The sequence below is a fragment of the Pseudomonas sp. P4_B4 genome (genome assembly GCF_056402255.1).
Map to the genome: position 1 here is coordinate 1 of NZ_JBFUHS010000027.1, position 55,686 is coordinate 55,686.

Consider the following 55,686-nt stretch of genomic DNA (forward strand, 5'->3'; position numbering starts at 1 on the left):
CACCTGGTTTTGCGATGCTGGATAACTGATGACGTGAACGGCCAACCGGCCTGACGACAACCCTGGGCTCTCACACGGCTGAAAGGCCGTTCCACTAATTAGGGTCGTTGGGCATCGATTCTCATCGAGGCGCGGGGCGACAACCCCAACTCAGACGCCGGATAGATGAAAGCAAGCCAAACACGACATCAACAACAGTATTGCAGAAAAGGGGGTAACCATAGATGTGGGAGCGGGCTTGCTCGCGAATGCGATGGCCCATTCAACACATTGTCAACGCCTTGCACCCTCCTCGGGCATCCCCGCCCACAGCGCCCTTTCACAGTGCGCGCTAACGAGTTTTTTCATCGTTCGCATCCACATATTTCCTCATTTTCCTAATCCCGCCCTTGGGCCAACATCGGTCTCGCCAGCCCGCCGAATGCTGCCCGCCGAAGGGTCCCTGAGAGACCACAGGTTGCAGCCGATTCAGGGCTCGCCGTACTGCCCATGACAAAACTAAATCAACAGCTTTGGGAGTGCTCCATGATCAAGTCCTTGCTTACCCGCGTTGCCCATCCACTGGCGGTCACCGCCATCGCCGCGACGGTCGCAACCAGCGCCCAGGCCGGCACCCTGTCCATCGGTCATACCACCTGGGTCGGCTACGGCACCCTGTACCTGGCCCAGGACCTTGGCTACTTCAAGGAAAACGGTTTGACCGTCGAGTTGCCGGTGGTCGAAGAAGCGGCGATGTACATGGCCGCACAAGCTTCCGGCGAGTTGTCCGGCTCGGCGTCGACCATCGACGAGGTGCTCAAGTACCGTCCGCAATTCTGCTTCAAGGCTGTGGCCGCGCTGGACGACAGCCATGGCGGCGACGGCGTGCTGGTAGGCAAGGACGTCAAGAGCCTGCAAGAGCTCAAAGGCCAGGCCGTGGCGGTGAACGAAGGTTCGACCTCGCAGTTCTGGTTGTCTTATCTGCTGAAAAAGAACGGCATGAAAATGAGCGACATCACCGTGCAGAACATGACGGCCGACGACGCCGCCACCGCGTTCATGGCCGGTCGCGTACCGGCTGCCGTGACCTGGGAACCGCACCTGTCGATGGTTCGCGACAAGAAGCAAGGCAAGGTGCTGGTCGACAGCAGCAGCACACCGGGGGTGATCGTCGATGTGGTCGCACTGAACTGCACCGTCATCGAAAAACAGCCGGAAGATGTCAAGGCCCTGGTGGCCGGTTTGTACAAAGCCGTGCAGTACACCAAGGATCATCCGCAGGAAGCCTACAAAATTATGGCCAAGGGTGTCGGCGGTTACCTGGCCGATCCAAAGGAACTGGAAGCGGCCGCCCAAGGCGTGCGTTTCTACGATCAGGCCATGAGCGAAAAACTCCTCGGCGCGCCGGGCAAACCGGGTGACAGCGCACCGCTGATCAAACTGGCCAACGAGACCGCCAGTGAGCTGCAAGGCAAACCGTACAACGTCAGCAATGACGACCTGATCGACAACCGTTTCGTTACCCCGCTCTAGGAGGCTGCATGTTCAAGCGCAATTCGTGGCTGAGCCGCTGCATCACGCCCAAGACCGGTTTGCCGGTCTCGGTGATCTGGAGCGCGAGCGGCCTGGCCTGGGTGTTGTTGGTCGGCCTGTGGGCCGGCTTGTCCTACGGTGGCGTGGTGCCGGGCATGTTCCTGCCGACGCCGGGCGCGGTGGTCGAGGCCGCCGTGCGCCTGGGGCGCGACGGCACCCTCGGTCAGCATGTGTGGGCCAGCGTCGAAGTGGTGATGGTCGGTTTCATCGTGTCGTCCCTGGTGGCGGTGCCGTTGGGGCTGTTGATGGGCAGCTTCCGCATCGTCCAGGCCTTTCTTGAGCCGCTGGTGAATTTCATTCGCTACCTGCCGGTGACTTCCTTCGTGCCGCTGTTCATCCTGTGGATCGGCATCGGTCTGGAGCAGCGGGTGTCGGTGATCATCTTCGGCGTGTTCTTCCAGCAACTGGTGATGATCGCGGACGTGTCCAAAGGCATCTCCAAGGACTTGATCAACGCCTCCTACACCCTCGGTTCGAACCGTCGTGATGCGGTGCTGCACGTGATCGCTCCGGCTTCCCTGCCAGGTGTGCTCGATACCCTGCGCGTGACCATGGGCTGGGCCTGGACTTACCTGGTGGTGGCTGAACTGGTCGCCGCGTCCAGTGGCCTGGGTTACCTGAGCCTCAAGGCCATGCGTGGCTTCCAGGTGGATGTGATTTTCCTCGCCATCGCGATCATCGGCCTGCTGGGCCTGGTCACCGATCAACTGTTCCGTTTCCTACGTCTGAGGATCACCGCATGGGCTCAGTAACCGCCGCCACTCATCGTTTTACCGCCCCTCATGCTGCCCCGGTGAACGCGCCTCGGCTGAAGGTGGACAAGGTCAGCCTGAGTTACAAGAAACCCGATGGCGGTACTTTTACCGCGTTGGAGGAAGTGTCGTTCGAGGTGCCGGACCAGCAATTCGCCGTACTGGTGGGGCCTTCGGGTTGCGGCAAGTCGAGCCTGCTGTACCTCACCGCCGGCCTGGCCGAACCGACCTCGGGCGAGATTTACGTCGGCGGCCAACAGGTGGAAGGCCCCGGTGCAGATCGCGGCATGGTGTTCCAGAGCTACACACTGTTCCCGTGGCTGACGGTGCGGCAGAACGTCGAATTCGGCCTCAAGCGGCGCGGCATGCCGGCGGCGCAACGCAAGGACATCGTCGATTACTACGTCAACGAAGTGGGCCTGAGCGGCTTTGCCGACAACTACGCCAAGCAGTTGTCCGGCGGGATGATGCAACGCGTTGCCATCGCTCGGGCACTGGCCAATGACCCGCAGATCCTGCTGATGGACGAACCCTTCGGCGCCCTCGACAGCCAGACGCGCCTGCAAATGCAGCAGTTGTTGCTGCGGGTGTGGGGCAACAGCAAGAAGACTGTGTTGTTCGTGACCCACGACATCGACGAGGCGATTCTGCTCGGCGACCGGGTCTACGTCATGGGCGCTAGACCTGGCAGGATCAAACAGATTCTGGATGTGCCGATCGAGCGCCCACGCAACCTGGACATGGTCATGGAGCGCTCGTTCATCGAGATGAAGCGCGAGATCTTCGGGCTGCTGCATGATGATCTGGAGGAGGTGCATTAAGGCTGATTGAGGCCATGCACCATCCCTGTGGGAGCGGGCTTGCCCGCGATAGCGATTTATCATTCAACAATGATGTCGACTGACACTACGTCATCGCGGGCAAGCCCGCTCCCACAGGTATTGCGTTTACCTGGAGCCGGCGCTAAGGCGCAGCCGGCAACAGGAACCGGGCAATCACCGGCAGGTGATCGGAGATACGCAACGTATCGTCCTGCCGCACCATCGCCTCCACCCGTTTGATCCGCGGGCTGTAGAACAGGTAGTCGACAGTCCGGTCCGGGCCGTTCAGCCCGGGATCGTTTGGGTAATGGGTCAGCCAGCGTTCGCGGTCGATACCACTGGCTTCGTTGTTGCTCGGGATCATCGGGTACTTATCCCACAGCAGGTGCAACGGGCTGTCGGCGGAGTAGGGCGCGCGTTGTGCGTCGGACAGGCGTCGATACTGGCCCAGCGGCAACAGGTTGAAATCCCCACCGATTAGCCACGGCGTGCCACGGCTTTCGAATTTATCGAGGGTCCTGGCCACGGAGTTCACCTGGTTTTGCAAGGTGTTGTCGGCTTGGTTGGCGCGGTCCAGATGAGTATTGAGCACCGCTATTTGCCCGCCATCACTCAACGGCAAGTAGCTCACCAGCAAGGCATCTCTGGGTTTGAATTGGCGGCTGAGCGGATTGCCCGAGGTGATGGGCAGTTGCAGGCGTTCGGCATGTTCGATCTGGTAACGGCTCAGGGTCGCCAGTTGCCGGCCGACACTGCCGAAAATGTGCGGGTTCGGCACGAAGTCGGCCTTCCAGTCGAACGCGCTGGTGCCACACGGATACAAGTCGGCGAGCCGCTCCTGCAGCAGTTTGAGCTGGTTCTGGTAAGCGCTGGCCTTGGCACCGTTGTCGAGTTCCTGCAACAGCACGATGTCCGGTTGTTCGTCGCGAATCACCCGCGCCACTTCGTCGAGGCTGAAGGCCATGTCTTCCGCTGTGGGGCGTTCGTCGGTACCGGCGGCCAGGTCATTCCAGAATACGTAACGCTTGCCGGCCAGGTACTGGACGTTCCAGGTCATCACCTTCAACGCCTGCCCGGGGACCAGGGCGGGGGCCTGGGCACTGCAACTGACGGGCAACACTTCTTTGGCATCGGGGCGCCAGGTCAGGCTGTAGGTCATCGCGGCGATCAGGCCGATCACGATCAGCAAGCCCAGCAGGGTGTAGCGCAGTAGGCGGGTCATGGCTCGGCTTATTAGCGTTACAGGATTGTTCCCGAGCATACCCGAGAGCGATGGTCGCGCCCAAGGTCAGAGCGCGCTGTCATTTCGCTCAGGCAGCGGGTTGATCAGCATGAACAGTCGGAACAGCACCACGCTGGTAAACAGCTGCAGGAAACTGTGGGCGCTGTCGATCAGCACTGAAACCACCGGGTTCTGAGGTTCCGGGTACACCGCCAGGGTGGCCCCCTTGAGCAGCCACAGTGGCCCCATCACACACAGAATGCACAGCAGGATGCGCAGGAAGTGACCTTTAGTCATGCGCAGGCTTTCCTTCATGGCCGCCAGCGGCGCGAGGCCGCGCAACACCAGCAGGTATTCGCCAAACGCCAGGGTCACCATCAGGTAGATACCCGGCAGGAAATACAGCGACAGGCCCAGCAGAATCAACACGGTATTGAGCGCCGTCAGCAGGGCGAAGCGCGGCCACAGGTAGGCGGACCTAGACAGCAGCTCGCGGTTGCTCGGCGACTCGCCGCGGCTGCGGGCGTCGAGAAACAGAATCAGCGCGGCGGTGTACAGCGGGTATACCAGCAAGCCGACAATCACGCTGATGCCGGGGAAACTGTCCGGCTCCGTGGAGTGGTCGACCACTTGTTGCAGCAGTGCCTCAAGCATCACCAGTGGCAGGCACAGCTGCACGATCTGGCCCAGATTGCGCTTGAAGAAATACAGGGAGTCACGCAGCACATCTAACGGATTCATCAGTCGGTATCGCAGGTTGGAGGCAGTGACTCACTTTAACCGATCAAGCGCTCGCAGACGCAAACGTAAACGTTCGGTAAAGGACATTGAAACATCTTGTTTCAGCCTCCATTAAGGTTGAGCACCTTATCCTCATCGGATAAAGGCAACGATTTTCCCGGCAATCTACGAGGTCGCCATGAACAGCGAAGAACAAACCCTGATCGATGGACTGTTTTCCCGGCTGCAACAGGCCGAAACGGACTCAGCCCCGCGCGACGCCCAGGCCGAGGCGCGGATCAAGGAACACCTGACGCGCCAGCCCGCGGCAGGTTATTTCATGACCCAGGCGATTCTGGTGCAAGAGGCAGCAATCAAGAGCCTCGACGAGCAGAACCAGCAACTGACCCAGCAAGTCCAGCAATTGCAGGCCGAACTGCAACAGGCCAAGGCCCAGGCGACCCCGGCTCCTGCGCCGAGTAGTGGTGGCTTTTTGTCGAGCATCTTTGGCGGCAGCTCTCGTGAGCCACAGACCGCGCCAACCCAGAGCGCACCGCCATCGAGCGGTGGCTGGCGTGAGCCGGGACGCTCGTCGTTCGGTTCGCAACCGCCACAGCAGAACTTCGGCGCCCCGCAGCAGAACTTTCCACAGCAGGGCTATGCACCCCAGCAACAGGCTCCGGCAGCGGCCGGCAGCAGTTTCCTCGGCGGTGCGCTGAAAACCGCCGCCGGCGTGGCGGGTGGCGTGATGCTGGCACAAGGCATCAGCAGCCTGTTCCATCACAATCAGCAACCGGAAGTCGTCGAAGTCATCAAGGAAGAGCCGGCCCAGGTCAACGACCAGGGCAACAATGGCTGGGGCGATGACCAGCGCATGGCTGGTAACGATTCATATAGCAACGATCAGGGCGGGTTCAGCGACGCCGACTACAGCGATGACAACTCATCGTTCTTCGGCGGCGACGACGATTCCTTCGTCTGACACGTCAGTGGCAAGGGAGCTTGCTCCCTTGCCACATAGCCGATTATTCGCGGAACAATCCTTTGGGCTGGCATACTGGGCAACCTTTCGGGCCTGGTGCCTGATTCAGCCTTGAGGAAAGCCGGTGAAAAAAATCGCAGTGTTCGCCGATGTCCAGAACCTCTACTACACCGTGCGTCAGGCTTATGGTTGCCACTTCAACTACGCCGCACTGTGGGCTGACATCAGCAAACAGGGCGAGATCGTCGAAGCCTACGCCTACGCCATCGACCGTGGCGACAGCAAACAGCAACAGTTCCAGCAAATCCTGCGCAACCTCGGTTTCACCGTGAAGCTCAAGCCGTACATCCAGCGCAGCGATGGTTCGGCCAAGGGCGACTGGGACGTGGGCATCACCCTCGATATCATGGACGCCGCCGACCATGTCGATGAAATCGTCCTGGCCTCCGGCGACGGTGATTTCGACATGCTGCTGGAACGCATCATCAGCAAGCACGGGGTGCAAGCGGTGGCCTACGGCGTGCCGGGCCTGACCGCCAACTCGCTGATCCGCGCCGCCAGCCGCTACGTGCCGATCGAAGGCGCGTTGCTGCTCAAGAATTGATTTTTACGGAGTTGAACCAGGTTTGGAACGCATAGCAGTCATCGACTTTGAAACCACCGGGATCTCCCCGAGCAGCAGCTGCCGGGCCACGGAAATCGCCGTGGTGATCCTTGAACAGGGGCGCATCGTCGAGCGTTACCAAAGCCTGATGAACGCCGGCGTGCGCGTCCCGGCCTTCATCGAGCAACTCACCGGCATCAGCAACGCCATGCTGCGTACCGCTCCGTCGGCGGAGCAGGTGATGAACGAGGTGAATGAATTCGTCGGCTGCACCCCGTTGCTTGCGCATAACGCCGCATTCGACCAGAAGTTCTGGGACTTCGAGCTCGGGCGAATCAAACGCACCCGCTTGCAGAACTTTGCCTGCTCGCTGCTGCTGGCCCGCCGCCTGATGCCCGCCGCGCCGAACCACAAACTCGGCACCCTCACCACCTTCGCCAACCTGCCCAACACCGGCAAGGCCCACCGGGCCATGGCCGACGCCGAGATGGCAGCCAACCTGACGGTGCATCTGGCTGAAGAGTTGCGCCAGAAGCATGGCTTGCGCGAGCTGTCCCATGACTTGCTGTGCAAGTTGCAGAAGGTCCCTGCGGCGAAAGTGGGCGAGCACCTCAAGCGTTATCGCTGATCCCGAAAACACCGCAAATCTTCTGTGGGAGCGGGCTTGCTCGCGAAAGCGCCAGTTCAGTCAACATCATTGTTGAATGACACACCGCTTTCGCGAGCAAGCCCGCTCCCACATTTTGATCTGCTGTGGTCTTGGGTTTATTTGCCATTCCCCTCGATATGCCCCAACGGCACCCGCTTCTCGATGGCGCTGGACAACACAATCGACGTCTTGCTGAACCCGAACGTGGCGATCCGGTTGATCAGTTCTTCCAGCTCCGGCATCGAGCCCACCGCCGCTTGCATGATCACGCACGGGTCGCCCGTCACCCGATGGCATTCAGTCAATTGCGGGATTTTGATCAGGTCGTCGTAGGCTTTCTGGTTGCCGTGCTGGTTCAGGCGCAGTTCGATCACGCACTGGATCGGCAGGCCGAGCTTGGCCATGTCGACTTTCGCCTGATAGCCGGTGATCACGCCGCTGGCTTCGAGCTTGGCCACGCGCTCGGCCACGGCAGGGGCGGACAGGTTGACCTTGCGCGCCAGGTCCGCGTAGGACGCGCGACCGTTTTCCAGCAGGGCGCTGAGCAGCATGCGGTCGTACTTATCCATCGGGGTGACTCCTGAAAATGGCCGACTTTCGAAAACACGGTTTATAGCGCTGAACTCCGTGTTTTGAAAAGTGTACTGGCGCTTTAAACAGGTTTTGTAACTTATTTTTCGACGCTGGCCTTTCTAGAATAGCCGTTCACTTGTCCTTGCCTGTGAGCTGCCCCCATGTCCGGCCTTCGTCGCTTTCCCTTACCCTTGATCGCTGCCTTCTTCGCCTTGTATGTGATTTGGGGCTCGACCTACCTGGTGATCCGCATCGGCGTGGAGTCCTGGCCGCCGTTGCTGCTTGCGGGCATCCGCTTCGTGATCGCCGGAACCTTGATGTATGCCTTCCTGCGCTGGCGCGGGGCGCCGGCGCCGACCTGGGCGCAATGGAAAGCCGCCGGGATCATCGGGATTTTGCTGCTGGCGTGCGGCAACGGCGCGGTGAGCGTGGCCGAACACACGGGCGTGGCCTCCGGGGTGGCGGCGTTGGCAGTGGCGACGGTGCCGCTGTTTACCTTGCTCTGTGGGTATTTCTGGGGCGCGCGCAATACTCGTCTGGAATGGGCCGGGATCGTACTCGGGCTGATCGGCATCGGCATGCTCAACCTCGGTTCCAACCTGCAATCGAGCCCGTTGGGCGCGGCGTTGCTGATATTCGCGGCGGCGACCTGGGCCTTTGGTTCGGTGTGGAGCAAACACTTGCCGTTGCCTCAAGGTGCAATGGCCAGTGCCGTGGAAATGCTGGTGGGCGGCGTCGTGTTGCTTATCGCCAGTGCGGTCAGCGGTGAACACCTGGAAAAGGTGCCGCCGATCGAAGGCTGGGCCGCGTTGGCGTACCTGACGGTGTTCGGTTCGATCATCGCCTTCAACGCCTACATGTACCTGTTGAAACACGTGCGTCCGGCCGCGGCCACCAGTTATGCCTACGTCAACCCGGCGGTGGCGGTGTTGCTGGGGATCGTGTTCGTCGGTGAAACCATTGGTATCGAAGAAGCCCTGGCGATGGCGGTGATCATCAGCGCCGTGGTGTTGATCGGCTTGCCACAATGGCGTCGCACGCCAGAGCGGCCAGTGGTAACGACGGCAGTACCGGCAGAATCCCGTGTGAATTAGGGTAAACTGCGCGCCATTGCACACTCGTTTTGCACAACCGCGCTGAATTTTCCTACGGTACTCCCATGACTTTCGCCACCCTTGGCCTGATCGAACCCTTGCTGCGCTCCCTCGAGACGCTCGGCTACCAGACTCCGACGCCGGTTCAGGCGCAAGCCATTCCGGCGGTGCTGGCCGGTCGCGACCTGATGGCCGCCGCCCAGACCGGCACCGGCAAGACCGCCGGTTTCGCCCTGCCGCTGTTGCAACTGCTGGCCATGGAAGGGCCGAAAGTCACCGCCAACTCGGTCCGCGCGCTGATCCTGGTGCCGACCCGCGAACTGGCCGAGCAGGTTCACGAAGCCGTGCGCCAGTACGCCGAAAACCTGCCGCTGCGCACCTACGCGGTATACGGCGGCGTCAGCATCAACCCGCAGATGATGAAACTGCGCAGCGGTGTCGACCTGTTGGTGGCGACCCCGGGCCGTTTGCTCGACCTGTTCCGCCAGAACGCGCTGAAGTTCAACCAGCTGCAAACCCTGGTGCTGGACGAAGCCGACCGCATGCTCGACCTGGGCTTTTCCGAGGAGCTGGCGAACATTTACCGCGCGCTGCCGAAGAAACGTCAGACGTTGCTGTTCTCCGCGACCTTCTCCGACGACATCCGCCTGCTGGCCGGGCAGATGCTCAACGACCCGCTGAGCATTGAAGTCAGCCCGCGCAACGTTGCGGCCAATACGGTCAAGCAATGGATCGTGACGGTGGACAAGAAGCGCAAGCCGGAGCTGTTCGTGCACCTGATGCGCAAGGGCAAGTGGAAGCAGGTACTGGTGTTCGCCAAGACCCGCAACGGCGTGGATGCGCTGGTGGATAAACTCCAGGGCCTGGGCATCAATGCCGACGGCATCCACGGCGACAAACCCCAGGCGACTCGTCAGCGCGCACTCGACAGGTTCAAGGCGAGCGAAGTGCAGATTCTGGTCGCCACCGACGTGGCGGCCCGTGGCCTGGATATCGAAGACTTGCCGTTGGTGGTCAACTTCGACTTGCCGATCGTTGCTGAAGACTACATCCACCGCATCGGTCGTACCGGCCGTGCGGGGGCGACGGGCGAGGCGATTTCCCTGGTGTGTGCTGATGAAGTGAATTTGCTGTCGGCCATCGAGATGCTGACCCGCCAGACCTTGAAGCGGCAGAACGAGCCGGACTTCGAACCCGAGCACCGTGTGCCGGACACCGATGCCAGCGGTCAGGTCGTCAAGAAACCGAAGAAACCGAAGAAGCCCAAGGCTTCCGGTGGTGGCGGTGGTAAACGCAATCTGGGTCGCTGGGTTGATAGCGGTGAGGTTGCGCCGGCGGAGCCTTCGATCAAGCCTGTGCGCAAGGTGCCGGTGTTCAATACCGGGCCGCGCAAGCGCAAGCCTTAAAGAAGCAGCTGCAAGCGGCAAGCTACAAGCTACAAGCGGCAAGTTAGAGCCGTTAGCTTGCAGCTTGCAGCTTATAACTTGTCGCTGCCTCTAAGCCATTCCACCATCCCCAACCCTGCCGCTCGCCCACTGGCGAAACACGCGGTCAGCAGATAACCGCCGGTCGGCGCTTCCCAATCGAGCATTTCCCCGGCGCAGAACACGCCGGGCAGTTGCTTGAGCATCAATCGCTCATCCATCGCCTCGAACAACACACCGCCAGCGCTGCTGATGGCCTCGTCCAGTGGGCGGGTCTTCACCAGCGTCAGTGGCAATGCCTTGATCGCGTTGGCCAGCAAGGCCATGTCGGCAAAGCAGTCGGCGCTGGTCAGTTCACGCAATAGCGCCGCTTTGACCCCATCGATACCCAACTGACTGTGCAGGTGCTTGGCCATGGAGCGCGATCCCCGGGGTTTGCTCAACGCCGCCATAACTTTATCCACAGGCCGGCCCGGCAACAGGTCCAGATGAATGGTTGCCGAACCGTGCTGGTTGATCGCCTCGCGGATGGGGGCCGACAGGGCGTAGATCAGACTGCCCTCGATCCCGGTGGCGGTAATCACGCATTCGCCGAGTCGTGGAACGTCATCGTTAAGGCCGATGGCGATGTTTTTCAGCGGCGCGCCGGCGAATTTGCTGACCATCAAACCGCTCCAGGCCTGCACCTCGAAGCCGCAATTACTGGGTTGCAACGGCGCCAGTCCTACGCCGTGTTGCTCCAGTGCCAGCATCCACGCGCCGTCCGAACCCAGGCGCGACCAACTGCCGCCGCCGAGGGCGAGCAGGGTGGCATCGGCTTGCACGGTTTTTTCGCCTTCCGGGCTGTCGATGCGCAACCCGCCACGCTCGTCCCAGCCGAGCCAGCGGTGGCGGGTGTGGATAACTACGCCGCTGTCACGTAGGCGCTTGAGCCAGGCGCGCAGCAGCGGCGCGGCCTTCATGTCGGAGGGGAATACCCGGCCGGAGCTGCCGACGAAGGTGTCGATGCCCAGTTCATGAATCCACTGGCACAGCGCTTCGGCGCCGAAGCCGCGCAGCAGCGGGGCGATCTGCGGGGCGCGTTCGGCGTAGCGCGAGAGAAACGCCGGGTAGGCTTCAGAGTGCGTGATGTTCATGCCGCCGACGCCGGCCAGGAGGAATTTTCGTCCGACCGAGGGCATGCCGTCGTACAGATCGACCTTGATCCCGGCCTGGCTCAACACTTCTGCCGCCATGAGGCCGGCGGGGCCGCCGCCGATGATGGCGACGTGAGTGGGAAGGGCTGACGAGGATTGGGTCATGGGATGCGCTGCGGTCTGACGGGATAAGCCGGGCATTCTACCAGCCCGAATACCTGTGGGAGCGAGCCTGCTCGCGAAAGCGTTGTATCAGTCGACATCTATGTTGAAGGACAGATCGCCTTCGCGAGCAGGCTCGCTCCCACAGTTGATTTGTGGTGTTTTCAATAGGTGGTTAAAAAACAACCAGTGTTCTGTAGCCTATACGCAGCATGGGCTGCAGGCCCTTTCACTCAGGTTATCCACAGGCAGTTCCACAGGCATTGTGGGTAAAGCATCCACAGCTCAATGACAACCTGATGACTGCCAGACGCGCTGTGCGCTGTGATGGAGGATGCCGTGACGGCGGGCCAGGGCCTGGCGGTCCTTGCTGTAGCCGCCGCCGATTACCCCAACCAGCGGAATGTCGCGGCCCAGGCAATGGCGCATCACGCTTTCATCGCGGGCGGTGACGCCTTCGTCTGTCAGCTTCAGATAACCCAGGGCGTCGTCCTTATGCACATCGACCCCGGCGTCATACAGTACCAGGTCTGGTTGGTAGAGCGGCAGCAGGTAGTTGAGTGCATCGTCCACCACCTTCAGGTAGTCGGCATCGCCCATGCCGTTGGGCAGCGGAATGTCCCAATCACTTTCGGCCTTGCGTGCGGGAAAGTTCTTCTCGCAGTGCAAGGAAACGGTTACCGCTTCCGGAGTGTTGTGCAGTATTCGTGCAGTCCCGTCGCCCTGATGCACGTCGCAATCGAAGATCAGCACCCGATTCACCCGACCACTTTCCAGCAGGTAATGGCTGATCACCGCCAGGTCATTGAAGATGCAGAAGCCGGCCGGGTAATCGTAGTGCGCATGGTGGGTGCCGCCCGCCAGGTGGCAGGCCAGACCATGTTCCAGCGCCTGCTCGGCCGCCAGCAACGAGCCACCGACCGCCCGCACCGTACGCCGGGCCAGGGCTTCGGTCCAGGGCAGGCCGAGGCGGCGCTGGTCTTCGCGGGATAATTCGCCACTCATGTAGCGTTCGATATACGAAGGGTCATGGGCGAGGGCGAGAATCTCTGCGGGACACAGATCCGGGCGCAGCAGGTCGGTGTCGCAGGTCAGGCCGCTGTCCACCAGGTGATCGCGCAACAGGCGGAACTTGTCCATGGGGAAGCGGTGATCCGCCGGAAACTCGGGACTGTAGTCTTCGTGATAAATCAGCGGCAGTGGCATGGTCATTTCATGTAGGAATGAGAGAAGGATCCTACCAGCGTTGTAGACTTGCGACATTGAAATGGAGGGGCGGGGCACGATGGAGCCAATACTGGAACTTGAAAGCGCTCGGCTGCTGTTGCGCCAGTGGCGCGATGAAGATTTAGCGGATTTTGCGGCGATGTGTGCCGATCCGCAGGTGATGCGCTATTTCCCGGCAACCTTGAGCCGGCTGGAAAGCGCATCATTGATCGGGCGAATCCGTGGTCATTTCGCCGAGCACGGTTATGGTCTCTGGGCCTTGCAGCGAAAGGACTCTGGCCAGTTCATCGGGTTTACCGGGCTCAACGTGGTCGGATTCGACGCGCCTTTCACCCCGGCCACGGAAATCGGCTGGCGCCTGGCCCGCGAGCACTGGGGCCTCGGTTACGCCAGTGAAGCGGCGTGGACCGCTCTGCGCTGCGGGTTCGACCGCTTGCCGCTGAAAGAGGTCGTGGCCTTCACGACGCAAACCAATCTGCCGTCAGAGAAAGTCATGCAGGCCATCGGCATGCACCATGATCCGGAAAATGACTTCGATCACCCGCGACTCGAGGCCGATCATCCGTTGCGTCGGCATGTGCTGTATCGCATCAGCCGCGAGCAATGGCTGCAAACCTTGCATGGATAACCTGACACGGACGTTTACAATGGCCCTCATGGGCCCTGTCCAGAAACTGAATCGACCGTTGCAGCCAAGGCTGCGCGGCAATGTTTTGCGTGAGGAGCATCTGAATGAGCCAAGTGTTGGATGATCTGGTCGACCTGCTGACCCTGGAACCGATCGAAGAAAACCTGTTCCGTGGCCGTAGCCAGGACCTGGGTTTTCGTCAGCTGTTCGGTGGTCAGGTGCTCGGCCAGTCGCTGTCGGCGGCCAGTCAGACGGTTGAAGAGGCGCGCCATGTGCATTCGATGCACGGCTATTTCCTGCGTCCGGGCGATGCCGGGTTGCCGGTGGTGTATCAGGTTGACCGGGTGCGTGACGGTGGTAGTTTCAGTACGCGCCGGGTGACGGCGATCCAGAAGGGCCACCCGATCTTCACGTGCAGTGCGTCGTTCCAGTACGACGAAGAAGGCTTCCAGCACCAGACCGAAATGCCGCAAGTGGTCGGGCCGGAAAACCTGCCATCGGAACTGGAAATCACCCAGCAGCGCGCGCATCTGATCCCCGAGAAAATGCGCGAAAAACTGCTGTGCCCGAAGCCGATCGAATTTCGCCCGGTGACCGAGAAAGACCCGTACAACCCGCTGCCCTCCGATCCGGTCAAGTACGTCTGGTTCCGCGCCGACGGCGCCTTGGCCGATTCGCCGGCGCTGCATAAATACCTGCTGGCCTATGCATCGGATTTCGGTCTGCTGGTCACCTCGATGCAGCCCCACGGCAAGTCGGTGTGGCACAAGGACATGCAGGTCGCCAGCCTCGATCACGCGCTGTGGTTCCACCAGGATCTGCGTGCCGATGACTGGTTGCTCTACGCGATGGACAGTCCGTGGGCTGGCAACTCCCGTGGATTCTCCCGTGGCAGCGTGTTCAACCGCGCCGGGCAACTGGTGGCCTCGGTCACCCAGGAAGGCTTGATCCGTCACCGCAAGGATTGGGCATGAGCCTGGCCGACGTGCGTCACTGGGTGTTTGACATGGACGGCACCCTGACGGTGGCCGTGCACGACTTCGCGGCGATTCGCGTGGCGTTGGCGATTCCTGCCGAACACGACATCCTGACCCACCTCGCCGCGCTGCCGGCCGATGAAGCCGCAGCCAAACATGCGTGGCTGCTGGAGCATGAGCGGGACCTGGCCCTCGGTTCGCAACCGGCGCCGGGTGCGGTGGAGTTGGTGCGTGAACTGGCCGGGCGCGGTTATCGCCTGGGCATTCTCACGCGCAATGCCCGGGAGCTGGCACATGTCACGCTGGAGGCCATTGGCCTGGCCGACTGCTTTGCGCTGCAGGATGTGTTGGGCCGTGATGATGCACCGCCCAAACCGCATCCGGGCGGGTTGCTGAAACTGGCTGAAGCGTGGAAGGTGCCGGCGAGCGAGATGGTGATGGTTGGCGACTACCGCTTCGATCTCGATTGCGGGCGAGCGGCGGGAGCGCGGACTGTTTTGGTGAATCTGCCGGATAATCCATGGCCGGAATTGACCGATTGGCATGCGGCGGATTGTGTTGAGTTGCGGCAGATGCTTTTGGCTTGAGTGCTTCGTTGCTTGGTCAACCGCCATCGCGAGCCTGCTCGCGATGGCGTCAGTTCAAACCTCGAAAATCCTACTGCCCAAACAAAGCCTTCTGCCCCTCCGGCGAGGTAAACATCCCGTCCCCGTCATGCCCGACTCCGGGTACTTCAATCAGTTGCTGATTCAACCCTTGCGGTTGCAGCCGCTTCAGATAATCGAAGTAGTAACGCCCTCGGGCCAATCGATACGGCCCTTGCGCCCTGGCCTCACAGCTCTTGTCCAGCGCCGGATGATTCGGGTCGATGTCCTGCTGCCCCAGCAGATAAACGACTTCACGCTTGAGGTAACTTTCCTGCAACTGCGCGGCGGTTTGCCCTTCGGCGTAGGCTGGTAAATCCGCCAGCCCGTACTTCCAGCGATTGAATTGCGGGCAACCGGCGTGGCTGAACGCCACGGGCCGGCGCTCATCGAAATAAGCATAGGAGGACGGATTGGCGATTACGTAGCGCACCTGCACGCCGGCCGCATCGAGCTCGGATTGCGCGTGACCGAGCAACGCATAGCGCTGAACCACCTGCGCGCCGCCGGAGTGCCCGGCGATGACGATTTTCTTCACATCCGGAAACTGCTGGCGGTCACCCAGGCGGGCGATGATTTCGTCGAGCGCCGCGTAGGAACTCAGCCGAAACGGTGCCGTGGATTCGCCGCCGGCCATCCATTCATTGCCTTGCCAGCGCAAAACGGAGTCGGCCACCGGATGGACAGCAACATCGGTTTCATTGAGGAATTGCGGGGCGATCACCAGGGTCGTAGCGCTTTGCCCGGCCAGTTCGGCCGCGTGCTCACCGCTCTGCAGATAGGTTTGCGCGTTGCGCAAGCGACCGTGGAGGATGATCAGCACCCGTTCGATTTTTGCCGGGGCGGGGCTGATGCCCACCGCGATTTCACCTGATTTCAACAACAGGCGCCCTGAGCTGAGGTCTTTGACCCCATGCTCGGCGGCCTGGGACGTTGCGCAAGTAAACAGAACAACCAACAACCACTTCTTCATTTACAGATTTTTCGCCGCAAAGGTATCGCACTGGCCAACCTGGCCTTGGGCGAAACCGGTTTTGAACCAGCGCACCCGTTGCGCCGACGTACCGTGGGTGAACGAGTCCGGGACCACGCGGCCCTGACCCTGTTGCTGCAAACGATCGTCGCCGATGGCGTTCGCTGCGTTCAGTGCTTCTTCGATGTCGCCCGGTTCCAGCCAGTTCAGGCGCTTCTGCGCATTGTTGGCCCAGACGCCGGCCAGGCAATCGGCTTGCAGTTCCTGACGAACCAGCAAACCGCCGTCGCCTTCCATCTGCCGGCCTTGTTGGCGTGCTGCCTGAATTTTTGCGGACACCCCAAGCAGGGTCTGCACGTGGTGTCCGACTTCGTGAGCGATCACGTAGGCCTGGGCGAAGTCGCCCGCGGCGGAAAAACGTTGGGACATCTCCTGGAAGAACGCCATGTCCAGGTAGACCTTCTGGTCGGTGGGGCAATAGAAGGGGCCGGTCGCCGAGGTGGCCAGACCGCAGGCCGAATTCACGCGATTGCTGAACAGCACCAGGGTCGGGTCCTTATATTGGCGGCCGGCCTGCTGGAAAATTGCGCCCCAGGTGTCCTCGGTATCGCCGAGGATCGAGCGCACGAATTCCGCGCTCTCATCATTGACCGGTGGTGCCTGGCGACTCTGGTTGGTGGCGGGTGCCGATTGCTGGTCCATTTGCCCGGTCAGTTGTCCGAGGATTTGCAGCGGATCCTGGCCGGTGATCCAGCCGATGCCGACGATCAGCAGGATCGCCGTCAGGCTCAGGCCTTTGCCACCGCCAAAACGCATGCCGCCGCCACCGCCGCCAACATCATCGCCACGGGCGTCGACCACGTTGTCGCTGCGTCGGCCTTTTTTCCATAGCATGTGGGAATCCTCTTCTGTTCCGGGTAAAGCTCCGTGCGATGAGTGTTGCCGCCAAGTGGGAGCGGCGCCAGTCCGGTCGTCCGTCTTTTTCTCGCGCACAGGCTGATTCCCGGCACCCCGCGAGAGGCTGCCGAGAACATTTCAGGTTTGTATTGAACACGGATATCCCGTCGAATTCCGTCCTGCGATGGGTTTTTATCGAGAGGGCGATCGCCGGTCTTGCGGATTATTCGTCGAATGCATCCCACACCGGGGCAAAGTCAGGGCTGACCTGACGCTCGCGTTTGGACAGGCTGGCGATCAAGGCACGGTCTTCATCATCCAGTTGCACATCCAGCGCTGCAAGATTGGCCTGTTGATTGGACTCGCTGCTGGCCTTGGGGATCGCGGCCACGTTGGGTTGGTCGAGCAGCCATTTGAGCGCGACCTGGGTCGGCAGTACGCCGTGTTTCGCGGCGATCTGCTGGATGGCCGGAATGTCGGATACCTTGTTGCGCGCCAGTGGCGTGTAGGCTGTCAGCGCAAGATCCTGTTGACGGGCGTAGTTGAGCAGGGCGTTTTGTCCGAGCAGCACGTGGTACTCAACCTGGATCGCTGACAGCGGCGCCCCCAGTTCTTCGACGACTTTGCGTAGCAAGGGCAGTGGAAAATTCGCCACGCCAATGTTGCGCGCCAGGCCTTGCTCCCTGAACGACACCAGGGTTTCTATGGTGCGCGGCAAATCCCAATCGGTGGTTGGCCAATGGAGCATGAACAGGTCGACGTATTCGCTGCGCAGGGCTTTGAGGCTGCGGTCCATGGAGTGGCGCATGGCGTCGGGTTGCAGTTGGTCCCACCAGACTTTGGTCGTGACATGGATCTGCTCGCGGAGTGTCGGACTGTTCGCCAGCGCCTGGCCGACAGCGTCTTCGTTGTTGTAGGCTGCTGCCGTGTCGATGTGTCGGTAACCCAGGGCCAGAGCCTGCTCCACGGCACGGGTGCATTCCTCGCCGAGCATTGGCCAAGTGCCGAGGCCGAGTTTCGGCATGTTCAAACCCCGTGCGTTAACGATGTGCTGCATGGTCGATCTCCTTTTCATAAGCAGTGACGCCTGCGATATGGCGCGCGGCGATGTAGCCGAAGGTCAGCGCTGGGCCAAGATTGATGCCGCCAGCGGGGTAGTGACCGCCCATGATGCTGGCCATGTCGCCGCCCGCCGCATACAGGCCGGCGATGGGTTGCGCCGCGCCATCCAGGACCTGGGCATGTTGGTTGACCTTGAGCCCGGCGAAGGTGCCGAAGCAGCCCGGCTGGACTTTCACGGCATAGAACGGGCCTTGCTCGATCGGTGCGACGCATGGGTTGGGTTGTTGCAATGCGTCACCCTGCTTACGGTTGTAGGGCGTGGAACCACGACCGAACTGCGGGTCCTCGCCGTTGCGCGCGTGGCGGTTGTAGTCCGACACGGTGCTGCGCAAGCTAATCGGGTCGATGCCGCAGGCTGCAGCCAATTCCTCAAGGGTGTTGCCGGTTTTCAGATAGCCGCTGCGGATGAAGGATGACAGCGGCACCGGAAATGGCCGAGAGATGCCCAGGCCATATCGGCGCTGAAAGCCATGGGTGCAGATCAACCACGACGCTACTTCTTCACCCGGCGGGGCGGCGGCGACCATGGCCGTGACGTAGTCGTAGTAGCCGTTGGCTTCATTGACGAAGCGCTGGCCGTTGCTCAGCACACCGATGATGCCTGGTTTGCCCCGCTCGATGATGTGCGGGAAGTGTCCCGTGCTGCCGTCGCTGTGCGGCACCTGCGACACCGGCGCCCAGGCGACGGCGGACGCCATGTCGCTATTGACCCGGGCACCGACACTTTCGCCCAGGCGCAGGCCATCGCCGCAAACGCCGAGGGGCGGCAAGGCCAGATGCTCATGCCCGGTCGGTGTGCGGGGGAACAGTGCCTTGCGGCGTTCAATGTCATTGGCGAAACCACCCGCGGCGAGCACCACGGCCTTGCGTGCATGGACGCGCACCGAGCCTTTGGCGGTGCTGACCACTGCACCTCGTACCTGATCATTCTCGCGCAGCAATCGGCTCACGGGCGCTGATTCCCAGAGCAACACGCCGAGGTCATCGGCGGATTTCGCCAGGCGTGCCACCAAGGCCACGCCGTTGACCAGTTGCATCGCCCGGCCATGTACGACGAGATCGAACAGGTGACGGCTGAAACGCCGCGTAACGTGCCAGGCCGCCGACAGCGAACGGGTCAGGTTGAGGAATGCCGTGAGGTCCGCCCCCGCCATGATCGGCATGCCCATGAACGAGGTTTCCCGCATGGTTTTGCGCAGACGCTTGAGCAGAGTGCCGACTTTTCGTGCGTCGTAAGGGGCGGCGATCACCGAGCGTCCACCGGTGCCTGCCCCGGGCGTGTCGCCATGAATGTCGGCAATGGCGTTGCCGTCGGCGAATTGCAGCGAGGTGAACTGTTCGAAGAACGACACCATCCGCGGGCCGGCCTCCAGGAAAGCGTCGATCATCGCCGGATCAAAGCGCTCGCCCAGTTCGTGTTTCAGGTAAGTGCGCGGCAGGTCAACGTCTTCGACGATGCCCGCGCGTCGGGCCAGCGGGTTGCATGGCACCCAGGCCCAGCCACCGGACCAGGCCGTGGCACCGCCGAACACCGGGTCCTTTTCCACCACTATGACTTTCAGCCCGTGCCACGCGGCGGTCACGGCCGCCGACAGTCCCGCCGCACCGGAGCCAACGATCAGCACATCGCAGTCGATGTCGGGAAGAAAGTGCGCTTCGGCAGGCATTGTTTGAGCTCCGGTGTTTTATTGTTTTGGAATCTTGTTCCAGAAAATATAAGAATCAGGTGAAGAGGAACAAGTCTGGAGGGCGTAAAGCGGGCGGTTATCGAACGGTCAGTTCCAGATTTCGCATTCGTGCGGTTGTCTTCTAGAATCGAGCAAATTTTGCGTGGAAGCGACCATGGCCGGCAGTCAGATCGAACGTGTTTTCAGTGTGCTCGAAAGCCTCACCAGCGATCCCCGTGGCCTGCCGATGCAGACCCTGGCGGAGCAGTTGGACATCCCCAAGAGTGCGACTCATCGCCTGCTGGCCGAGCTGATCCGCCTCGGTTATGTGCGGCAGAATCCGGATAATTTGCGTTATCACCTCTCGACCAAACTGGTGGCGATGGGCTTCCGTTACCTTTCGAGCAGCGGTGCCGATATCGTGCAGCCGGTGCTTGACCGCCTGGCTCAGGAAACCGGTGAGCTGGTGCGCTTGGGCGTGATCGACGGCGAGCGTCAGACCTGGATCGCCAAGTCCCAGGGCGCGCGCTCCGGCCTGCGTTACGACCCGGACATGGGCCGCGATGCGCCGTTGTTTTACACCGCCTCGGGGCATGCGTGGCTGGCGTGCATGAGCGATGCCGAAGCCTTGTCGCTGGTGGAACGGCAGGGCGCGCAGGTGCCGGAACATGTGGGGCCGAACGCGCCGCGCTCGAACATCGAATTGCTCGAACGCCTGCGTCTGGCGCGGGAACAGGGCTACGCCTGGGTCGAGGAGAGTTCGGCGATCGGCACTTCGGCGATTGCGGCAGTGGTGCGCCATCCCGCCGATGGACGGGTGATCGGCGTGCTCAGCATCGCCGGGCCGAGCGCGCGGATGCCGGGGGCGCGGCTGCATGAGCTGGCGCCGTTGTTGCTGGCGTACACCGAGGAGTTGTCGGCGGCGAGTTTGGCGTCGGAGTTGTTCAGCTAAGGCCTGTGCAAATCGACTGTGGGAGCGGGCTTGCTCGCGAATGCAGTGTGCCAGTCGCCATCCAGATCGCATGACACACCGCATTCGCGAGCAAGCCCGCTCCCACATTTTGAACAGCGTTCAACTTGAGAAGCTGTGCGCTGTTCGAACACTTTCAGGACAGGTCTGTGTAAGAATCTGGAACCAGGTTCTAAATTATTGGAATTCATCGCTCCAATAACACTCACAAGAGGACCGCATCTTGAATTCGCCACTTCGCATCGCCCTGATCGGTGCTGGCAACATGGGCCAGCAGCACTACCAGCATCTGCAATCCCTGACTGAAGCGACGTTGTGCGCCGTGGCCGATCCCGGACCGCAGGCGGCCAGTCTTGCGGCTGAATGGGGCGTAGCCTGTTTCGCCGATCATCGTCAGATGCTGGAGCAGGCGAAGCCAGACGCTGTCATCGTCGCCAACCCGAACACCCTGCACGTCAGCACGGCCCTCGATTGCCTCGCGGCCGGCGTGCCGGTATTGCTGGAAAAACCGGTGGGCGTGCACCTGGATGAAGCCAGAGAACTGGTGGCTGCCTCGAAGGCGAGTGGCGTTCCGGTACTGGTCGGACATCACCGCCGGCACAATCCGCTGATCGTCCGCGCCCACGAACTTATCCACAGCGGCGCATTGGGTCGGTTGACCACGGTCACGGCGCTCTGGCAGTTGCGCAAGCCCGACAGCTATTTTGAAACACCCTGGCGCCGCGAGGCCGGTGCGGGGATGTTGTTGACCAACCTGATCCACGACCTCGATCTGCTGCGGCATTTGTGCGGTGAAGTGCGTCAGGTTCAGGCCATCACCAGCAATGCCATTCGCGGGTTTGCCAACGAAGATTGCGCGGCAGTACTGCTGCAATTCGACAACGGTGCACTGGGCAGCCTGACCGGCTCCGATGCGGTGGCTGCGCCCTGGAGCTGGGAGCTGGATTCGGGGGAAAACCCGGTGTATCCGCGTCATCCTGATCAACCGTGCTACTTGCTGGCCGGGACAGGTGGGGCGCTGAGCATTCCGCAGCTAAAACGCTGGCACTACAACGAAGTCGATGGCGGCTGGCATCAATCGTTGCTGGCAACCCAGGAAAGCTTCAGTGCCGATGAAGCCCTGCGTTTGCAGTTGCAGCACTTCGTGCGCGTTGCGCGCCGGGAGGTCGAGCCGCTGGTGAGTGCCGCCGATGCCGCGCGTACGTTGGCGCTGATCGAAGCCATCCGCGAAGCCGCCGAAACCGGGCGTGCCTGCACGCCATCCTTGATCGAGGGTTGAGCATGAGCGAACGTATCTTCTCCCTGGCCAGCCTGACCGTGCTTGAGTTGTCACCGCCCGATATGGTCGAGGTCGCCGCGCGGGCCGGTTACAGTCATGTCGGCTTGCGTCTGGTACCGGCGACCCCGGAGGAGCACCATTTTGCCTTGGTGGCCGACCACGAATTGCGGCGCCAGACCCTGGCGCGTCTGCGCGATACCGGTATTCGGGTGCTGGACGTCGAAATCCTGCGGCTCAAGCCGGAAACCGTCGTCGACGATTTCGAGAAAATCCTCGCTGTGGGTGCCGAGTTCGGCGCCAGTGAGTTGCTGGTGGCCGGTAACGATCCTGACGAACAGCGGCTGACGCAGCATTTTGCCGAGCTCTGTGATCTGGCGGCAGCCTATGGGCTGCACCCGCACCTGGAGTTCATGCCCTGGACCGATGCGCGCAATCTTCAACAAGCCACACGTATCGTGGAAAACGCCGGGCGTGAAAACGGCGGCGTATTGGTCGACGCCTTCCACTTCGACCGCTCTGGATCGCGGCTGGAAGAACTGGTCAAAGTTGCCCCCTCACGGTTACGGTATGCACAGTTGTGTGACGTCGCAGGACCTCGGCCGGCCGACATGGCGGAGATCTTGCGCCAGGCGCGCAACGAACGGCGTTTCCCCGGCGATGGCGATTGTGACCTGCCGGGGTTGTTGCGCGGTTTGCCGGCTGACATTCCATTGAGCCTGGAGATTCCCACCGTGCAGTTGCTGGAGCAGGGCGTGAGTGGATTGGACCGGGCGCAGATGGCGCTGGATAAAACCCGGGAATTGTTGGCGCGGCTGTAATCGGTGCTGCGCACCTATCTCGGGCAAGCCACGCTCCCACAGGTTCTATGCTGACTGGGTGGAAGCGTGGTTTGCCCGTGATGCTTTTGACTTCAAGTAAGGAAACCCAATGACCGTCAGCACCCCGCTTTCCGGCGTCAATCAGCCCTTCAAAGGGATCCTGCTGATCGTTGTCGCAACCTTCCTGTTTTCCAGCCACGACGCCTTTTCCAAGTACCTCTCCGGTTTCTATCCCATTGTCATGGTGGTCTGGGCGCGCTACGTGGTTCACACCTTGCTGATGGCCGGGATTTTCCTGCCGCAGTCCGGGCTGCGGGTGCTGCGTACCAAACGGCCGTTACTGCAGGTGATCCGGGCGTTGTGCCTGCTGGGCACCAGTCTGTTTTTCACCACGGGGCTGATGTACATCCCGCTGGCCGAGGCCACGTCGGTCAACTTCCTCGCTCCGGTGCTGGTCACCGCGCTGTCGGTACCGCTGCTTGGCGAGCGCGTGACGCGAGGGCAATGGCTGGCGGTGATTTTCGGTTTTAGCGGAGTGCTGATCATCGTTCACCCCGGGGGTGATCTGTTTACCCCGGCGGTGTTGCTGCCGTTCTGCTCGGCGCTGTTTTTCTGCTTCTATCAACTGCTGACGCGCAAGCTCAGCGAGATCGACAGCCCGACCACCAGCAACTTCTTCGCCGGCTTGTGCAACACGCTGGTGATGAGTGCGCTGGTGCCGTTCTTCTGGCAGACGCCGAACCTGGTGCATGGCGCGATGATGCTGGCGCTGGGGGCCTGCGGGATGACGGCTCACCTGTTCCTGACCCAGGCTTTCCGCCTCGCGGCACCGGCACTGCTGGCGCCGTTCAGCTATTGCCAGATTATCTTCGCCGGCCTGCTGGGCTGGCTGCTGTTTTCCCATACACCGACACTGACCACCGTGCTCGGCATTGCCGTGATCTGCTGCAGCGGGTTGGCGGCAGCCTGGCAGCAAAGTCGCCGCTAAGCTGCGGCAAAACGCAGACAAAAAAAAGCGCAGACCCGAGATCGGGCCTGCGCCGAGGGAACATCAGTCTTCTACTTTCGGAATCTTGCGCGGTGCCATGAAGTACATCCAGGTCAGCGCAATGAAGTACATCGCCGGAATGATAGTGAACAGCACGGTGTAGTTGTTGTTGGTGACGGTCAGGATGTGGCCGACCAACTGGGTCATGAACATCCCGCCAATCGCCGCACACATGCCGCCGAAGCCGAACACCGTACTCATCATGTGCTTGGGCGTGTAGTCCATCACCAGGCTCCAGATGTTCGCGGTCCAGGCCTGGTGCGCGCCGATGGCCAAGGAGATGGCGAACACCGCGACCCACAGGTTGCTGGAGCCGGCGGCCATGATCACGCCGATGATGCAGCAGGCGAACAGGAACATGGACATCAGTCGCGCCTTGATCGGGTTGACGCCGCGACCGATCAGGAACGAGGAGAGGATGCCGCCGCCAACGCTACCGAAGTCGGCAGTGAGGTAGATGATGATCAGCGGGATACCCATCTGGGTGACGTTGATGCCCAGGTTGTATTGCTGGTTGAGGAACGGCGGCAGCCAGTACAGGTAGAACCAGAACACCGGCGCCGTCATCGAGTAGGCGAGGGCGAAGGCCCAGGTGCCGCGCATGCGCAGGATTTTCGAGAACGGCACGCGGGTTTGTTCCGGTTCGACTTCGTTCTGGATGTAGTCCAGCTCCGACTGTTTGACGCTCGGGTGGTCTTCCGGGTTGAAGTACTTCAGGCCCCAGAGCACCAGCCAGATCCCGCCCAGTGCCGACATGCACAGGAACGCGGCCTGCCAGCCCCAGACGTGCAGGATCAGTGGCAGCAGCATCGGGGTGAACATCGCACCGACGTTGGTGCCGGCGTTGAAAATGCCGGTGGCCACGGCGCGCTCGCCGGCCGGGAACCACAGGCGTGTGGTTTTCACGCAGGCCGGATAGTTCGCCGCTTCGGTCAGGCCGAGGATGAATCGGCAAACCATGAAGCCGACCGCCGAAGTGGCCAGGCCGTGGGCGCCGGTCGCCAGGCTCCAGAGCAGCACGGCGCAGAAGAACACGCGCTTGACGCCGACCCGGTCGATCAAGCGGCCTTGCAGCACGAAGCCGATGGCGTAACCGACCTGGAACCAGAAGTTGATGTTGGCGTAGTCCATCGCCGTCCAGCTCATTTCCTTGGCCAGGATCGGCTGCATCACCCCCAGGGCAGCGCGGTCGATGTAGTTCAGGGTGGTGGCGAAAAACACCAGTGCCAGCATGCCCCAACGGGTTTTGCCGACTGCCATGGCGCCGCGAATCTTGTCGCCGATACCGCCGGTGGCGGTGCTCATGGCAGGTGCCATGCGAGAGCTTTGAGAAGGAATCATGTGTGCCATCCGTTCAATGACTGACAAGCGGGGCTCGTCGTGACTTCAAGGGCGCGTGATCAATCGGTCTGTCGCGGCGTGCGCGAAAGGGCTGATCGGCTGTGTTCGTCGGCTGACGGGATATTCAGCGAGCGGGCACGGTTGTGCCGGCGGTGCGCGGGGTTCGGATGGGCGCCAGGCAAGGCGTAATGACGGTGGAGCGAGTGATCAAGGCGTTGAATGAGCGCATGAGCGTATACCCGTTTTTTGAAATTTTTATGTGGTGTTCTGGGTTTTGTTGACCGGGGCCGACGATTTCAAGACCGGACCCAATGTGGTGTTGATGTTGCGCAGTGAACAAAAAATCGTCAATTCGCTATCGGCCATTGTGTTCGATAATCGCACGCAAAACTAACTGGGTAGTACACTTTAAATTGCTCAATGCACCGACCGGCTCAATAATCGGTTCACTCTTTTAAAAGCGGCGCAAATTCCCTGTAGCCGAAGCCTCCACCGGGAGCCGAAACATGCAGCGTTCCATTGCCACCGTATCCTTGAGCGGTACCCTGCCGGAAAAACTCGAAGCCATTGCCGCCGCCGGGTTCGACGGCGTCGAGATTTTCGAGAACGACCTTCTCTACTACGACGGTAGTCCACGGGAAATTAAACAGATGTGCGCCGATCTCGGGATCGCCATCACGCTGTTTCAACCGTTCCGCGATTTCGAAGGCTGCCGCCGCGATCGCCTGTCGCGCAACCTGGAACGCGCCGAGCGCAAGTTCGACCTGATGCAGGAGCTGGGCACTGACCTGGTGCTGGTGTGCAGCAATGCCTCGGCCGAGTCCATCGGTGATGAGCAGATCCTGGTCGACGACTTGCGACTGCTGGCCGAGCACGCCGGGGCACGTGGCCTGCGCATCGGTTACGAAGCGCTGGCCTGGGGCCGGCATGTGAACACCTGGCAACAGGTGTGGAACATCGTGCGTCAGGCCGATCACCCAAGCCTCGGCGTGTTGCTGGACAGCTTTCACACCTTGTCGCTCAAGGGCGATCCAAGTGCTATCGCCGAGATTCCCGGCGACAAGATTTTCTTCGTGCAAATGGCTGACGCGCCGATCCTGGCCATGGACGTGCTGGAGTGGAGCCGGCATTTTCGCTGCTTCCCGGGCCAGGGTGAATTCGACTTGCCGGGGTTCCTCGCGCCGATCATCAAGAGCGGGTACACCGGGCCTTTGTCGCTGGAGATCTTCAACGACGGTTTCCGCGCCGCGCCACCACGAGCCAACGCCGCCGACGGCTTGCGTTCGTTGCTGTATCTGGAAGAGAAAACCCGCGAGCGCCTGGCGCAGGAAGCCAAGCCTGCGGGCAACCCCGAGATTCTGTTCGAAACGCCCAAGGCCAGCGAGTACAACGGCATCGAGTTCCTGGAGTTTGCCGTGGACGAAAGCCTCGGCGCCAAGCTCGCCCATTGGCTTGAGCGACTGGGTTTCGTCAAGGCCGGGCAGCATCGTTCCAAGAGCGTCAGCCTGATGCGTCAGGGCGATATCAACCTGATCCTCAACTCCGAACCTTACTCCTTCGGTCACAGTTTCTTCGAGGCGCACGGCCCTTCGTTGTGCGCGACTGCCGTGCGGGTCAAGGATAGCGCCAGTGCGCTGGCTCGAGCCGTGGCCTACAAGGGCCAGCCCTATCGCGGGCTGGTGGGTCCCAATGAACTGGAACTCGCCGCCGTGCGTGCGCCGGATGGCAGCCTGATCTATCTGGTGGACCAGGATGCCGACGTCTACGGCACCGACTTCAATCTGCTGACGGATGCGCCGGTCAGCGGTGGCCTCAAGCGCATCGACCACATGGCCATGGCGCTGCCGGCCGACAGCCTCGACAGCTGGGTGCTGTTCTATAAGAGCCTGCTGGATTTCGAGGCGGACGATGAAGTCGTACTGCCGGATCCTTACGGTCTGGTGAAGAGCCGTGCCCTGCGCAGCCGGGACAGTTCGATCCGCCTGCCACTGAACATTTCCGAGAACCGCAACACCGCGATCTCCCACGCGCTGTCGAGTTATCGCGGTTCCGGTGTGCATCACATCGCGTTTGATTGTGATGACATCTTTGCTCAGGTCAGTCGTGCAAAAGAGGCGGGCGTGCCGCTGTTGGATATCCCGCTCAACTACTACGATGACCTGGCGGCGCGATTCGATTTCGACGACGAGTTCCTCAGCGAACTGGCCTATTACAACGTGTTGTACGACCGCGACGCCCAGGGCGGTGAGTTGTTTCATGTGTACACCGAGCCGTTCGAGGGGCGATTCTTCTTCGAGATCATCCAGCGTAAAAACGGTTATGCCGGCTACGGCGCGGCCAACGTCGCGGTGCGCCTGGCGGCCATGGCCAAATCCCGTAGCGGCGCATTGCGCCAGGCGAAGTTGTAGGAAATTCGTAAACGCGGGATTAAACGTGGGCTGCGCGGCTTCCTTCACCGTGCCGCGCAGCCCATAATCGCCAGCCTGTGCAGTGATGGCCGTGAGCCCGCAATGACAATGACCTCAGAACTCCCCGCAGCCTCCGTAGAACCTGGTGCCGAGCCGCGCAAGAGTCGCAAGAACAACCCGGAAAAGACCCGCGAAAACATCCTGCAGGAGGCGATTGTCGAATTCGTCCAGCAGGGGCTTTCCGGGGCTCGCGTCGATGCCATCGCCGAGCGCATCCACACCTCCAAGCGCATGATCTATTACTACTTCGGCAGTAAGGAGCAGCTCTATGTCGAGGTGCTGGAGAAACTCTACGGCGATATCCGCAACACCGAAAATCGCCTGCACCTGGCGGAGCTGGCGCCGGTCGAAGCCATTCGGCGGCTGGTGGAGTTCACCTTCGATCACCATGATCGCAACGTCGATTTCGTGCGTATAGTCAGTATCGAGAACATTCACAACGCCGAGTACGTGAAGCGCTCCGATGCGATCAAGGCGATGAACAACACTATCCTCGATTCACTGGGCGAGATTCTGCGTCGCGGTGCCGAGCAAGGGCTGTTCCGTACCGGTCTTGATCCGCTGGATGTGCATCTGCTGATCAGTTCGTTCTGCTTCTATCGCGTCTCGAACCGCCACACCTTTGGTGAGATTTTTCAGATCGACCTGCCGGACGAATGCATCAAGCAGCGTCATCGGGAGATGATTTGCGAGTCGGTATTGCGCTACCTGCAGACCTGAATCCATCGCGGGCAAGCTACGATCCTGTGGGAGCGTGGCTTGCCCGCGAAGCTTTTCAGTCATTCATGCTCTGGAAATGCTCAAGCATCCGCTGGGCATCCGGTACCACGCCGCTGAACAACTCGAACGCCTTCACCGCCTGAAACACCGCCATGTTGCCGCCGTCCAGCGTCCGGCAACCGAGGGCGCGGGCGTTGCGCAGCAGTTCGGTTTCCAGCGGGAAGTAGACGATCTCCGCCACCCACAATTCGGCCCGCAGCAACTCCACCGGCACCGGCATGCCCGGCAGCTTTTTCATGCCCATCGGTGTGGTGTTCACCAGGCCGTCAGCCTGGGCCATGGCGCTGGGTAGGTCATACCCGGCCACCGCTCGAGCGACGCCGAAATGCTGATTGAGATTGTCGGCCAGATCCTGGGCGCGACGGATGTCCACGTCAAAAATGCTCAGCTGTTGTACGCCTTCGCTCAACAACGCGTGGGCCACCGCCGCACCTGCGCCGCCGGCGCCCATCTGTACGACACGTTCAACGGCAACGCCCTTCAAGCCCCGGCGAAAGCCCTCGGCAAAGCCCAGGCAGTCGGTGTTGTGGCCGATGCGTTTGCCATCCTTGAGCACCACCGTGTTGACCGCACCGATACCGCGGGCCTCCGGCGAGAGTTCGTCGAGCAGCGGGATGATCGCCTGCTTGCATGGAAAGGTGATGTTCAGCCCGGTGAAGTTCATGCGCTCGGCAGCCATCAGCAGGTCGGGCAGGGCGTTGCTGTCGAGTTTCAACTGATCAAGATCGATCAGGCGATACAGGTAGCGCAGCCCCTGGGCATCGCCTTCATGCTCGTGCATGGCCGGTGTGCGGGAAGCCTGGATGCCGGCGCCAATCAGCCCGGCCAGTATCACGTGGTTCTGAGTCACGGCGATCACCCTTTCAAACGATGACTGAAGTGTTCCAACGCCAGGCGATAGCCATGACTGCCAAAACCGGCCATCACCGCCGTTGCAATGGCGGATACGAACGAGTGGTGGCGGAAGGGTTCGCGGGCGTGCACGTTGGACAGGTGGACTTCGATCACCGGCAGTTCGCTGGCGACCAGGGCGTCGCGGATCGCAACGGAGGTGTGGGTCCACGCGGCAGGGTTGATGACGATCCCGGCGCAGCGACCGCGGGCGGCGTGAATCCAGTCGAGCAATTCGCCTTCATGGTTGGTCTGGCGAAACTCCACTGCCAGACCGAATTCTTCGGCGGTACGTGCGCACAGGACCGAAATGTCTGCCAGGGTTTCGTGGCCGTAAGTCGCCGGTTCACGGGTGCCAAGCAGGTTCAGGTTCGGGCCGTTGAGCACCAGAACGATAGGGGACATCGGAATCTCTCCACTTATTATTTTTGGAATCGGCCGAGGATCTCGGCCTGTGGAGATAAATTGTACTAACTAGTTAATTTGGTCAATTGGAGTGAAGGCACGCTGGCGGTTTGTGGGCGGTGATCGGACACTTTCGGTGTTCAGCGCGGCAAATGCTCCACCAGAAAATCAATGAACGCCCTTAAGCGCAGCGGTACATGCCGACTTTGCGGGTACAGCAAGGTAAACGGCCGCGACCGCCCGCCATAGGGCTTGAGCACTTCCAGCAGCGAGCCGTCGGCCAGTTCCTTTTCCACGATAAAACGGTAGGTCTGAAACAACCCCGCCCCGTGTTTGGCCAAGGTGACACCGCCCAGCACATCGTCGGAACAGCTGAGGCTGCCTTCGGCCAGAATCTCCCGGGGCACGCCTTCATCGTTGAACAACCAGGCAATGCGCCGGCCACTGCTGGGCAATTCGTACTGAATGCACTCGTGGTTTTCGAGGTCGTCGAGGGTTTGCGGAGTGCCGGCCCGTTTCAGGTAATCAGGGCTGGCGATCATCACCAGGGCGGCATCTTCCAGCGGTCGGGCGATCAGGCCGGAATCCGGGATGGCTCGCACGCGAATCGCCATGTCGTAGCCTTCGCCGACGAAATCGATGTTGCGATTGCTGATGTGCGACTCGACCTTCACCGCCGGATAGCGCGCCCGAAATTCGGGCAACAAAGGCAGGATTCGATGATGCGCGTAGGTGGTCGGAATACTGATGCGCAAGGTACCGGACGGCACTTGCTGCTGGCCCATCACCTCGCGCTGGGCCTCGACCAGTTGTGCCAGGGCAAGGCGGCACTCCTCGTAATAGCGGCGACCACTGTCGGTCAGCTTCACGCTGCGGGTGGTGCGCGCAAACAGACGCACGCCCAGGCGTTCCTCCATGCGCGACACCGAACGACTCACGGCCGCGGGGGTGACACCTGCCACCAGCGCCGCGGCAGTAAAACTGCCGGCTTCGGCGGCCAGGCAAAACAGCTCAATGCTGCCCAACTGAAGATCTTCGAATTGTCGCTGCATGATTGATTACACCGGAGATCAGATGAAGGAGCTGGATCAGTATTTATCAGGTGCTAGAGCCGTAATGAAAGGATTTCTTACCATTGCGCGCGGTGTTCCGCAGGGCCGGGTAACGCCTGGACGCTAGTCTGAGGACGCAAGAAATGATTCTACGGCCAATGCCAGCGGTCGGGTTTTCCAGAGAATGTCGAATCCTCGGATTCATTAACCTAACGGATGGGTTAGCATGAAGATATGCAATCACAAGGGACTGTCGGTAGTGATCATGTTGCGAGACGAGCATTGTCCGCCCCATGCGCATGTGGAGGCGGGTACGTGGAGTGCGAGATTCAGGTTCAGCTTTTGGCACAACGGTGTCGAGCTCTGGGATGTAGTTCCGCTTTCGCGTCGGCCACCGTTGGCGGTGCTTGAGGGATTGCGCCAATCGCTCCAGCAACCTGCCCATTTGCGGCGCGCCCGGGGCATCTGGTGGCGAAAGTTACAAACGGCTTGTCTTGATAATCAATTGTGGGACTGGCAAAGCAACGAAGTCGTTGTGGTGAAAAGGGTTGTCAGTACCACCAACATGATTGGATCGGCTTGCTACGAACCTGAATCGAACAAGACGTTGCTGTCCCTGATAGGCGCACAGGAAGGTGTGGAGATCGAGTTATGAAAACGATAAAAGCCAAGGTTCAGGCCGATAATCCCGTAACGGAAAGTAGCCTGGACAAAGCCATTGAACGTGGCGAATTACGTAGAAAAAATAGCCTGCAGGCGACAGCGGTTACCTACCAGGCCCCCTGTCTGGCTGTCAGCTTCGAAGACGGCAGCGGCGTATTGTTGCCCGTGGCCAACTATCCGGAGTTCGATGATTTTGAGGGCGGGGACTTCGCCAGTCTGACTGTCGGTTACGCGGGTACTGCACTGTGCCATGAAAGCAAAGACCTGCATGTATCTATCGCCGGGATGATTTCTGCGAGCAAGCCGCTGATGGCCATGGCGGCCTCGGTCGTCGCTTCGCGCAATGGTCGCCAGAGCAGCGCCGCAAAGTCTGAAGCCGCGCGGGCCAACGGCAGGAAAGGCGGGCGCCCGCGCAAAGTCGATGTTGTCTTGTAAGTGTGCCCACAAAAAAGCCGTCGAGAAGACGGCTTTTTTGTGCCTGGCAGGCGCCATCAACGCCGGGTCAGCATCACCCCGGATTCCATGTGATGGGTCCATGGGAACTGGTCGAACATCGCGCATTGGGTGATGCGGTGGGTGTCGTGCAGTTGGGCGATGTTGGCTGCCAGGGTCTGCGGATTGCAGGAGATGTACAGGATGTTGTCGAAGCGCCGGGTCAGCTCGCAGGTGTCCGGGTCCATGCCGGCACGGGGCGGGTCGACGAACACGCTACCGAACTCGTAGCTCTTGAGGTCGATGCCATGCAGGCGCCGGAACGGGCGCACTTCATTCAGGGCTTCGGTCAGCTCTTCAGCGGACAAGCGCACCAGGGTGACGTTATCCACAGCGTTTTCGCTGAGGTTGCTCAGCGCCGCGTTGACCGAGGTCTTGCTGATTTCGGTGGCCAGCACTTTGCGCACGCGGGTGGCGAGCGGCAGGGTGAAGTTGCCGTTGCCGCAATACAGCTCCAGCAAATCATCGGAGCGATCGCCAAGCGCATCGTATGCCCAGTTGAGCATCTTCTGGTTCACCGTGCCGTTGGGCTGGGTGAACGCGCCTTCAGGCTGGCGATAGCTGAAGGTGCGGCCGCCGACTTCCAGCTTCTCGACCACGTAATCGTGACCGATGACTTCGCGTTTGCCCTTGGAGCGGCCGATGATGCTGACGTTCAGGTCGGCCGCGAGTTTCGACGCCGCCGTATGCCAGTGCTCGTCCAGCGGGCGGTGATAGCACAGGGTGATCATCGCGTCGCCGGCCAGAGTGGTCAGGAACTCCACCTGGAACAGCTTGTGGCTCAGGGGCGCACTGGCTTGCCACGCGGCCTTCAGCTGCGGCATCAGCTGGTTGATGCGCAGGCTGGCAATCGGGAACTCTTCGATCAGGATTGGCGTGCGTTTGTCTTCCTGGGAAAACATCGCGTAGTGACGCTCGCCGGCCTCGCGCCACAGGCGGAACTCGGCGCGCAGGCGGAAGTTTTTCAGCGGCGAATCGAAAACGGCGGGCTCCGGTGCATCGAACGGGGCCAGCAGGTCACGCAAGCGCGTGACCTTTTCTTCGAGCTGAACGGCGTAGGCCTGGGAATCAAAAGTCATGCGTTGAACCAACCCAGCTTGATCACGAACAGAATCGACAGGATCACCAGCGCCGGGTTCAGCTCACGGCCGCGACCGGACATCAGCTTGATGGCAGTCCAGGAAATGAAACCGAAGGCGATGCCATTGGCGATGGAGTAAGTAAACGGCATCGCCAGCGCGGTGATCACCACCGGCGCGGCGACGGTAATGTCGTCCCAGTCTATTTCGGCCAGACCGGATGTCATCAGCACGGCGACGAACAGCAGTGCCGGCGCGGTGGCGAAGGCTGGAACGCTGGCGGCCAGTGGCGAGAAGAACAGCGCCAGCAGGAACAGGAACGCGACCACGATGGCGGTCAGGCCGGTGCGGCCACCGGCACTCACGCCAGCAGCGGACTCGATGTAGCTGGTGGTGGTCGAAGTGCCCAGCAGGGAACCGGCCATGGCTGCGGTGCTGTCGGCGATCAGCGCGCGGCCCATTTTCGGCATGTGACCGTCTTTGCGCATCAGACCGGCGCGCTTGGCGACGCCGATCAGAGTGCCGGAGTTATCGAACAGATCGACGAACAGGAAGGCGAAGATCACGCTGACCAGACCGATGTCCAGCGCGCCCTTGATGTCCAGTTGCAGGAAGGTCGGGGCCAGGGATGGCGGCATCGACATCACGCCGCCGAACGGGGTGAAGCCCATCACGATGGAAACGATGGTCACCACCAGAATGCCGATCAGCACCGCGCCGCGCACGGCAAGGGCTTCGAGGGCGACGATCAGGGCAAAACCGAGGGTAGCGAGGATCGGAGCCGGTTGTTTCAGGTCACCGAGGCCGACCATGGTCGCCGGGTTGCTGACCACGATACCGGCGTTGTGCAGGGCGATCAGCGCCAGGAACAGGCCGATACCGGCGGCAATCGCCGAGCGCAGAGGCAGCGGGATGCTGTTGATGATCCATTCACGGATGCGGAAGATCGACAGCAGGAAGAAGCACACCGCCGAGATGAACACCGCACCCAGCGCCACTTGCCAAGTATGGCCCATGTGCAGGACCACGGTGTAGGTGAAGAAGGCGTTCAGGCCCATGCCCGGAGCAAGGGCGATCGGGTAGTTGGCGATCAGGCCCATGGTCGTCGAGCCGATGGCGGCGGCCAGGCAGGTGGCGACGAACACTGCGCCCTTGTCCATGCCGGTCTCGCCGAGGATGCTCGGGTTGACGAACAGAATGTAGGCCATGGCCAAAAAGGTCGTGACGCCCGCCAGAATCTCGGTCCGCACGTTGGTGTTGTGTGCCTTGAGTTGAAACAGCCTTTCCAGCATGTCTGCTCCCCGTGGCGCGCCGGGCGCCGTGAATGTATCGACCTCAACAGCAAAGCACAGGCAGCAGAACGCGCCTGGAAATTACTGTGGGCCGGAAAAAGCCGCGCATCATACCAGTAGCTTGGGAATATGGCTGCTTTGGCGGTGATCGTCGTCGATGTTTTGCGACAAAGCCAAGTGCGCCATACTGCGCGCTGGTTTTTTTGGGGTGGATGGGTCCTGCATGAAAAAGCGTCTGGTTGCCGCCTTCGGTGTATGGATGGCGTTGTTTCTCGGGGCTCAAACGACCGTGGCGGCCTCGGCCCCGCCACTGACGCAATTGAAGGTACTCAAGGTCGCGTCGCCGTCCTGTGGTGTCGAGAACATCGACGAAGGGCAAACCCGGACGCGTTGCGATCACAATGGCCCGAACATCACGGTGTATGTGCTGGAAGTGGGCTACGGGCGTGAGGCCCATGTCGCCCTCGATGGTTTCGAGGTGAACGGCACACGGACACCGGTTTGCGCGTTCAAGAACGGCAACCTGACCAGTTGCACCCCCGGGGAAAAAACCGTCGGCTATTTGTACGCTCTTGATCTGGCGGGCAAGCAGGAAGGCACATTGACCTTCAGCAATACCTCGATCAACGCGCCCGGCAACACGATGTCGACGCAGCTTTACATCAAGTAACCACAGGTCTCGAACAAGGGGCGGGAAAGCTGTCTACGCTTAAAAGATCATTCTGTGGACAGCATCTGATGACCTTTAGAGCCTTGATTGCCCTCGCCGAGGGCACCGATGACCTGCAAACCGTGACCCTGATCGACGTGCTGCGCCGCGCCAAAGTAGAAGTGGTGGTGGCCAGTATCGAAGGGCGGCGCATGCTCACCTGCGCCCGCGGTACTCGCCTGACTTCCGATGCGATGCTGGTGGACTTGCTGGCGCAACCCTTCGACCTGATTGCCTTGCCCGGTGGTGCGGTGGGTTCGCAGCACCTGGCAGCCCACCAACCCCTGCAACAATTGATCATGGATCAGGCGGCAGCCGGTCGCCTGTTCGCCGGCATCGCCGAAGCGCCCGCCGTGGCGCTGCAGGCCTTTGGCGTATTGCGTCAACGGCGCATGACCTGCCTGCCCTCGGCCAGTCATCAACTGTCGGGCTGTACTTTTGTCGATCAACCGGTGGTGGTCGACGGCAACTGCGTCACGGCCCAAGGCTCAGGCGCCGCTTTGGCGTTTGCCCTGGCGCTGGTGGAGCAACTCTGCGGTAAAGCCACTCGTATGGCAGTGGCGGGGGAGTTGCTCGTTTAGAGAGTGTCAGACTTTCGCCTCTTCCTTCTCTTCATCTTTAGCCACGTGCATGCGATCGCGGCTGGCCAGTGTCGGGAACAGTTTGACCCACACCCCGGTCACCACCAGCGTTCCGATCCCGCCCAAGACTACGGCTGGCACAGTGCCGAACCAATGGGCGGTCAGGCCTGATTCGAATTCACCCAACTGGTTCGAGGCTCCAATGAACAAACCGTTCACGGCGCTGACCCGGCCGCGCATTTCGTCCGGTGTTTCCAGTTGTACGAAAGATGCGCGAATCACCATGCTGATCATGTCTGCCGCGCCCAATACCACCAGCACCGCCAGGGAAAACCAGAACGAGGTCGACAGGCCGAAGGCGATGGTTGCCACGCCGAAGATGCCTACGGCCGTGAACATCACCCGCCCGACGTTGCGCTCCACGGCAAACCGCGCCAGGAACAGCGACATCAGCAGCGCACCCACTGCCGGTGCCGAGCGCAACAGGCCGAGGCCCCACGGGCCGGTCAGCAGAATGTCCTTGGCGAACACCGGCAGCAGCGCCGTCGCACCACCCAATAGCACCGCGAACAGATCGAGGGAGATCGCCCCGAGAATGTCCGGACGACTGTGGATAAAGCGAATGCCCGCCAGCAGTGAGTCCAGAGTGGCCTTGCCCTTGTTTAGCGGCGTTTGCCGGGCCGGCAGGTTGAGCATCAGCGAACAAGCGATGACATACAGCAGCACCGTCGGGCCATACACCCAGACGCTGCCGAAGCCGTAGAGCAAACCGCCGAGGGCCGGGGCGACGATGGTGGCTGATTGCTGGGCCGATTGTGCGGCGGCGACCGCTCGGGGAAACAGCGCGCTGGGCACGATGCTTGGCAACAGCGCCTGGGTGGTCGGCATTTCAAAGGAACGAGCGGCACCGAGCAGGAAGGCCAGGATAAAGATCATTTCCCGGGTGACATGGTCGGTCGCGCTGCCGATGGCCAACGACAGGGCGATCAATGCCTGCAGGAACTGGCAGATCGCCGCAACCTTGCGCCGGTCATAGCGGTCGGCGACGTGCCCGGTGTGCAGCATGAACAGCACGCGCGGGGCGAACTCGACCAGGCCGACCAGACCTAGGTCGAGCACGTTGCCGGTCAATTGATACAGGTTCCAGCCGATGGCCACGGTGAGCATCTGGAAGCCGCTGGCGGTAAATACCCGGGCCAGCCAGAACGCGAGAAAAGGGCGATGGTGACGTAACAGCAAGGGCTCTTGGCTGGGCATCTGCGGGGAAATCTGGGGGAGAGGGGAACGGCGAGATTATCACCAACCTGTAACAGAAAGTTGCCGTGACAAAAAAATAGTTAGCCAGACATCGATTTTTCAAACGCCGAAAACCTTGTGGCGAGGGAGCTTGCTCCCGCTGGGCTGAGAAGCAGCCCTAATCTCAGCAGGTTCGCTCTTTCATGTGAATGGCATTCATTGCTATGACGACTGCTGCGCAGCCGAGCGGGAGCAAGCTCCCTCGCCACGGGCAATTTATTTCAGGCCATTTCGATAGCCGTGAGGCAACTTGTCACGCGGCAAAAGACCACGCGGTTCATCCCCGAAATTGGGACTACTCTTTCAACGTTGATTGATCCAGATCAAAACCCACAAAAGGAATTGATCCGGCGGCCGCAAGGCCAGACTCCCTGCGTTGTGATGCGTGCAAAAAAAGAACAAACAGAGATTCGCCACACTCCATACCCGTGGGGGCCGTGGGTGCAGGCTTCCAGCCAGCAGCCGTACTACCTGACAGAGGAAGACTTATGTTCGGTTTAGAGGCACTTGATCTCGCCCGAATTCAGTTCGCGTTCACCATCTCGTTCCACATCCTGTTTCCGGCCATCACCATCGGCCTGGCGAGTTACCTGGCAGTACTCGAAGGCCTGTGGCTGAAAACCCATAACGACACCTACCGTGACCTCTACCATTTCTGGTCGAAGATCTTTGCCGTCAACTTCGGCATGGGGGTGGTTTCCGGCCTGGTAATGGCCTATCAATTCGGCACCAATTGGAGCCGCTTCTCGGACTTCGCCGGTTCCGTGACCGGGCCGTTGCTGACCTATGAAGTGCTCACGGCATTCTTCCTCGAAGCCGGGTTCCTCGGCGTCATGCTGTTTGGCTGGAACAAGGTCGGGCGTGGCCTGCACTTCTTCGCCACCGTGATGGTGGCCATCGGTACATTGATCTCCACGTTCTGGATTCTCGCCTCCAATAGCTGGATGCAGACCCCGCAGGGCTTCGAGATCGTCAACGGTCAGGTCATACCCACCGACTGGCTGGCGGTTATCTTCAACCCGTCGTTCCCGTATCGCCTGATGCACATGGCCACGGCTGCATTCGTCGCCACGGCCTTCTTCGTCGGCTCCTCCGCGGCCTGGCATTTGCTGCGCGGCAAGGACAACCCGGCGATCCGCAAAATGCTCTCGATGGCCATGTGGATGGCATTGATCGTCGCGCCGATCCAGGCCGTCATTGGTGATTTCCACGGCCTCAATACGCTTGAGCATCAGCCGGCAAAAATCGCTGCGATCGAAGGCCACTGGGAAAACAAGGGTAACGAGGCGACTCCGCTGATCCTGTTCGGCTGGCCGGACATGAAAGAAGAGAAAACCAAGTTCGCTGTCGAGATCCCGTACCTGGGCAGCCTGATCCTCACGCACACCCTGGACAAACAGGTGCCGGCGCTCAAGGAGTTCCCGCCTGAAGACCGGCCGAATTCAACCATCGTGTTCTGGTCGTTCCGGATCATGGTCGGCCTGGGCTTCCTGATGATCTTCACCGGTTTGTGGAGCCTGTGGCTGCGCAAGCGCGACACCCTCTACACGTCGCGGCCGTTCCTGTACCTGGCATTGTGGATGGGGCCGTCCGGCCTGATCGCGATCCTCGCCGGCTGGTTCACCACGGAAATCGGCCGTCAGCCATGGGTGGTCTATGGCCTGATGCGTACGGCGGATGCGTCGTCCAACCATAGCTTCGTGCAGATGAGCATCACCCTGATCCTGTTTGTCGTGGTTTATTTCGCGCTGTTTGGCGCCGGTCTTGGCTACATGATGCGCCTGGTGCGCAAGGGGCCGAAGATCGACGAAGGCAAGGAAACCAACGACGGAGGCCCCGGCCAGAAACGCACACCGGCCCGTCCGCTGTCCGCCGCTGACGACGATCACACCGATGCCGGCCACAGCCTGACAAAGGAGATTTGAATCATGGGTATTGATCTTCCGCTGATCTGGGCCGTGATCATCATCTTCGGCGTCATGATGTACGTGGTCATGGACGGTTTCGACCTGGGCATCGGCATTCTCTTCCCGTTCATTCCGGGCAAGACGGATCGCGATGTGATGATGAACACCGTCGCCCCAGTCTGGGACGGCAACGAGACCTGGCTGGTGTTGGGTGGCGCGGCGTTGTTCGGCGCGTTTCCGCTGGCCTATTCGGTGGTGCTCTCGGCGTTGTACCTGCCGCTGATCCTGATGTTGATCGGGCTGATCTTCCGCGGCGTGGCTTTCGAGTTCCGTTTCAAGGCCAGGGACGACAAGCGGCATCTGTGGGACAAGGCGTTCATCGGTGGCTCGGTCACTGCGACGTTCTTCCAGGGCGTAGCACTCGGCGCGTTCATCGATGGGATGCCGGTGGTCAATCGGCAGTTCGCCGGTGGTTCACTGGACTGGCTGACACCGTTCACGATGTTCTGTGGTGCGGCATTGGTGGTGGCGTATGCGTTGCTCGGTTGCACCTGGTTGATCATGAAGACCGAAGGCAAGTTGCAGGAACAGATGCACGACCTGGCACGGCCATTGGCCTTCGTACTTCTGGCGGTGATCGGCATCGTCAGCATCTGGACCCCGTTGGCCCACGCAGAAATCGCCGCACGCTGGTTCACCATGCCGAACCTGTTCTGGTTCATGCCGGTGCCGATTCTGGTGCTGGTGACGATGTACGGCCTGATCCGCGCCGTGGCCCGCAACGCGCACTACACGCCGTTCCTGCTGACCCTGGTGCTGATCTTCCTCGGTTACAGCGGCTTGGGCATCAGTTTGTGGCCGAACATCATCCCGCCGTCGATCTCGATCTGGGACGCCGCCGCGCCGCCGCAAAGCCAGGGCTTCATGCTGGTGGGCACGCTGTTCATCATCCCGTTCATCCTGGGCTACACCTTCTGGAGCTACTATGTGTTCCGCGGCAAGGTCACCCATGAAGACGGCTACCACTAGCCCTGTGCACCGCGAACCTGTGGGAGCGAGCTTGCTCCGGGCGGCGTTCCGACGATGGCGTCCTGACAGACGCCATCGATCTACATCGGAGGATTTATCAATGAACGGCAAACATTCCCTGCACGACATTGAAGAAGCCGAAAAAAAGCCGCTGTGGCAGCGGCTCGGCTGGTTGGCCCTGATCTGGGTCGGCAGCGTGGGCGCCTTGTTCATAGTCGCCAGCCTGATGCGTCTGTTCATGAACGCGGCCGGCCTGACCACGCACTGACATCTCTCCCGTGGCCTCAAGGCACGGATTTACGACCCTCCGACCGGAGGGTTTTTTTTGCCTGTTACTTGCGCGCCTTGAGGATCACGAACTTCGGATTGGCCGCCACTTGCTCGACGCCACGGAACAATCGCGCCAGCTTGCTGCGGTAGCCCAGGTGACGATTGCCAACGATGTACAGCGCGCCGCCCACGACCAGCGCTTCGCGGGCCTGCTGGAACATCCGCCAGGCCAGGAAGTCGCCCACCACTTGTTGCTGGTGAAACGGTGGATTGCACAGCACGACGTCAAGCGATTGCGGTTCCTGGCCGGCCAGGCCATCACCGGCTCGCACGATCACTTCCCGTTCACCCAAGGCTGCGCGCCAGTTTTCGCCGGCCGACTGCACCGCCATGAACGACTCGTCCACCAGCGTGTAGTGAGCCTCGGGATTTTGCAGGGCGCTGGCGATGGCCAGGACGCCGTTGCCACAACCGAGATCGGCGACCCGCGCTGAGCCAAGGTTTTTTGGCAGGTGTGGCAAAAACGCCCGGGTGCCGATGTCCAGGCCTTCGCGGCAAAACACATTGGCGTGATTGAGCAGTTCGATGGCCGGTTCGTCGAGTCGGTATCGCGTTGGGTAAGGCGACACCGCTGGAGTTTTGTCTTGAGCCGTGGCAATCAATAGCCGGGCCTTCTTCACCGCCAACGAGGCTTGCACGGGGCCGATGTAACGCTCCAGCAAGTCGCCCGCCGCCCGGGGCAGATGCTTGATCATGGCTGCGGCAATCACTTGGGCGCCAGGTGTCAGTTGGCCTTGCAGGCGGATCAGTTGTTCTTCCAGCAGGGCCAGGGTTTTCGGTACGCGGATCAGCACGCAGTCGAACGGACCGGCAGGGGCTTCGCTGGCGGGTACGCTCGGCACCGCATCAAACGCCAGGCCGTTGCGCACCAGGTTCTTTTCCAGACCCTGGAAAGCCAGGAACGAATCACCGCTGCTGACCACCTTCACCTTGCCCACCAGGCTGGCCGCCAACGCGCCGAAACTGTCATTGAGCACCAATACCCGGGTGTCCGACGCCGGCTGCTGCTCGGCCAGATGATTGAGCAGGTATTCGTCGGCCGCATCGAAAGCTTGCAGCGGTTCGTTCTGCTGTTCGGGCTGGCGGATCAGGTCGAGGCTGGCGAAGGGTGTTTCGAGCAAAGGCATGGGGCGGGGCTCTGGGTAATCAACGGATGTCCCGCTGCCCTAAGGCGTTGGAGCGGGCGGAGCCGTCCGAGTGAACTGCGTCGTGGAGGTCTACACGTCATCACTCAGGAGGGACCGCAAATGGTACGTTTTTTTTGCCTGGATTACCCGCAGGTTTTCCCGCAATCGGGCGCTTTCAGATGGCTCCGGAGCGGGCCGCGACGATGACTGCCGCAATCTTGTTGTTGACACCGAGCTTCTCGATAGCCCTGTGCACATGAAAGTTGACCGTGCGTTCACTCAAATTGAGAATCCTGGCAATTTCATAGGCCGTCTTGCCATCGGCCGACAGTTTTAATACTTCGAGTTCCCGCCGTGACAAGGGAGGAGCCTGAGGGCGAGCCGGTTTTCTCGGTTGCATTGCGATCGCCAGAGCGTGCAAATGGCGACTGATGAACACCGAGAATCCGAGATGCTCGTACAGTTCATAGGCTGAAATCGGGCAATGGCTTCTGGCCAGGCTGAGAATACTGCGCAGACCGGTTTCCTCATCGTGGATCGCCTGGGACCAGCCATGCTGCAAACCTTGTTGCTGCAGCTGCTGCCATAGCCATGGCGTCCTGGAAAAAAGCTCTTCGCTCCAGAGAACCGGCAATGTTGAATGATTGCAGTGCGCCACTACCGGGTCTATTTGCGTGGCATTGTTTTTTTCATATTGAATGTTCCACTCATGGGGAAAATTGTTCAGGTTTACCGAACTGGTGCCGGCCACGACTGAGTTCGAAGTAATTGAAAAGCCACAAAATTTATATCCAAGGTTTCTAGCGAAGTTGAGCGCGATTCGATAGGCGGTATTGATCTCTTGTGTGTGTGCCAATTGGTTGAGCTGAGACTCCTTCCAGATCTCCATACAATGATCTCCATTAACCTGTCTTTCTGGTGCAATATTGGATCCAAGATCCGTCACGCCACGAAGTGTAGGACAGTTCCTACGATTATGGTTCGACAATTTTGCTCTTTTAACTCTTGGAAAAGTGTGTTCCAGGTTCTTAGGCGATCGATGAGTTATAAAATGCCATATGGCATTTTATAATCATGGTTGTATGTCGAATTTAGTAAACAGTCCCTAGTGCAGATTAATGTCACTACAAATTGTCGGTGGTTATGCTGCTTTCTTTGCGGGACACTGGGGTATCTTTGATTGGAGACTTCCATGTCCGTCAGCGAAGAAAAATTTACGCGCCAGACCTTGCTCGAGGTTCATCCGCTGACCCCGAACCTGTTTACCCTGCGCGCCACGCGGGATGCAGGGTTTCGTTTTCGGGCGGGGCAGTTTGCCCGATTGGGCGTTACCAAGGCTGACGGCAGTACGGTATGGCGCGCCTACTCGATGGTGTCTTCGCCTTTTGACGAGTTCCTCGAGTTCTTTTCCATTGTCGTACCGGGCGGTGAGTTCACCAGCGAACTGAGCCGGCTGGGTGTTGGCGATGCATTGCTGGTCGACCGCCAGGCCTTTGGCTACCTGACGCTGGACCGGTTTGTCGATGGGCGCGATCTGTGGTTGTTAGCCACAGGCACGGGCATCGCGCCGTTCCTGTCGATACTCCAGGACTTCGAAGTCTGGGAGCGATTCGAGCGGATCATTCTGGTCTACAGCGTTCGCGAAGCTCGGGAACTGGCTTATCAGGAACTGATCGCAGGGCTGGCGAAGCGTGAGTATCTGGCGGAGTACACCCATAAACTGCAATTCATCACCACGGTCACTCGTGAACAGCATCCCGGCTCATTGAACGGGCGGATCACCACGCTGATTGAAAACGGCGAACTGGAGCGCGCCGCGGGTGTTGCGCTGACGCCCGAGCACTCACGGGTCATGCTGTGCGGCAATCCGCAGATGATCGATGACACGCGCAAGCTGCTTAAACAGCGGGACATGCACTTGAGCCTCAGCCGGCGACCCGGCCAGGTGGCGGTGGAAAACTTCTGGTAAAAAAAAACGGCGCCTCGAAGGCGCCGTTTTATTTTTTGCTAATGCCGTCAAGGCCGGTTGTTCTGGGCCTTGAGCAAGTCACGGATCTCGCCCAGCAACTCTTCTTCCTTGGTTGGAACCGGCGGCAGGCTGGGGGCCACGGCCTCTTCGCGCTTCAGGCGGTTGATGGCCTTGACACCCATGAAGATCGCGAAGGCGACGATGACGAAGTCGATGATGGTCTGGATGAATTTGCCATAGGCCAGCACCACGGCGGGAGTAGCACCCTCCGCTGCCTTGAGCGTTATGGCCAGATCACTGAAGTCCACGCCACCGATCAGCATCCCGATTGGCGGCATGATCAGGTCGCCGACAAACGACGTAACGATCTTGCCGAAGGCCGCACCGATGATGATACCGACGGCCATGTCGACCACGTTGCCTTTGACCGCGAAGGCCTTGAACTCATTGAGCACGCCCATAGGTTATTTCCTTGTTACAGATGAGGTTGATGCACGCAGTGTAAATCAGCAAATCGCTTCCTGCTCGAATCAACTGCCTGCTGTGCTTGCCAGCAATCGCCCTGGGTGGTGTTGAACAATTCACCGATTGATCTCATCTGTGGGGCGACCAGGTCTTCTGCGGTGTTTTGCATACGACGTTTTTCAGCGATTTGGCTTCGTTTGTGTGAGCGAGCCAAGGTTGAGGGACTATCACTGAATCGGGACGTTAAAGTTGATCGGGCAGTTAGTGGTCAGCGGTCGGTATTGAAAGTCGATTGCAGTTGTAGTGATGTGGACTATTTGGTTGGTTTTGGGGCTAACAAGCTACGTGTTCCCCTGAGTTAATAACCGTGCTTTATGTAGGTGTTTTTGGGGTTGTGTATTAAGTGTGTAAATGAATAAGGTTTGTATAGGTTTTCAAGTTGTGCAGTAAGGTCTGTCTCTAGGGTTTATTGGTTATGTTAAACAAAAAACTTATACAAGGCTTGTAAGTGAGTGTATATCAATATGTCTGCGTTTAATGGGACTGATTGAAATCATCAAAAGGGTTGCGAAGTATCTGGCCGCACTCGCGCGCTTCAGCTGAGCTATCATCGCGTTTTTTTCCGGGAGTTCCGATGGCCAAGGCCAAGCGCATGTACGGCTGCACCGAGTGTGGCTCAACCTTCCCCAAATGGGCCGGCCAGTGCGGTGAGTGCGGGGCCTGGAACACGCTCACCGAAACCATGGTGGAAAGCGGCGGGGCAGCAGCCCCCAGCGGTCGTACCGGCTGGGCCGGCCAGCAGGCGCAGATCAAGACCTTGGCCGAAGTCAGTGTCGAAGAAATTCCGCGCTTCTCCACTGCCTCCAGCGAGCTCGACCGGGTTCTGGGTGGTGGTCTGGTGGATGGCTCGGTGGTGCTGATCGGTGGCGACCCTGGCATCGGCAAGTCGACCATTCTGTTGCAAACCCTGTGCAACCTCGCCAAGAGCATGCCGGCGCTGTATGTCACCGGTGAGGAATCCCAGCAGCAAGTGGCCATGCGTGCGCGGCGCCTGGGGTTGCCTCAGGATCAACTGCGGGTCATGACCGAAACCTGCATCGAAGCCATCATCGCCACGGCCCGTCAGGAAAAGCCCAAGGTGATGGTGATCGACTCGATCCAGACGATTTTTACCGAGCAACTGCAATCGGCACCGGGTGGTGTATCCCAGGTGCGTGAAAGCGCTGCGTTGCTGGTGCGTTATGCCAAACAGAGCGGTACGGCGATTTTCCTGGTGGGCCACGTCACCAAGGAAGGCGCGCTGGCTGGCCCTCGAGTGCTGGAGCACATGGTCGACACCGTGCTGTATTTTGAAGGCGAGTCCGACGGGCGCCTGCGTCTGCTGCGGGCGGTAAAGAACCGTTTCGGTGCGGTCAATGAGCTGGGCGTGTTCGGCATGACCGATAAGGGTCTGAAAGAAGTCTCCAACCCCTCGGCGATTTTTCTGACCCGGGCCCAGGAAGAAGTCCCAGGTAGCGTGGTGATGGCAACCTGGGAAGGCACGCGGCCGATGCTGGTAGAGGTACAAGCGCTGGTGGACGACAGTCACCTGGCCAACCCGCGTCGGGTCACGCTGGGGCTGGATCAGAACCGGCTGGCGATGTTGCTGGCGGTGCTGCACCGTCACGGTGGCATTCCGACCCATGATCAGGACGTGTTTCTCAACGTGGTCGGCGGGGTCAAGGTGCTGGAAACGGCGTCCGACCTGGCGTTGATGGCGGCGGTGATGTCCAGTTTGCGCAACCGGCCGTTGCCCCACGATCTGCTGGTGTTCGGTGAAGTCGGGCTTTCCGGTGAGGTGCGTCCGGTGCCGAGCGGTCAGGAGCGTTTGAAAGAAGCCGCCAAGCACGGCTTCAAACGGGCCATCGTGCCCAAGGGCAATGCGCCGAAAGAGGCGCCGGCTGGGTTGCAGATCATTGCCGTCACGCGTCTGGAACAGGCGTTGGACGCGTTGTTCGAGTAACTCACGGACGAAACTCAAAACCTGTGGGAGCGGCGGTGCGGCGATCCGACTTGCTCGCTCCCACATTGGATTGATGACAGGCCGTCAAATCTCGATCAGCGCACCCAATTCTCGTTCCAGTTCCTGCGGGTCAGCGAGGTTGAGCTCGATCAATCGTCGCAGGCACTCGATGGATTCCAGGCTAATGTGCCGGCAGACAAAGCCGAGCTGGCCGTGGTCTTCGTGGGTCAGGTGCACATCCATGGCGATATCGACGTCATCGCTCAGATGAATATCCACTGAGAAATCCTGCTGGCGATCGCCCTGCCAGTGTTCGGGTCGCTCGATCAGCAACCCCTTGAGCGACAGATCAATCAACTTCACCGGCCAAGTGGACTCACCCTGACTCAGCTCGGTTCGGACATCGAACGCAATACGTTTGAAGCGGCGACGTTCGGCAGGGGGCTCGCTCATGGCGCGATCCTCGGATATATACGCTGACTATAGACCCGCATGATCAAAGGCATGCCAGCGCATGCAGGTGTCTAGACCAATGTCGGGGTATGGTCTTTGCCGTCAGGAGCGCTAAACTCGGGGTGGCTGTCTTTCTTGTCCACTCTGGCTGGAATAATAAAATGAAAAATAATAATAGCCCGCTACGCCATTTGCCTTGGCTGGTGCTGGCAATCGTAGGTGCGTGCGCCCTGGGTGTCGTGGCATTGCGCCGAGGCGAGGCAATCAACGCCCTGTGGATTGTGGTCGCTGCCGTGGCCATCTATCTGGTCGCCTACCGCTACTACAGTCTGTTCATCGCTAGCAATGTCATGCAACTCGATGCGCGACGGGCCACTCCCGCTGTGCTCAACAATGACGGTCTGGACTACGTTCCAACCAACAAACACATTCTTTTTGGTCACCACTTCGCGGCCATCGCCGGCGCGGGGCCTTTGGTCGGTCCGGTATTGGCGGCGCAGATGGGCTACTTGCCTGGCACGCTGTGGCTGATTGCCGGCGTGGTGCTGGCCGGTGCGGTGCAGGACTTCATGGTCCTGTTCATGTCCACCCGCCGCAACGGCCGATCCCTCGGCGACATGGTCCGTGAGGAAATGGGCCGCATCCCCGGCACCATCGCGCTGTTCGGCTGCTTCCTGATCATGATCATCATCCTCGCGGTGCTGGCGCTGATCGTGGTGAAAGCCCTGGCCGAGAGCCCGTGGGGCATTTTCACGGTGATGGCGACCATCCCGATCGCGATGTTCATGGGCATCTACATGCGCTACATCCGTCCGGGTCGCATCGGTGAAATCTCGGTGATCGGCGTGCTGTTGCTGCTCGGTTCGATCTGGCTCGGCGGGCAGATTGCCGCGGATCCAGTGTGGGCCAAGGCGTTCAGCTTTACCGGTATCCAGATCACCTGGATGCTGATCGGTTACGGTTTTGTCGCAGCGGTGTTGCCTGTGTGGCTGATCCTGGCACCGCGCGACTACCTGTCGACCTTCCTGAAAATCGGCACCATCGTCGCTCTGGCCATCGGCATCCTGGTGACCATGCCCGAGCTGAAAATGCCGGCCCTGACCCAATTCATCGACGGCACCGGCCCGGTATGGAAGGGCGGTCTGTTCCCGTTCCTGTTCATTACCATCGCCTGTGGCGCGGTCTCGGGTTTCCACGCGCTGATCGCTTCCGGCACCACGCCGAAGCTGCTGGATAACGAAACCAACGCCCGCTACATCGGTTATGGCGGCATGCTGATGGAATCGTTCGTGGCGATCATGGCGATGGTCGCCGCGTCGGTGATCGAACCAGGCGTGTACTTCGCCATGAACAGCCCGGCGGCCGTGGTCGGCGGTGATGTGGTGGCCGTTGCGACAGCCGTCAGCAACTGGGGTTTTGCGATTACCCCGGAAGCCCTGCAAGCGGTAGCTCACGACATTGGTGAAACCACCATCCTGGCCCGTGCTGGCGGCGCGCCAACCCTGGCGGTCGGTATCGCGCAGATCCTGCACAGTGTTCTGCCGGGTGAAAACACCATGGCGTTCTGGTACCACTTCGCGATCCTGTTCGAAGCGCTGTTCATCCTGACCGCAGTCGACGCCGGTACCCGTGCCGGTCGCTTTATGCTTCAGGACTTGCTCGGCTCGTTCGTGCCGGCCCTGCGTCGCACCGAATCCTGGACTGCCAACCTGATCGCCACTGGCGGTTGTGTGGCCATGTGGGGCTGGTTGCTGTACCAGGGCGTGATCGATCCATTGGGTGGCATCAACACCCTGTGGCCGCTGTTCGGCATCTCCAACCAGATGCTGGCCGGTATCGCGCTGATGCTCGGCACCGTCGTGTTGATCAAGATGAAACGCCAGCGTTATGTCTGGGTCACCATGTTGCCGGCGGTGTGGCTGTTGATCTGCACCACGACAGCTGGCTTCATCAAGCTGTTCGATGCCAACCCGGCGATCGGCTTCCTGTCGCTGGCCAAGAAATACAGCGATGCCTTGGCCAACGGCCAGATCCTCGCCCCGGCCAAGGACATCACCCAGATGCAGCACGTGATCTTCAACGCCTACACCAACGCAACGCTGACCGCACTGTTCCTGTTCGTGGTGTTCAGCATCCTGTTCTATGCACTCAAGGTCGGTATTGCCGCCTGGGGTAAAAAAGAGCGTACGGATAAAGAATCGCCATTCCAGGCGCTGCCGGATGCGTAACCAGAGGATTGCAGCATGTTCAATGACTTGAGTCGCCTTGGTAAATACCTCGGTCAGGCTGCGCGCCTGATGGTCGGCATGCCCGACTACGACAACTACGTCGAGCATATGCAGACCAAGCACCCGGACAAACCGGTGATGAGCTATGAGATGTTCTTCCGGGAGCGTCAGGAAGCCCGTTACGGTGGCAAGGGTGGGCCGAAGTGCTGTTGATCCGGATTGCGGGTTAACAGCAAAACCTGTGGGAGCGAGCTCGCTCGCGATGGCGGACTGTCAATCAACAGTGATGTTGAATGTTAAGCCGCTATCGCGAGCAAGCTCGCTCCCACATTTGTTTTGTGTTGTTTTTTCACTGTGTGAAAAAGGAGATCCAGTTTGTCCTCTCCCATCCCGGTCACGATCCTCAGCGGCTTCCTCGGCGCCGGCAAGACCACCCTGTTGCGTCACCTGCTCAAGGCCGAGCACGGTCTGAAAATCGCCGTGATCGAAAACGAATTCAGCGACGCCGGTATCGATACCCAGTTGTTGGGCGATGAGCCGGTACAAGTGATGACACTGTCCAATGGCTGCGTCTGCTGCACCATCCACACCGACCTGACCAAAGCGCTTTATCTGTTGCTCGAGCGTCTGGACCAGGGCGACATCGCCTTCGACCGCCTGGTGATCGAATGCACCGGCCTGGCCGATCCGGCGCCCGTGGCACAAACCTTTTTCATCGACGAAGAGTTGCGTGAGCGCTATATCCTCGACGGCATCATCACGCTGGTCGACGCCGCGCATGCCGACTTGCACCTGACCCAGACCATCGCCCAGGCGCAGATCGGATTCGCCGACCGCTTGCTGGTGAGCAAGCGTGACCTGGTGGACGAAGCGACCTTCACCGCGTTGAGCGAGCGCCTGACCCGCATCAACCGTCGCGCCCCGATCCGCGTGGTTGACCACGGCAAGATCGACCTGGCCGAGTTGCTCGATGTGCGCGGCTTCAACCTCAACGCCGACCTCGGTGGCGGCGTGAGTTTGCGCCCGGTCAGCCAGGCAGCTCCATCCATGGACCGCATTTCCAGCCTGGTGCTGCGCACTGAAAAACCGCTGGATATCGACAAGCTCAGTGAGTTCATGAACGAGCTGCTGGAGGAGCATGGCAAGCAATTGCTGCGCTACAAAGGCGTGTTGAGTATCCTCGGCGAATCCCGTCGCATGGTGTTTCAGGGGGTGCTGAAGCTTTATGGTTTCGACTGGGATACCGAGTGGGCGGAGGACGACGTGCGCGAGAGCGTGATCGTGTTCATTGCCGATGACTTGCCGGAGGAAAAGATTCGCGAGGGGTTTGCGCGGGTGGCGGCGGAGTAACGTCAGAAGTTGCAGTGAGCCTTGAGCCGCATCGCGAGCAGACTCGCTGAAGTGCACTCCCCCTGTGGGAGCGAGCCTGCTCGCGAAAGCGATCTAACCTGCGGCACAGTTTTGGCCCATTGCCGATGCAGGGCTCAGCAACAAATCTTCCAGATAATCCAGATGCCGGTTGAGCGCGACTTGCGCCGTCGCGGCATCTCCTCGCTCCAGCGCATCCAGAATCTCCATGTGCTCCACGCAATAATCCTTCTGCTGCAGATCAAACTGCGTAATTGCCAGCGAAGTCACCGGTACCAGGCTCTCAAGAAAATGCGCTAGCGGTGCATTCCCCGCCATTTGTGCCAACTGCAGATGAAACTCTCCCGACAATCGAATCGCCCGGCCACGCTCGACGCATTGACGCTCGTTTTCGACCAGTGTCCGCAGGTGCTTCAGGTCTTGCGCGCAGGGTCGTTGACAGGCCAGCCGCACCAACATGATCTCGGCCAGGCGCCGGGCATGCAGTGTCTGCCGGGTCTGCTCGACATCAAGCTCGGCGACGCGGGGACGATGGTTGACCCGAAGGATGATGACCTGCTGATGGGACAGTCGCGTCAGCACATCACGCATGTCGCTGCGCCTTGCACCGAACATCTGCGCCAGGCTTTCTTCGGTAAAGCGACTGGCCGAATGGATGCGCTGTTCGAAAATGGCGTCGAGGACCCGTGAATACAGATCATCCACCGAAGGGCGGACGGGCAGGGTGGCGAGCGTTTGTGGCGAGGCGAAGCTGTTCATGGCCAATCTCCAGTTCGAAGAGGTTTCAACTGCCGAGGTTGTCTTCCGGGATGTTCAATTCGATGCCCATGCGCTGGCCTTCGCGCAAAATGTGCCGACGCATCTCGGCGCTGGCCTGGGCGCTGTTCTTGCTGCGGATCGCCCGCACCACCGCCTCGTTTTCTTCAAGGCGCTCAGCCAGATGCTCCGGGGAGTTGCGTAACACTTCGGCGCTCTGTTTGAGGGCGTTGCTGGTCTGCTGGACCACGCTCTGGAAGATGGGGTTGGATGTGAGCGTGAACAATTCTTCGTGGAACGCGATGTAGGCATTCACGCCGGCTTCACTGTCGATGGCTTCCAGGGCTTCGCGCATGTCCATCAGGGTCAGGCGCAGCTGCCCGACTTCCTTGCTGCTGATGGACTGCGCCACCAGGCCGACGATGAACGGCTCGAGGGTGTAGCGCAGTTGCAGCACGTCTTCCAGGCTCGCTGCGGCCACTGCACTGTCATGCGTCTGGCTGTCAGCGAGATTGGCTTCGAGCACCACCACGCCTTTGCCCGGCATCGAACGCACCAGGCCAAGGGTTTCCAGGACAATGACCGCCTCACGCAGGCTCGGGCGGCTGATGCCCAATTGTTCGGCCAGATCGCGTTGCCCCGGCAGCATTTCGCCGGAGCGCCACTGACCTCGGGCCAAAGCGGCCCGAAGTTTTTCTACCACTGAGTTGACGACGGTTGATGAGGTAATCACTAGTTCGCTCCATGAGCCGTGCCTGCGGTCGGCAGGCACGGCGGTCATTCAGAATTCTTTGGCTGCCGCTTGAGCAACCGGTTTTCTCGGCTGGAAGGTATAACCCGCCTGGCCCGAAAGTACCTTGTTCGCCCGCTCCACATCGATGTCCTTTTCCCACCGCGCGATGGCGACGGTCGCCACACAGTTGCCGATCAGGTTGGTCAGCGCCCGGCCGATGCCCATGAACCAGTCCACGGCCAGCACCAGCACCAGACCCACCACCGGAATTGCCGGAATGGCTGTCAGGGTGGCCGCCAGAATCACCAGCGCCGAGCCCGGAATACCGTGGGCCCCCTTGGACGTGATCAACGATACCAACAGAATCGTCAGCAGGTCGGTCATCGCCAGCGGCGTGCCGGTGGCATTGGCGATGAACACGATGGCCAGGGTCAGGTAGATCGAGAAACCGTCGAGGTTGAACGAGTAACCCGTTGGAATCACCAGCCCGACCGTCGAACTGCCGATGCCCAGATGCTCAAGCTTGCGCATGATTTGTGGCAGTACAGCGTCGGACGAAGCAGTGCCCATGACGATCAGCAGTTCTTCGCGCAGGTACTTGAGCAACGGCCACATCTTCAAGCCGGAGAGGCGCATCACCAGGCCGAGAATCAAGGCCACGAAGGCAGTACAGGTCAGGTAGAACAGACCGACCAGGCTGCCCAGGTGCTGCAGCGAGTCCAGGCCATATTTGCTAGTGGTGAAGGCGATCGCACCGAACACACCAATCGGCGCCAGGCGCACGATCATGCCCATGATGCGGAAGATCACATGGCTGAGTTCATTGATCAGCCGTGAAATACCCGACGCCGCCTCGCCCACCAGATTCAGTGCACTGCCGAACAACACTGAAAACAGCAGGACCTGCAGGATATTGTTATCGGCAAAGGCACCGATCACCGAAGTCGGAATCAGTTCCATCAGGAACTGTGTGGTGGTGTGCATGTGCTGGCCGCGCTGGGCAATGTCGCCCATGTCGGCTGCGGAAAGCTGCTCCAGGTGAATGTTCGCGCCGCTGCCGATGCCGGTGCTGAAGGCGAACACCAGACCGATCACCAGGGCGATGGTGGTCAGTACTTCAAAGTAGATCACCGATTTGAGGCCGATGCGTCCGACCTTTTTCAGGTCGCCGGCACCGCTGATGCCGCTAACTACTACGCAAAACACAATCAGGCCGATGAGCATTTTGATCAGCTTGATAAAACCGTCACCGAGCGGTTTGAGCTGAGCGGAGTATTCGGGAAGGGTCAGCCCGCAGATGATGCCGAGCACCAGTCCGAGAACCACTTGGAGGAAGATTGAACGCGAGCACCATCTGAGCATGGGAGGAATCCTGGTCGGTGTCCTGGCTTCCGTGTGCGGGGCACATCAGATTCAGGACTTAATTATTGTGGTCTTACCGGTATGTCCAGTGCAGGCGCAGTCTAGGCGTTATTTTTGGGTGTTCGCAAGTAAAAATTAGAAAATTGGCATGACCGGTCTTACCAGTTGGTTGGTGAGCGCAGTTTAGAGCCTTTCACCGGCGGAATAAAAAAAAACGGGCGAAAAAAAACCGGCCATCTCTGGCCGGTTTTTATAGCTACGGTTTAGCGGGCTGATTAAGCGCCGTACACCGGCAGCTTCTTGCAGATAGCCTTGACCTTCTCACGAACGGCGTCGATCACCGCTTCGTTGTTCAGGTCAGCCAGGATGTCGCAGATCCAGCCGGCCAGTTCCTTGCACTCTGCTTCCTTGAAGCCACGAGTGGTCACAGCCGGGGTGCCGAAGCGCAGGCCGGAGGTGACGAACGGGGAACGTGGGTCGTTTGGCACCGAGTTCTTGTTCACGGTGATGAACGCTTTGCCCAGCGCGGCGTCGGCGTCTTTACCGGAGATTTCCTGCTTGATCAGCGACAGCAGGAACAGGTGGTTCTCAGTACCGCCGGAAACCACGTCGAAACCGCGCTCGATGAACACGCTGGCCATGGCCTGGGCGTTCTTCACTACTTGTTGCTGGTAAACCTTGAACTCAGGCTGCAGCGCTTCCTTGAAGCAGATCGCCTTGGCTGCGATCACGTGCTCCAGTGGGCCGCCCTGGGCGCCCGGGAATACCGCGGAGTTCAGCTTCTTCTCGATGTCGGCGTTGGCGCGAGCCAGGATCAGGCCGCCACGTGGACCGCGCAGGGTCTTGTGGGTGGTGGTGGTCACCACGTCAGCGAATGGAACCGGGTTCGGGTAGACGCCAGCGGCGACCAGACCGGCCACGTGGGCCATGTCGACGAACAGGTAGGCACCTACTTTGTCGGCGATTGCACGGAAGCGCGGGAAGTCGAGGATCTGCGAGTAGGCAGAGAAACCGGCCACGATCATTTTTGGCTTGTGCTCAACGGCCAGGCGCTCGACTTCGTCGTAGTCGATCAGGCCGTTGGCGTCGATGCCGTACTGGATGGCGTTGTACAGCTTGCCCGAAGACGAAACGCTGGCGCCGTGGGTCAGGTGACCACCGTGGGCCAGGCTCATGCCCAGGATGGTGTCGCCGGCCGACAGCAGGGCCAGGTAAACCGCGGAGTTGGCTTGGGAGCCAGCGTGCGGCTGAACGTTGGCATAGTCAGCGCCGAACAGCTCTTTGGCGCGGTCGATAGCCAGCTGCTCGACGATGTCTACGTACTCGCAACCACCGTAGTAGCGCTTGCCCGGGTAGCCTTCGGCGTACTTGTTGGTCAGTACCGAGCCTTGAGCTTCCATCACCGCAGGGCTGGTGTAGTTTTCCGAAGCGATCAGCTCAATGTGCTCTTCCTGGCGCTGAGCTTCTTGCTCCATGGCGGCAAAGAGATCGGCGTCGTACTTGGCAATAGTCAAATCACGGCTGAACATGGCGGTCCTCAGGGATCGGGGGCGGAAAAGGGGGGCATTCTAACCCAATGGGTTTTAGATGGCATATGAAACGGCATCATGTCGCAGACAAGTGGCATTCACGGTGCTCGGCAGAATATAGGGACACATATTTTCGCTGAAGCACGGAGCCGAGTTGGGCATCCTTGTTTTTAGCGGGGCACACTTTGTTCTGGAAGCCTGGGATGAAGGCTGAGCTGACGAATGTCTTGCCCCTGAACATTGGACAGGAAATCAATGGATGAAGCCCGTGACCAATCAGATACCTACCACACCTGTTTTTGCGCATGCTTGCTCATGTCGTTGGATGGCCCCTGTCTGGGGCATCGTGTTTGCTTGCATGGTACCCGGTACGACGTACGCCTTGGACGTTGCCCCTGTGCTGCTGGATAGTCCCGCCGGGCAGTTTGCAATTGAGCCGGACACGTTGGCCATTTCGCTCACGACTTCACAAGGCAAGCGCCTGGCATTGGCATCCCCGGCTTTCAGCGGTAGCAGGGTTGAGCGGCTGTCATATCGCGAATGGCAAGTGGCTGCCGGCACGGGCCACTACAAGGTCACAGCCAATATCGAGCTCGGTGCATTACGGGTGTCAGTCCGGTCACGAGGTCCCTCCGTATTGAACTGGCCTCGGACCGCGGATCCCGGGGCCATCAAGGCCTATGCATTTCCTTTTGGCGAGGGCAGTTACGTGCCGGCAGACGACCCCGGATGGCTTGACTGGATGGTGCGTCGATACGAACCGGAAAGCGTGCTGAGTATTCTTTCCATGCCGTTCTGGACGGAGTTGCGAGAGGGGCTTTCCGTTACCTGGCTGTTGGAAACACCTCTGGATACAACGTTTGATGTAGAGCGCAGGGCTGATCGTGTACGACCTGGTTTTACTCACAGTTTCTCCTCCCTATCCCCCGATGCCGCTTATACCCTGCGTATTGTGCCCGGCCTGCAGGATCCGTTGGCGGGGGCGCATGGTTACCGGCGATGGCTGCAAGCAAACGGCCAATTTGTTTCCTTGAACGACAAGATTGCCATGACACCCGAGGTCGCCCGGTTAGGAGGGGCATCCCATATCTATCTATGGGGCAGCGCTCCACTGAAAGTCGCGGACATTGTTCAATGGCAAGCGTTTCTGGAACAGTTCCAGCGCCAGAAAGGCGATGGCACGCAACTGGCGGGCCGACTGTGGGCGGTACTTGATGATGAAAAGCGCAAAACCGTCGAGATGGCGTTCAAGGCGGGGGCGAGGAACCAGGGCGATATTGAGCCATCGCTGAAAAAAGAGGTGGTTCGAGCGCTCAACGCGGCACTGTTGAAAGTGATTGCCCGTCCTGAAGTGACACCCCTGCCGGGTGGACATGACCCTGGCGGTGAAGTTGTGTGGACTCGGGATATGAGAATCG

Annotated in this window: 54 protein-coding genes (1 of these 54 only partly in view); 30 read left to right on the top strand and 24 right to left on the bottom strand. The window is 60.2% G+C overall.

The window, feature by feature from the left end:
- The first annotated feature begins 525 nt into the window (after nt 1-525).
- The 3 genes from AC1DVE_RS23900 to AC1DVE_RS23910 are packed head-to-tail and all read left to right on the top strand — an operon-like array spanning nt 526 to nt 3,145.
- Nucleotides 526-1,512: an ABC transporter substrate-binding protein gene (locus AC1DVE_RS23900; protein ID WP_223453544.1), complete on the top strand. Its 987-nt coding sequence runs from the start codon at nt 526-528 to the stop codon at nt 1,510-1,512.
- Between the two features lie 8 nt (nt 1,513-1,520).
- Nucleotides 1,521-2,324, top strand: a complete 804-nt coding sequence (locus AC1DVE_RS23905) for an ABC transporter permease (RefSeq protein ID WP_007990681.1) — start codon at nt 1,521-1,523, stop codon at nt 2,322-2,324.
- Entirely contained in the window at nt 2,312-3,145 is an 834-nt protein-coding gene (locus tag AC1DVE_RS23910) for an ABC transporter ATP-binding protein (protein ID WP_046041715.1), read from the top strand. The genes AC1DVE_RS23905 and AC1DVE_RS23910 overlap by 13 nt, the downstream gene beginning before the upstream one ends.
- A gap of 142 nt (nt 3,146-3,287) precedes the next feature.
- Here the strand turns inward: AC1DVE_RS23910 and AC1DVE_RS23915 are convergent, their stop codons facing one another.
- Entirely contained in the window at nt 3,288-4,367 is a 1,080-nt protein-coding gene (locus AC1DVE_RS23915) for an endonuclease/exonuclease/phosphatase family protein (RefSeq protein ID WP_223453542.1), read from the bottom strand.
- Nucleotides 4,368-4,433: 66 nt separating this feature from the next.
- Complete coding sequence (locus AC1DVE_RS23920; RefSeq protein ID WP_223453540.1) at nt 4,434-5,108, bottom strand: YciC family protein; 675 nt, start codon at nt 5,106-5,108, stop codon at nt 4,434-4,436.
- Nucleotides 5,109-5,286: 178 nt separating this feature from the next.
- On the opposite strand from AC1DVE_RS23920, the gene AC1DVE_RS23925 reads away from it, so the two are divergent.
- From AC1DVE_RS23925 to AC1DVE_RS23935, 3 genes are all read left to right on the top strand, one after another.
- The gene (locus AC1DVE_RS23925) at nt 5,287-6,069 is read left to right on the top strand and encodes a DUF2076 domain-containing protein (RefSeq protein ID WP_223453538.1); all 783 of its coding nucleotides are present in this window, start codon (nt 5,287-5,289) and stop codon (nt 6,067-6,069) included.
- Nucleotides 6,070-6,193: 124 nt separating this feature from the next.
- Nucleotides 6,194-6,673: a LabA-like NYN domain-containing protein gene (locus AC1DVE_RS23930; RefSeq protein ID WP_007990686.1), complete on the top strand. Its 480-nt coding sequence runs from the start codon at nt 6,194-6,196 to the stop codon at nt 6,671-6,673.
- 22 nt (nt 6,674-6,695) lie between these two features.
- Nucleotides 6,696-7,301: a 3'-5' exonuclease gene (locus tag AC1DVE_RS23935; RefSeq protein ID WP_223453536.1), complete on the top strand. Its 606-nt coding sequence runs from the start codon at nt 6,696-6,698 to the stop codon at nt 7,299-7,301.
- Nucleotides 7,302-7,438: 137 nt separating this feature from the next.
- Here AC1DVE_RS23935 and AC1DVE_RS23940 read toward each other — a convergent pair whose 3' ends face one another.
- Nucleotides 7,439-7,891 carry an Lrp/AsnC family transcriptional regulator gene (locus AC1DVE_RS23940; RefSeq protein WP_007990688.1) on the bottom strand — a complete coding sequence of 151 codons (453 nt, stop codon included), beginning with the start codon at nt 7,889-7,891 and terminating at the stop codon, nt 7,439-7,441.
- 165 nt (nt 7,892-8,056) lie between these two features.
- Here AC1DVE_RS23940 and yedA point away from each other — a divergent pair, with 165 nt between their 5' ends.
- Together yedA and AC1DVE_RS23950 are read left to right on the top strand one after the other, a co-directional pair.
- Complete coding sequence (gene yedA, locus AC1DVE_RS23945; protein WP_223453534.1) at nt 8,057-8,989, top strand: drug/metabolite exporter YedA; 933 nt, start codon at nt 8,057-8,059, stop codon at nt 8,987-8,989.
- Between the two features lie 65 nt (nt 8,990-9,054).
- Nucleotides 9,055-10,395 (top strand): RNA helicase RhlE1, encoded by a 1,341-nt coding sequence (locus AC1DVE_RS23950; RefSeq protein ID WP_223533933.1) that lies wholly within the window; start codon nt 9,055-9,057, stop codon nt 10,393-10,395.
- Nucleotides 10,396-10,466: 71 nt separating this feature from the next.
- On the opposite strand, the gene AC1DVE_RS23955 is transcribed toward AC1DVE_RS23950, so the two are convergent.
- Nucleotides 10,467-11,714, bottom strand: a complete 1,248-nt coding sequence (locus AC1DVE_RS23955; RefSeq protein WP_223453530.1) for a TIGR03862 family flavoprotein — start codon at nt 11,712-11,714, stop codon at nt 10,467-10,469.
- 282 nt (nt 11,715-11,996) lie between these two features.
- The gene (locus AC1DVE_RS23960) at nt 11,997-12,917 is read right to left on the bottom strand and encodes a histone deacetylase family protein (RefSeq protein ID WP_223453528.1); all 921 of its coding nucleotides are present in this window, start codon (nt 12,915-12,917) and stop codon (nt 11,997-11,999) included.
- 79 nt (nt 12,918-12,996) lie between these two features.
- Here AC1DVE_RS23960 and AC1DVE_RS23965 point away from each other — a divergent pair, with 79 nt between their 5' ends.
- The 3 genes from AC1DVE_RS23965 to AC1DVE_RS23975 all read left to right on the top strand — a co-directional run bounded on the left by AC1DVE_RS23965 (nt 12,997) and on the right by AC1DVE_RS23975 (nt 15,130).
- The gene (locus AC1DVE_RS23965) at nt 12,997-13,566 is read left to right on the top strand and encodes a GNAT family N-acetyltransferase (protein WP_046041725.1); all 570 of its coding nucleotides are present in this window, start codon (nt 12,997-12,999) and stop codon (nt 13,564-13,566) included.
- A gap of 104 nt (nt 13,567-13,670) precedes the next feature.
- Nucleotides 13,671-14,540: an acyl-CoA thioesterase II gene (tesB, locus tag AC1DVE_RS23970; protein ID WP_046041726.1), complete on the top strand. Its 870-nt coding sequence runs from the start codon at nt 13,671-13,673 to the stop codon at nt 14,538-14,540.
- Nucleotides 14,537-15,130 (top strand): HAD family hydrolase, encoded by a 594-nt coding sequence (locus AC1DVE_RS23975; RefSeq protein WP_223453526.1) that lies wholly within the window; start codon nt 14,537-14,539, stop codon nt 15,128-15,130. Before tesB ends, AC1DVE_RS23975 begins: the two co-directional genes overlap by 4 nt.
- 70 nt (nt 15,131-15,200) lie before the next feature.
- Here AC1DVE_RS23975 and AC1DVE_RS23980 read toward each other — a convergent pair whose 3' ends face one another.
- The 4 genes from AC1DVE_RS23980 to AC1DVE_RS23995 all read right to left on the bottom strand — a co-directional run bounded on the left by AC1DVE_RS23980 (nt 15,201) and on the right by AC1DVE_RS23995 (nt 19,846).
- Nucleotides 15,201-16,160 (bottom strand): alpha/beta hydrolase, encoded by a 960-nt coding sequence (locus AC1DVE_RS23980; RefSeq protein ID WP_223534504.1) that lies wholly within the window; start codon nt 16,158-16,160, stop codon nt 15,201-15,203.
- Nucleotides 16,161-17,054 (bottom strand): KPN_02809 family neutral zinc metallopeptidase, encoded by an 894-nt coding sequence (gene ypfJ / locus AC1DVE_RS23985; protein WP_223453522.1) that lies wholly within the window; start codon nt 17,052-17,054, stop codon nt 16,161-16,163.
- Between the two features lie 226 nt (nt 17,055-17,280).
- The gene (locus tag AC1DVE_RS23990) at nt 17,281-18,114 is read right to left on the bottom strand and encodes an aldo/keto reductase (protein ID WP_223453520.1); all 834 of its coding nucleotides are present in this window, start codon (nt 18,112-18,114) and stop codon (nt 17,281-17,283) included.
- The gene (locus AC1DVE_RS23995) at nt 18,098-19,846 is read right to left on the bottom strand and encodes an FAD-dependent oxidoreductase (protein ID WP_223453518.1); all 1,749 of its coding nucleotides are present in this window, start codon (nt 19,844-19,846) and stop codon (nt 18,098-18,100) included. Before AC1DVE_RS23995 ends, AC1DVE_RS23990 begins: the two co-directional genes overlap by 17 nt.
- Nucleotides 19,847-20,021: 175 nt before the next feature.
- On the opposite strand from AC1DVE_RS23995, the gene AC1DVE_RS24000 reads away from it, so the two are divergent.
- From AC1DVE_RS24000 to AC1DVE_RS24015, 4 genes are all read left to right on the top strand, one after another.
- Entirely contained in the window at nt 20,022-20,798 is a 777-nt protein-coding gene (locus AC1DVE_RS24000) for an IclR family transcriptional regulator (RefSeq protein ID WP_223453516.1), read from the top strand.
- 241 nt (nt 20,799-21,039) lie between these two features.
- A complete protein-coding gene (locus AC1DVE_RS24005; protein WP_223459144.1) occupies nt 21,040-22,095 on the top strand; it encodes a Gfo/Idh/MocA family protein in 1,056 nt (351 codons plus the stop codon).
- A gap of 2 nt (nt 22,096-22,097) precedes the next feature.
- Nucleotides 22,098-22,913 (top strand): sugar phosphate isomerase/epimerase family protein, encoded by an 816-nt coding sequence (locus tag AC1DVE_RS24010; RefSeq protein WP_223533663.1) that lies wholly within the window; start codon nt 22,098-22,100, stop codon nt 22,911-22,913.
- A 109-nt stretch (nt 22,914-23,022) separates the two neighbouring features.
- Nucleotides 23,023-23,901 (top strand): DMT family transporter, encoded by an 879-nt coding sequence (locus AC1DVE_RS24015; RefSeq protein WP_008052441.1) that lies wholly within the window; start codon nt 23,023-23,025, stop codon nt 23,899-23,901.
- Between the two features lie 63 nt (nt 23,902-23,964).
- Here the strand turns inward: AC1DVE_RS24015 and AC1DVE_RS24020 are convergent, their stop codons facing one another.
- Nucleotides 23,965-25,302, bottom strand: coding sequence for an MFS transporter (locus AC1DVE_RS24020; RefSeq protein ID WP_223459148.1), 1,338 nt, complete (start codon nt 25,300-25,302; stop codon nt 23,965-23,967).
- Nucleotides 25,303-25,808: 506 nt separating this feature from the next.
- On the opposite strand from AC1DVE_RS24020, the gene quiC reads away from it, so the two are divergent.
- The gene (quiC, locus tag AC1DVE_RS24025) at nt 25,809-27,710 is read left to right on the top strand and encodes a 3-dehydroshikimate dehydratase QuiC (protein WP_223534500.1); all 1,902 of its coding nucleotides are present in this window, start codon (nt 25,809-25,811) and stop codon (nt 27,708-27,710) included.
- Between the two features lie 102 nt (nt 27,711-27,812).
- Nucleotides 27,813-28,490 carry a TetR/AcrR family transcriptional regulator gene (locus AC1DVE_RS24030; RefSeq protein WP_223533661.1) on the top strand — a complete coding sequence of 226 codons (678 nt, stop codon included), beginning with the start codon at nt 27,813-27,815 and terminating at the stop codon, nt 28,488-28,490.
- Between the two features lie 55 nt (nt 28,491-28,545).
- Here the strand turns inward: AC1DVE_RS24030 and AC1DVE_RS24035 are convergent, their stop codons facing one another.
- From AC1DVE_RS24035 to AC1DVE_RS24045, 3 genes are all read right to left on the bottom strand, one after another.
- On the bottom strand, nt 28,546-29,400 hold the full coding sequence (locus AC1DVE_RS24035) for a shikimate dehydrogenase (protein WP_223459161.1): 855 nt from the start codon (nt 29,398-29,400) through the stop codon (nt 28,546-28,548).
- Nucleotides 29,401-29,405: 5 nt separating this feature from the next.
- Nucleotides 29,406-29,846: a type II 3-dehydroquinate dehydratase gene (aroQ, locus tag AC1DVE_RS24040; protein WP_223459163.1), complete on the bottom strand. Its 441-nt coding sequence runs from the start codon at nt 29,844-29,846 to the stop codon at nt 29,406-29,408.
- A gap of 140 nt (nt 29,847-29,986) precedes the next feature.
- Complete coding sequence (locus tag AC1DVE_RS24045; protein ID WP_223459165.1) at nt 29,987-30,898, bottom strand: LysR family transcriptional regulator; 912 nt, start codon at nt 30,896-30,898, stop codon at nt 29,987-29,989.
- Nucleotides 30,899-31,124: 226 nt separating this feature from the next.
- On the opposite strand from AC1DVE_RS24045, the gene AC1DVE_RS24050 reads away from it, so the two are divergent.
- Nucleotides 31,125-31,553: a DUF4160 domain-containing protein gene (locus AC1DVE_RS24050; protein WP_223459167.1), complete on the top strand. Its 429-nt coding sequence runs from the start codon at nt 31,125-31,127 to the stop codon at nt 31,551-31,553.
- Nucleotides 31,550-31,996, top strand: coding sequence for a DUF2442 domain-containing protein (locus tag AC1DVE_RS24055; RefSeq protein WP_223459169.1), 447 nt, complete (start codon nt 31,550-31,552; stop codon nt 31,994-31,996). Before AC1DVE_RS24050 ends, AC1DVE_RS24055 begins: the two co-directional genes overlap by 4 nt.
- Before the next feature lie 56 nt (nt 31,997-32,052).
- On the opposite strand, the gene trmA is transcribed toward AC1DVE_RS24055, so the two are convergent.
- Nucleotides 32,053-33,132 carry a tRNA (uridine(54)-C5)-methyltransferase TrmA gene (gene trmA, locus AC1DVE_RS24060; RefSeq protein WP_223459170.1) on the bottom strand — a complete coding sequence of 360 codons (1,080 nt, stop codon included), beginning with the start codon at nt 33,130-33,132 and terminating at the stop codon, nt 32,053-32,055.
- Nucleotides 33,129-34,424, bottom strand: a complete 1,296-nt coding sequence (locus tag AC1DVE_RS24065; protein ID WP_223459172.1) for an NCS2 family permease — start codon at nt 34,422-34,424, stop codon at nt 33,129-33,131. Before AC1DVE_RS24065 ends, trmA begins: the two co-directional genes overlap by 4 nt.
- Nucleotides 34,425-34,647: 223 nt before the next feature.
- Between AC1DVE_RS24065 and AC1DVE_RS24070 the strand changes: the two genes are divergently transcribed.
- A complete protein-coding gene (locus tag AC1DVE_RS24070) occupies nt 34,648-35,094 on the top strand; it encodes a DUF4879 domain-containing protein (RefSeq protein ID WP_223459174.1) in 447 nt (148 codons plus the stop codon).
- Nucleotides 35,095-35,162: 68 nt separating this feature from the next.
- Nucleotides 35,163-35,714, top strand: coding sequence for a DJ-1 family glyoxalase III (locus tag AC1DVE_RS24075; RefSeq protein WP_223459176.1), 552 nt, complete (start codon nt 35,163-35,165; stop codon nt 35,712-35,714).
- A 6-nt stretch (nt 35,715-35,720) separates the two neighbouring features.
- Here the strand turns inward: AC1DVE_RS24075 and AC1DVE_RS24080 are convergent, their stop codons facing one another.
- Nucleotides 35,721-36,971 (bottom strand): MFS transporter, encoded by a 1,251-nt coding sequence (locus AC1DVE_RS24080; RefSeq protein ID WP_223459178.1) that lies wholly within the window; start codon nt 36,969-36,971, stop codon nt 35,721-35,723.
- A gap of 527 nt (nt 36,972-37,498) precedes the next feature.
- Here AC1DVE_RS24080 and AC1DVE_RS24085 point away from each other — a divergent pair.
- The 3 genes from AC1DVE_RS24085 (at nt 37,499) to AC1DVE_RS24095 (ending at nt 40,214) form a co-directional block, all read left to right on the top strand.
- Nucleotides 37,499-38,935, top strand: coding sequence for a cytochrome ubiquinol oxidase subunit I (locus tag AC1DVE_RS24085; protein WP_223459180.1), 1,437 nt, complete (start codon nt 37,499-37,501; stop codon nt 38,933-38,935).
- Between the two features lie 3 nt (nt 38,936-38,938).
- Entirely contained in the window at nt 38,939-39,946 is a 1,008-nt protein-coding gene (gene cydB, locus AC1DVE_RS24090; RefSeq protein WP_223534498.1) for a cytochrome d ubiquinol oxidase subunit II, read from the top strand.
- 100 nt (nt 39,947-40,046) lie between these two features.
- On the top strand, nt 40,047-40,214 hold the full coding sequence (locus tag AC1DVE_RS24095) for a DUF2474 domain-containing protein (RefSeq protein ID WP_015096916.1): 168 nt from the start codon (nt 40,047-40,049) through the stop codon (nt 40,212-40,214).
- 64 nt (nt 40,215-40,278) lie between these two features.
- Here AC1DVE_RS24095 and AC1DVE_RS24100 read toward each other — a convergent pair whose 3' ends face one another.
- Together AC1DVE_RS24100 and AC1DVE_RS24105 are read right to left on the bottom strand one after the other, a co-directional pair.
- Complete coding sequence (locus tag AC1DVE_RS24100; protein ID WP_477784258.1) at nt 40,279-41,403, bottom strand: methyltransferase; 1,125 nt, start codon at nt 41,401-41,403, stop codon at nt 40,279-40,281.
- 175 nt (nt 41,404-41,578) lie between these two features.
- On the bottom strand, nt 41,579-42,292 hold the full coding sequence (locus AC1DVE_RS24105) for a helix-turn-helix transcriptional regulator (RefSeq protein ID WP_223459185.1): 714 nt from the start codon (nt 42,290-42,292) through the stop codon (nt 41,579-41,581).
- A gap of 303 nt (nt 42,293-42,595) precedes the next feature.
- Between AC1DVE_RS24105 and AC1DVE_RS24110 the strand changes: the two genes are divergently transcribed.
- Nucleotides 42,596-43,372, top strand: coding sequence for a ferredoxin--NADP reductase (locus AC1DVE_RS24110; protein WP_223459186.1), 777 nt, complete (start codon nt 42,596-42,598; stop codon nt 43,370-43,372).
- Between the two features lie 47 nt (nt 43,373-43,419).
- On the opposite strand, the gene mscL is transcribed toward AC1DVE_RS24110, so the two are convergent.
- Nucleotides 43,420-43,833 (bottom strand): large-conductance mechanosensitive channel protein MscL, encoded by a 414-nt coding sequence (gene mscL / locus AC1DVE_RS24115; protein ID WP_008004290.1) that lies wholly within the window; start codon nt 43,831-43,833, stop codon nt 43,420-43,422.
- Between the two features lie 638 nt (nt 43,834-44,471).
- Between mscL and radA the strand changes: the two genes are divergently transcribed.
- Complete coding sequence (radA, locus tag AC1DVE_RS24120; protein ID WP_008004292.1) at nt 44,472-45,839, top strand: DNA repair protein RadA; 1,368 nt, start codon at nt 44,472-44,474, stop codon at nt 45,837-45,839.
- Nucleotides 45,840-45,923: 84 nt separating this feature from the next.
- Here radA and AC1DVE_RS24125 read toward each other — a convergent pair whose 3' ends face one another.
- A complete protein-coding gene (locus tag AC1DVE_RS24125) occupies nt 45,924-46,292 on the bottom strand; it encodes a PilZ domain-containing protein (protein WP_223459188.1) in 369 nt (122 codons plus the stop codon).
- Between the two features lie 161 nt (nt 46,293-46,453).
- On the opposite strand from AC1DVE_RS24125, the gene AC1DVE_RS24130 reads away from it, so the two are divergent.
- The 3 genes from AC1DVE_RS24130 to yjiA all read left to right on the top strand — a co-directional run bounded on the left by AC1DVE_RS24130 (nt 46,454) and on the right by yjiA (nt 49,870).
- Nucleotides 46,454-48,520 carry a carbon starvation CstA family protein gene (locus AC1DVE_RS24130; protein ID WP_223459190.1) on the top strand — a complete coding sequence of 689 codons (2,067 nt, stop codon included), beginning with the start codon at nt 46,454-46,456 and terminating at the stop codon, nt 48,518-48,520.
- Between the two features lie 15 nt (nt 48,521-48,535).
- Nucleotides 48,536-48,733 (top strand): YbdD/YjiX family protein, encoded by a 198-nt coding sequence (locus AC1DVE_RS24135; protein WP_007895266.1) that lies wholly within the window; start codon nt 48,536-48,538, stop codon nt 48,731-48,733.
- A gap of 162 nt (nt 48,734-48,895) precedes the next feature.
- A complete protein-coding gene (yjiA, locus tag AC1DVE_RS24140) occupies nt 48,896-49,870 on the top strand; it encodes a GTPase (protein ID WP_223459192.1) in 975 nt (324 codons plus the stop codon).
- A 93-nt stretch (nt 49,871-49,963) separates the two neighbouring features.
- Here yjiA and AC1DVE_RS24145 read toward each other — a convergent pair whose 3' ends face one another.
- From AC1DVE_RS24145 to glyA, 4 genes are all read right to left on the bottom strand, one after another.
- Nucleotides 49,964-50,647, bottom strand: coding sequence for a GntR family transcriptional regulator (locus tag AC1DVE_RS24145; protein WP_223459194.1), 684 nt, complete (start codon nt 50,645-50,647; stop codon nt 49,964-49,966).
- A 25-nt stretch (nt 50,648-50,672) separates the two neighbouring features.
- The gene (locus AC1DVE_RS24150) at nt 50,673-51,377 is read right to left on the bottom strand and encodes a FadR/GntR family transcriptional regulator (protein ID WP_223459196.1); all 705 of its coding nucleotides are present in this window, start codon (nt 51,375-51,377) and stop codon (nt 50,673-50,675) included.
- A 48-nt stretch (nt 51,378-51,425) separates the two neighbouring features.
- A complete protein-coding gene (locus AC1DVE_RS24155; protein ID WP_223459198.1) occupies nt 51,426-52,739 on the bottom strand; it encodes a C4-dicarboxylate transporter DctA in 1,314 nt (437 codons plus the stop codon).
- A gap of 275 nt (nt 52,740-53,014) precedes the next feature.
- Nucleotides 53,015-54,268, bottom strand: a complete 1,254-nt coding sequence (glyA, locus tag AC1DVE_RS24160) for a serine hydroxymethyltransferase (RefSeq protein WP_223459200.1) — start codon at nt 54,266-54,268, stop codon at nt 53,015-53,017.
- Between the two features lie 259 nt (nt 54,269-54,527).
- Here glyA and AC1DVE_RS24165 point away from each other — a divergent pair, with 259 nt between their 5' ends.
- Nucleotides 54,528-55,686 carry the 5' portion of a glycoside hydrolase gene (locus AC1DVE_RS24165; protein WP_477784259.1) on the top strand. 1,193 nt of this gene lie beyond the right edge of the window, so 1,159 of the gene's 2,352 nt are visible here — the first part of the coding sequence; it begins with the start codon at nt 54,528-54,530; its stop codon lies off the right edge, out of view.

What these genes read in the sequence shown, in the direction of transcription:
- AC1DVE_RS23900 (WP_223453544.1), top strand. Translation starts at nt 526, where the DNA reads ATGATCAAGTCCTTGCTTACCCGCGTTGCCCATCCACTGGCGGTCACC.
- AC1DVE_RS23905 (WP_007990681.1), top strand. Translation starts at nt 1,521, where the DNA reads ATGTTCAAGCGCAATTCGTGGCTGAGCCGCTGCATCACGCCCAAGACC.
- AC1DVE_RS23910 (WP_046041715.1), top strand. Translation starts at nt 2,312, where the DNA reads ATGGGCTCAGTAACCGCCGCCACTCATCGTTTTACCGCCCCTCATGCT.
- AC1DVE_RS23915 (WP_223453542.1), bottom strand. Translation starts at nt 4,367, where the DNA reads ATGACCCGCCTACTGCGCTACACCCTGCTGGGCTTGCTGATCGTGATC.
- AC1DVE_RS23920 (WP_223453540.1), bottom strand. Translation starts at nt 5,108, where the DNA reads ATGAATCCGTTAGATGTGCTGCGTGACTCCCTGTATTTCTTCAAGCGC.
- AC1DVE_RS23925 (WP_223453538.1), top strand. Translation starts at nt 5,287, where the DNA reads ATGAACAGCGAAGAACAAACCCTGATCGATGGACTGTTTTCCCGGCTG.
- AC1DVE_RS23940 (WP_007990688.1), bottom strand. Translation starts at nt 7,891, where the DNA reads ATGGATAAGTACGACCGCATGCTGCTCAGCGCCCTGCTGGAAAACGGT.
- yedA (WP_223453534.1), top strand. Translation starts at nt 8,057, where the DNA reads ATGTCCGGCCTTCGTCGCTTTCCCTTACCCTTGATCGCTGCCTTCTTC.
- AC1DVE_RS23950 (WP_223533933.1), top strand. Translation starts at nt 9,055, where the DNA reads ATGACTTTCGCCACCCTTGGCCTGATCGAACCCTTGCTGCGCTCCCTC.
- AC1DVE_RS23955 (WP_223453530.1), bottom strand. Translation starts at nt 11,714, where the DNA reads ATGACCCAATCCTCGTCAGCCCTTCCCACTCACGTCGCCATCATCGGC.
- AC1DVE_RS23960 (WP_223453528.1), bottom strand. Translation starts at nt 12,917, where the DNA reads ATGCCACTGCCGCTGATTTATCACGAAGACTACAGTCCCGAGTTTCCG.
- AC1DVE_RS23965 (WP_046041725.1), top strand. Translation starts at nt 12,997, where the DNA reads ATGGAGCCAATACTGGAACTTGAAAGCGCTCGGCTGCTGTTGCGCCAG.
- tesB (WP_046041726.1), top strand. Translation starts at nt 13,671, where the DNA reads ATGAGCCAAGTGTTGGATGATCTGGTCGACCTGCTGACCCTGGAACCG.
- AC1DVE_RS23975 (WP_223453526.1), top strand. Translation starts at nt 14,537, where the DNA reads ATGAGCCTGGCCGACGTGCGTCACTGGGTGTTTGACATGGACGGCACC.
- AC1DVE_RS23980 (WP_223534504.1), bottom strand. Translation starts at nt 16,160, where the DNA reads ATGAAGAAGTGGTTGTTGGTTGTTCTGTTTACTTGCGCAACGTCCCAG.
- ypfJ (WP_223453522.1), bottom strand. Translation starts at nt 17,054, where the DNA reads ATGCTATGGAAAAAAGGCCGACGCAGCGACAACGTGGTCGACGCCCGT.
- AC1DVE_RS23990 (WP_223453520.1), bottom strand. Translation starts at nt 18,114, where the DNA reads ATGCAGCACATCGTTAACGCACGGGGTTTGAACATGCCGAAACTCGGC.
- AC1DVE_RS23995 (WP_223453518.1), bottom strand. Translation starts at nt 19,846, where the DNA reads ATGCCTGCCGAAGCGCACTTTCTTCCCGACATCGACTGCGATGTGCTG.
- AC1DVE_RS24000 (WP_223453516.1), top strand. Translation starts at nt 20,022, where the DNA reads ATGGCCGGCAGTCAGATCGAACGTGTTTTCAGTGTGCTCGAAAGCCTC.
- AC1DVE_RS24010 (WP_223533663.1), top strand. Translation starts at nt 22,098, where the DNA reads ATGAGCGAACGTATCTTCTCCCTGGCCAGCCTGACCGTGCTTGAGTTG.
- AC1DVE_RS24015 (WP_008052441.1), top strand. Translation starts at nt 23,023, where the DNA reads ATGACCGTCAGCACCCCGCTTTCCGGCGTCAATCAGCCCTTCAAAGGG.
- AC1DVE_RS24020 (WP_223459148.1), bottom strand. Translation starts at nt 25,302, where the DNA reads ATGATTCCTTCTCAAAGCTCTCGCATGGCACCTGCCATGAGCACCGCC.
- quiC (WP_223534500.1), top strand. Translation starts at nt 25,809, where the DNA reads ATGCAGCGTTCCATTGCCACCGTATCCTTGAGCGGTACCCTGCCGGAA.
- AC1DVE_RS24030 (WP_223533661.1), top strand. Translation starts at nt 27,813, where the DNA reads ATGACAATGACCTCAGAACTCCCCGCAGCCTCCGTAGAACCTGGTGCC.
- aroQ (WP_223459163.1), bottom strand. Translation starts at nt 29,846, where the DNA reads ATGTCCCCTATCGTTCTGGTGCTCAACGGCCCGAACCTGAACCTGCTT.
- AC1DVE_RS24045 (WP_223459165.1), bottom strand. Translation starts at nt 30,898, where the DNA reads ATGCAGCGACAATTCGAAGATCTTCAGTTGGGCAGCATTGAGCTGTTT.
- AC1DVE_RS24050 (WP_223459167.1), top strand. Translation starts at nt 31,125, where the DNA reads ATGAAGATATGCAATCACAAGGGACTGTCGGTAGTGATCATGTTGCGA.
- AC1DVE_RS24055 (WP_223459169.1), top strand. Translation starts at nt 31,550, where the DNA reads ATGAAAACGATAAAAGCCAAGGTTCAGGCCGATAATCCCGTAACGGAA.
- trmA (WP_223459170.1), bottom strand. Translation starts at nt 33,132, where the DNA reads ATGACTTTTGATTCCCAGGCCTACGCCGTTCAGCTCGAAGAAAAGGTC.
- AC1DVE_RS24065 (WP_223459172.1), bottom strand. Translation starts at nt 34,424, where the DNA reads ATGCTGGAAAGGCTGTTTCAACTCAAGGCACACAACACCAACGTGCGG.
- AC1DVE_RS24070 (WP_223459174.1), top strand. Translation starts at nt 34,648, where the DNA reads ATGAAAAAGCGTCTGGTTGCCGCCTTCGGTGTATGGATGGCGTTGTTT.
- AC1DVE_RS24075 (WP_223459176.1), top strand. Translation starts at nt 35,163, where the DNA reads ATGACCTTTAGAGCCTTGATTGCCCTCGCCGAGGGCACCGATGACCTG.
- AC1DVE_RS24080 (WP_223459178.1), bottom strand. Translation starts at nt 36,971, where the DNA reads ATGCCCAGCCAAGAGCCCTTGCTGTTACGTCACCATCGCCCTTTTCTC.
- AC1DVE_RS24085 (WP_223459180.1), top strand. Translation starts at nt 37,499, where the DNA reads ATGTTCGGTTTAGAGGCACTTGATCTCGCCCGAATTCAGTTCGCGTTC.
- cydB (WP_223534498.1), top strand. Translation starts at nt 38,939, where the DNA reads ATGGGTATTGATCTTCCGCTGATCTGGGCCGTGATCATCATCTTCGGC.
- AC1DVE_RS24095 (WP_015096916.1), top strand. Translation starts at nt 40,047, where the DNA reads ATGAACGGCAAACATTCCCTGCACGACATTGAAGAAGCCGAAAAAAAG.
- AC1DVE_RS24100 (WP_477784258.1), bottom strand. Translation starts at nt 41,403, where the DNA reads ATGCCTTTGCTCGAAACACCCTTCGCCAGCCTCGACCTGATCCGCCAG.
- AC1DVE_RS24105 (WP_223459185.1), bottom strand. Translation starts at nt 42,292, where the DNA reads ATGGAGATCTGGAAGGAGTCTCAGCTCAACCAATTGGCACACACACAA.
- AC1DVE_RS24110 (WP_223459186.1), top strand. Translation starts at nt 42,596, where the DNA reads ATGTCCGTCAGCGAAGAAAAATTTACGCGCCAGACCTTGCTCGAGGTT.
- mscL (WP_008004290.1), bottom strand. Translation starts at nt 43,833, where the DNA reads ATGGGCGTGCTCAATGAGTTCAAGGCCTTCGCGGTCAAAGGCAACGTG.
- radA (WP_008004292.1), top strand. Translation starts at nt 44,472, where the DNA reads ATGGCCAAGGCCAAGCGCATGTACGGCTGCACCGAGTGTGGCTCAACC.
- AC1DVE_RS24125 (WP_223459188.1), bottom strand. Translation starts at nt 46,292, where the DNA reads ATGAGCGAGCCCCCTGCCGAACGTCGCCGCTTCAAACGTATTGCGTTC.
- AC1DVE_RS24130 (WP_223459190.1), top strand. Translation starts at nt 46,454, where the DNA reads ATGAAAAATAATAATAGCCCGCTACGCCATTTGCCTTGGCTGGTGCTG.
- AC1DVE_RS24135 (WP_007895266.1), top strand. Translation starts at nt 48,536, where the DNA reads ATGTTCAATGACTTGAGTCGCCTTGGTAAATACCTCGGTCAGGCTGCG.
- AC1DVE_RS24145 (WP_223459194.1), bottom strand. Translation starts at nt 50,647, where the DNA reads ATGAACAGCTTCGCCTCGCCACAAACGCTCGCCACCCTGCCCGTCCGC.
- AC1DVE_RS24155 (WP_223459198.1), bottom strand. Translation starts at nt 52,739, where the DNA reads ATGCTCAGATGGTGCTCGCGTTCAATCTTCCTCCAAGTGGTTCTCGGA.
- glyA (WP_223459200.1), bottom strand. Translation starts at nt 54,268, where the DNA reads ATGTTCAGCCGTGATTTGACTATTGCCAAGTACGACGCCGATCTCTTT.